Source organism: Pseudomonas sp. FSL R10-2189 (assembly GCF_009600325.1).
Classification (GTDB): domain Bacteria; phylum Pseudomonadota; class Gammaproteobacteria; order Pseudomonadales; family Pseudomonadaceae; genus Aquipseudomonas; species Aquipseudomonas helleri.
This window is the reverse complement of sequence record NZ_WIVZ01000008.1, coordinates 1-56075: the sequence shown is the minus strand read 5'-3', so window position 1 is coordinate 56075 and position 56075 is coordinate 1. Positions and strand designations below refer to the sequence as shown.

Here is a 56075-nt window from a genome sequence, read left to right as displayed (position 1 = left end):
AAGCGTCGCTCAGCTACCTCAGCCAAATGGTCGGCCTGACCGTGCAGAACTTTGTCAGCGCGGCCACCGGCCTTGCGGTACTGGTTGCGCTGTGTCGCGGTATCAGCCGCCGCTCAAGTAAAACCCTGGGTAACTTCTGGGCGGACATGACCCGCGCCACGCTGTATGGCCTGTTGCCGTTGTGCCTGGTGTTGGCGGTGTTTCTGGTGTGGCAGGGTGTGCCGCAAACCTTTGCGCACTATGTCAACGCCGTAACCATGCAAGGTGTCGACCAGGTGATCCCGCTGGGCCCGGCTGCCAGCCAGATTGCGATCAAGCAACTGGGCACCAATGGCGGTGGTTTCTTCGGTGCCAACTCGGCGCACCCGTTTGAGAACCCGACAGCCTGGAGCAACCTGTTTGAACTGGCCTCGATCATCCTGATCCCGGTGGCGCTGGTGTTCACCTTTGGCCATTACGTCAAAGACTTGCGCCAAAGCCGGGCCATCATGGCCTGCATGCTGGCGTTGTTCCTGATCGGTGGCGGCACCGCGCTGTATGCCGAGTACCAGCCCAACCCGACGCTGAACAGCCCACTGGTTGAGCACACTGCACCACTGGAAGGCAAAGAAGTCCGCTTCGGCACCACCGCCACAGTGCTGTGGGCCGAGACCACTACCGCCGCTTCCAACGGTTCGGTGAACGCCATGCACGACAGCCTCAACCCCATGAGCGCGATGGTGGCGATGGTCAACATGATGGTCGGCGAAGTGATCTTCGGCGGTGTCGGCGCCGGGCTCTACGGCATGTTGCTCAACGTGCTGATCGCGGTGTTCCTTGCTGGCCTGATGATCGGCCGCACCCCGGAGTACCTCGGTAAAAAGCTGCAGGCCAAAGAAGTGCAATTGCTGGTGGTGACCCTGCTGGTGATGCCAGTAGGTGTGCTGGTGCTGGCCGCCATTGCGGCGGTATTGCCCAGTGCAGTGGCGGCGGTGAGTAACCCCGGCCCGCACGGTTTTAGCCAGATTTTGTACGCCTTCACCTCTGCCAGTGCCAACAACGGCTCGGCGTTTGGCGGGCTCAGTGGCAACACGCCGTTTTACAACCTGATGCTGAGCCTGGGCATGTTGCTCGGACGCTTCGGTTACATCCTCCCGGTACTGGCCCTGGCGGGCAGTCTGGCGATGAAGAAAACCGCACCGGTTGGCCAAAACACCTTCCCGACCCACGGCCCGCTGTTTGTGGCACTGCTGACCGTGACCATTTTGCTGGTAGGCGGCCTGACCTTCTTGCCGACGCTGGCACTGGGTCCCATCGCTGAACAACTGACTATGGGCTTCTAAGGAGACGATCATGACTATGCCTGCTCCTGTTTCAAAATTGACGCCTACGCCTGAAACCCAGGCGCCGCAAACCCCTAAAACCGCGTTTGCCGACCTCTGGCGCCCGGCGTTGCTGCAAGCCTTCGTCAAGCTCGACCCGCGCCAGTTGAAACGCTCGCCGGTGATGCTGGTGGTTGAGCTGACCGCCATTTTCACCTCAGTGTTGTGCTTTATGCCGGAGGCGTCGGTGCCCACCGCGGTGGCCGTGCAAATCGCCATCTGGCTGTGGTTCACCGTGTTGTTCGCCAACTTTGCCGAAGCCCTGGCCGAAGGTCGCGGTAAAGCCCGCGCCGACAGCCTCAAGGCCGGCAGTGAGGGCTTGAGTGCGCGCCGCCGGACCACCACGGGCAGCTTTGAAATCGTGCCGGCCACCCGCCTGCGCAAAGGCGATGTGGTACGCGTTGAGGCCGGGGAGATGATCCCCGGTGACGGCGAGGTGATCGAAGGGATTGCCGCCGTCAATGAGGCCGCGATTACCGGCGAGTCTGCGCCGGTGATCCGTGAGTCGGGCGGGGATCGCTCGGCGGTCACCGGCAACACCCGGTTGGTGTCGGACTGGCTGCTGGTGCGCATCAGCACCAACCCCGGCGAGTCGACCCTGGACCGCATGATTGCCCTGGTCGAAGGCGCCAAGCGGCAGAAAACCCCGAACGAAATCGCGCTGGATATTCTGCTGATCGGTCTGACCCTGATCTTCCTGATCGTGGTGGTGACCCTGCAACCGTTTGCCTTCTATGCCGGTGGCAGCCTGCCGCTGGTGTTTCTGGTGGCGCTGTTGGTCACGCTGATCCCGACCACCATTGGTGGCTTGCTGTCCGCCATCGGTATCGCCGGTATGGACCGTCTGGTGCGCCTTAACGTGATTGCCAAATCGGGCCGCGCGGTTGAAGCAGCGGGTGACGTGCATGTACTGATGCTCGACAAGACCGGCACCATCACCTTTGGTAACCGTCGTTGCGCCGCTCTGTATGCCTCACCCGGTGTGACCGCCAAAGAGCTGGCCGAAGGGGCGCTGCGTGCGTCGCTGGCGGACGACACAGCGGAAGGCAAGTCCATCGTCGAATTCATTCGCGGCTTGCACAGCTTCACTGAACCTGCGGCCGAGGAATTCACAGCGGTGCCGTTTACCGCCGAAACACGCTTGTCGGGCATCGACTACCACGGCCGGGTGTACCGCAAAGGTGCGGTGGATTCGGTGCTGGCGTTTGTTGGTATGAAACGTCATGAAGTGCTGCCTGCCTTGTCCCGTGAAATCGACAAAATCGCACAAAGTGGCGGCACCCCGTTGCTGGTCTGTGGCCAGGGCCGTTTGCTCGGCGCGATCCATCTCAAGGACGTGGTCAAGCCCGGCATTCGCGAGCGCTTTGCCGAACTGCGCAAGCTGGGCATTCGGACCGTGATGGTGACCGGCGACAACCCGTTGACCGCCGCCGCAATCGCAGCCGAAGCCGGGGTGGATGATGTGCTGGCCGAGGCCACACCCGAGAAAAAACTGGCGCGCATTCGCCACGAGCAAAACGACGGCCGCCTGGTAGCGATGTGCGGCGACGGCGCCAACGACGCCCCGGCGCTGGCTCAGGCTGACGTGGGCATGGCGATGAACGACGGCACCCAGGCAGCGCGTGAAGCGGCCAACATGGTCGACCTCGACAGCGACCCGACCAAGCTGCTGGACGTGGTGCAAATTGGTAAGGAACTGCTGGTGACGCGAGGTGCGCTGACGACCTTTTCAATTGCCAACGACGTGGCCAAGTACTTCGCGATCTTGCCAGCGCTGTTTGCCTCGATCTACCCGCAGTTGGGCGTGCTCAACATTATGCACCTGACCAGCCCGCAGAGCGCGATTCTCTCGGCCATCGTGTTCAACGCATTGATCATCGTGGTGTTGATCCCCTTGGCCCTGCGCGGGGTGCGGGTACAGGCGGCCAGCGCTGCACACCTGCTGCGTCGCAACTTGCTGATCTATGGCGTGGGCGGGCTAGTGGTGCCGTTTATCGGCATCAAGCTGATCGACATGCTGCTCACTGCGCTGCACTTGGTTTAAGCGTTTTCGGAGGGATTGATCATGGCAAATTTATTACGTCCGGCCTTGAGCCTGATGCTGTTGATGACCGTCATTACCGGCGTGGCTTACCCGCTGGTCGTGACCGGGATCGCCCAAGTGGCGTTCCCGCAGCAAGCCAACGGCAGCCTGGTACGTGACAGCGCCGGGCAGGTCAAGGGCTCGGCATTGATTGCGCAAGACTTTACCGGTGATGACTGGTTCCACCCACGGCCTTCGGCGGGTGCGTTTGCCACGGTGTCGAGTTCGGCGAGCAACCTTGCGCCGAGCAACCCGGCCCTGGCCACACGGGTCAAGGAGAGTGCAGCGCAGCTTGCCGTGCCGGATCAAGGCCCGGTGCCGATGGCCATGTTGACCACGTCGGGCAGCGGTCTGGACCCGCACTTGCCACCGGAGGCAATTCGCTATCAACTGGTGCGGGTTGCAGCAGCTCGGCACTTGCCAGTACAAACGGTTGAACAGTTGCTTGAACAACACATCGAACAACCGTTGATAGGCCCGCCGGTGGTCAATGTGCTGCTGCTGAACCAGGCGTTGGCGCAGTTGCAGTAAATCTTTTGCAGAAGCGAGCTTTTAAAAGCTCGCTTCTGCAGTTTATGTATTCATCAGGACAAACCCATGAGCCATTCCGGTCGCGCCGATGCGTTGTTAGCTGACTTGCCCCGCGCAGGCCGTGGCCGGCTCAAAGTGTTTCTGGGCGCGGCCCCCGGCGTTGGCAAGACGTACGCCATGCTGCAGGCCGCGCACACCCAATTGCGTCAAGGGGTCACGCTGTTGGCCGGGGTGGTTGAAACCCATGGCCGCGCTGAAACCGAAGTGTTGCTCAACGGTTTGCCCCAATTGGCCATGCTGCGCTCGGAGTATCGCGGCGTGCAGCTTGAAGAAATGGACCTCGATGGCCTGCTCGCGGCCAAGCCCAAGCTGGTGCTGGTCGATGAGCTGGCCCACAGCAATGCCCCCGGCAGCCGCCATGCCAAGCGCTGGCAAGACGTGCAGGAACTGCTGGCAGCGGGCATCGACGTCTACACCACGGTCAACGTTCAGCACCTCGAAAGCCTCAACGACCAGGTGCGCGGTATCACCGGGGTGCAAGTGCGTGAAACGGTGCCCGACTGGATCGTCCAGGAAGCCTATGAGCTGCTGCTGATCGACCTGCCGCCGCGTGAGCTGCTGGAGCGGCTGCGCGAAGGCAAAGTCTATGTGCCTGAGCAGGCCCGTGCGGCCATCGATGCGTTTTTCTCCCAGACCAACCTCAACGCCCTGCGCGAACTGGCGATGCAGACCGCCGCGGTGTACGTCGACGATGAGCTGGACAAAGGCTATCGCCAGCAAGGGCAATCGGCCCCGGCGCTGCGTGGGCGGCTGTTGGTGGGCGTGGACGGTGATGTGCATGCCGAGCGTTTGGTTCGCCATGCCAGCCGCGTCGCAGAGCGGCGGCATTTGCCCTGGAGCCTGGTGCATGTGGATAACGGCACGGTGCGTGACGAGCAATCGCGCCTGCGCTTGCAAAGTGCCCAGCAATTGGCCGAGCGCCTGGGCGGCGAAGTGGTGTTGCTGCGTGCGGGCGAGGTGGCCAAAACCTTGATCCAGCACGCCAGCGAGCGCCGGGCCAGCCTGCTGTTGGTGGGCCAGTCGCGGCTGACCTGGCGCCGCCGGATGTTTGGAGGCGGGCTGGCCGCGCGCTTGCTACGCGATGCCCATGGCCTGGAAATCAACGTGCTGGATCACGAGCAATCGCCCGCGCCGGTGGTTACCCGTGGCAAGAACACGCTGGTGTGGTTTGACTATGGTCTGGCGCTGGTGGCCACGGTGATGGCCAGCGCCTTGGCCTGGGGGGTTTCCAGTGTGCTGGCGCTGCCCAACATCTCGCTGGTGTTTCTTGCGGCGGTGTTGCTGGTGGCGGTGCGCAGCAGCCTTGGGCCTGCGCTGGCCTGTGCGGCGATGTCATTTCTGGCTTATGACTTTCTGTTTATCCCGCCCAATTTCTCGTTCAGCATCCAGCGCGAAGAAGACGTGCTCACGCTGTTGTTCTTTCTGTTGATGGCGGCTCTCACCGGTAACCTGGCCGCGCGCCAACGTCGACAGTTGCAAGCCTTGCGCGACACCCAGGAAGAAACCACGCAGTTGCTCGACTTGTCGCGCAAGCTCACCGCCGCTACGGACCGTCAGGCAGTTATCAATGCCGCCGCCCAGCACTTGAGTGGTTGGAAAGAGCTCAACATGTGCCTGCTCAAGCGCGATGACAACGGCGACTGGACCATCGAAACCGGCGGCCCTTTGCATTTCAACGAAGCCGAGCGCGCCGCTGCGGACTGGGCCTGGGCACACCTTCAACCGGCAGGCAAAGGCACGGGCACGTTGCCCATGGGCAATTGGTGGTGGTGGCCGATCAGCGCTGAAGAAGGGCCATTGGCCTTGCTCGGCGTCAGCCCCAAAAACGGCCAAACCCTCAGTGGCCAACGTCGGCGCCTGTTGATGGCCTTGAGTCAGCCGCTGGCCCAGGCGCTGGCCCGTGCGCGGTTGGCGCAAGACCTGGAAGCTGCGCGCCTGCATGGCGAAACCGAGCAACTGCGCAGTGCTTTGCTGGCGTCGGTGTCCCATGACTTGCGCACCCCGCTGACCACCATGCGCGGCAGCATCGATACGCTGCTGGCGCTGGGGGAAGCGATCGCGCTGGAGGACCGGCGCGAGTTGCTCGAAGGCACCCGCGATGAGGCCGAGCGACTGGATCGCTATATCCAGAACCTGCTGGACATGACCCGCCTGGGCCACGGCGCCTTGAAACTGGCCCGTGACTGGGTGTCACCCGCCGACATCGTGGGCAGTGCCTTGAACCGGCTGCGTGCTGTGCTGGCGCCGTTGCAGGTGCAAGTGGACGTGCCGCCGCAACTGCCGCTGTTGCATGTGCATGCGGCGTTGATCGAACAGGCCTTGGTCAATGTGCTGGAGAACGCTGCACGCTTTTCTCCGCCCCATGGGCAGCTGCGCCTGAGCGCCGGGGCGCATGAAGGAGAGTTGTGGTTTGCGGTGAGTGATCAAGGGCCGGGCATTCCCGAAGAAGACCGCGCCAAGATTTTTGACATGTTTTACACCGCTGCTCGCGGCGACCGAGGCGGGCAGGGCACCGGGCTTGGTCTGGCCATCTGCCTGGGCATGGTCGGCGCCCATGGCGGGCGCATTACCGTGGCTGAAGGCATCGACGGGCAGGGCACCTGCATCACCTTGTTTTTGCCCTTGCGCGATCAACCGGCCATGGATCAGGAAGAGGCGGAGCGTGAAGACTGATACTCTTTGGCCATATTTTTGTTGCGATGAATTGCCATGAGCCAGCCAGCGACGATTTTGGTCATTGATGACGAACCTCAGATCCGCAAGTTTTTGCGCATCAGCCTGGTGTCCCAGGGCTACACCGTGCTTGAGGCGGCGACCGGAGCCGAAGGCTTGAGCCAGGCGGCGTTGAACAAACCCGACGTCATGGTGCTCGATCTGGGCTTGCCGGACATGGACGGCCAACAGGTGTTGCGCGAGTTTCGCGAGTGGTCGACGGCGCCGGTGCTGGTGTTGTCAGTGCGTGCCAGCGAAGCGCAAAAGGTCCAGGCGCTGGACGGTGGCGCCAATGACTACGTGACCAAACCGTTTGGCATTCAGGAGTTTTTGGCGCGCATCCGCGCCTTGTTGCGCCAGGCCCCCAGCGGAGAAACCCGGCAAGCGGCGGTTGAGCTGGGCCCGCTAATCATTGATCTGGCGTTTCGCCGGGTGCTGCTCGACGGCGTAGAAGTGGGCCTGACCCGCAAGGAATACGCGGTGCTGGCGCAACTGGCGAGCCATCCGGGGCGGGTGATTACCCAGCAGCAATTGCTCAAGGACATCTGGGGCCCGAGCCATGTCGAGAACAGCCACTACCTGCGGATCGTGGTCGGGCATTTGCGGCAGAAACTGGCCGACGACCCGACCTCGCCGCGTTTTATCGCCACCGAGGCCGGCGTGGGCTACCGGCTGTTGAGCTGACGCCTCGTCAGGGGTGTGAACGCTGGTCAGCTTCATAGCGGTCCAGCGTGTCTTTGGCAATTTCCCGGCCCAGGGCGATCAGCTCGGCGGCCTTGTAAAACTCAAAGAAGCGGCACACCCGTTTTGGCACGTTGATCAGAATATCCGGCGGGTATCCGGCGATTTTGTACTGCGCCAAAGAGGTCTGCATCACCTCGAAGCTCTGGTTGATCAGATCCAGCAGCGACGCCGGGCCGACGTTGTCGATGATGACCGAACCGGTGGCGGACTTGGGTGCGCCTTGTGTGCTGGCCGCAAGGCTGGGCGCAGGCTTGGGTGTCGCTGAGTCTATCCAGGGGTTGAAGGGCACTTCGGCTTCTGGCTCGGTGGCAGGTTTGAGCATCTCCTGTTCAAGGTCGAGCAGGTGCTCTGCCTGGCGGGTGCGAAACGGAATGTGCGAGCCCAGCGAACTCATCAGGTTGTTAAACCGGCCTTTGAAGGCCGCCGGGCGCGGGATCACCGGGAGCTGGTAATGATTTTGCGTGGTGGAGTTGAGGTTGACGGCGACAATCAGGTCGCAGTGGCTGGACACCACCGGGACGATGGGCAACGGATTAAGCAAACCGCCATCAACCAGCATGCGATTGCCCTGCATCACCGGGGTAAACAGGCTGGGGATGGCCGCCGAGGCGCGCATGGCCTGGTGCAGGCAGCCTTCTTGAAACCAGATTTCCTGCTGATGGGTCAGGTCGGTGGCGACGGCGGTATAAGGGATGCGCAGGTCTTCAATATTGATCTCGCCGACAATGTTGCGAATTTGCCCGAAGACTCTCTCGCCACGAATGGCCCCGAGGCGAAAACTCACGTCCACCAGGCGCAGTACATCCAGATAATCCAGGCTTTGAATCCAGTCGCGGTATTGGTCAAGCTTGCCGGCGGCATAAATCCCGCCCACCACGGCGCCCATCGAACAACCTGCAATGCAGGCAATCTCGTAACCCCGGCTTTCGAGCTCTTCAATGACCCCGATGTGGGCATAGCCCCGCGCGCCTCCGGAGCCCAATACCAGTGCAATACGTTTTTTCATGAGCCGGTCCTTTGCAAGACAAGTGCTTACAATGCCTTTTTGTGTGAGTCAGTGACAGCTCAAAGCGGTTTGGCGAGCTAGTCTTGCTCCACGACGTTTTGCGTTACGGCACTTTTAGGCCGGTTGCCCGTCTTAGCACTGAACAATTATTTGAGGATTTGCCCCATGAAAGCTTGGATCTGTGTGCCATTAATGGCGATTGCTTTGGTCGGTTGCGCGGGCAAGAAGGTTTACCGTGACAGTTGCGGCACGCAGCTGGACGCGGCCTGGCACGAACTGGACCTGGCCAAGGCTGAAGGGTTTGCCGGAACGGTCAGCTATTCCAAAGCCCTGTCTTTGCTGACGGCGGCGAAAACTCAGCAACAATTCGAGGCCTTTGAAGGCTGCACGACCAAGGCCGAGAAGGCGCGCTTCTATATCCAGGAGTCCCGCGCCGGGCGTTGAGGCGCCAACCTGACGAGGGAGAGTAAGGATGTCTGATTTGGTTAATCGGATCGTGGCTAACTGCTTGCGTCTGGAGGTCAAGTTGTTGGCCTGCCAGGCGCGTTTAGAGGCCCAAACCGATCCTGAAGCACTGCATGACCTGCGCACCACGGTCCGTCGTTTGCGCAGCCTGTTACGTCCGTTGCGGGGGTTGCCGGGGGTGGTCCAGCTTGAAATGTCGGCCTCGCAGGTCGGCGTTTTGACAACCCCCCTGCGTGACCTTGAAGTGTTGGCGGCGCACCTGGAGCAACAGGGCCACCCGACCCTGGCCAAGCGCCGGTTAACACAATTGGCCGGCAGTTATCCGCGGGTGGCGGCCAGTACTGAGCTGTCGCAATTGCTGATGATCCTCGAGGCGTTCCCGCGCTTTTTGCGCGCCAGCGAGCGCGAGCGCTTGTTGCGCGGGTTGCGCCAACGCATTGAGGCGATTTTGGCCAAGCAATGGCAGGCGCTGCACAAAGCCCTGAAAGACCCGGCCCACGACCGGCATAAGGTCCGGTTGTTGATCAAGCGCGTGCGTTATGGCGCCGAGGCCTATCCCGAGCTGGACCGCGTGCCCAAGGCCGTGATGAAACACCTGAAAGACGCGCAAAAGGCCTTGGGTGAATGGCATGACGCCTGGCAGTGGCTCGCTCAGGCTGAGCAACAGCCCGATCTGCAACCGTGCGTTGAGCAATGGCGCGCCACCTTGGCTCGAGGCGAGAAACGCGCCGATCGGGTGTTGGCCAAATTGCGCTAAAGCGTTCACATACCTCTGTAGGAGCGAGCTTGCCTCGCGATCTTTTAAAGATCAAAAGATCGCGAGGCAAGCTCGCTCCTACAGGGGGAAGTGCTTTTTCAGCAGATGATTTGGCGCATATAGGCGCTGTGCCGAGGCGGGCGGGTCAGTAGTATCACGGCCTATTGTTCCGCGTTGAGGTGTTTATGCAGTTTTCTGAATTGGTCGACGCTGTACGTAAAAACCCCCTGGACGTGACCATCACTGAAGATTGGGGGCAGGGGCGGGCCAGTTTTGGTGGGCTGATGGTGGCGTTGCAGTACGAAGCCATGCGCGCTCAAGTGTCCAGCGAGCGGGCGTTGCGCTCATTGGCGGTGACGTTTGTCGGGCCCGCCGAGCCGGGTGTGCCGGTGAGTTTTGAAGTCGAGGTGCTGCGCGAAGGCAAGGCAGTGAGCCAGGTGCTGGGTCGGGCCGTGCAAAACGGCCAGGTGGTGACACTGGTGCAAGGCAGTTTTGGTGGTGCCCGCGAGTCGGCGGTGAAGGTAGACAGCTTGCCAGCCCCGGACATGAAAGCCCCAGAGCAATGCCCGCTATTGCCCTACATCAAAGGGGTGACCCCGGAGTTCATGCGGCACTTGTCGATGGCGTTTGCCGTGGGCGCCATTCCGTTTACCGGGCGCGGCACACGTGAAATGGGCGGTTGGGTGCGTTTTGCCGGTGAGGTGGCAGAGCAGTCGCTCACAGAAACCCATCTGCTGGCGTTGATCGACACCTGGCCTCCGGCGTTGTTGCCGTTGCTCAACAAACCGACGGCGGGCAGCACGCTGACCTGGACGGTGGAGTTTGTGCAGCCGCTACCCGACGCCAACACCCTTGACTGGTGCAAATACCTGGCGGTGATCGAACATGCCCGTGACGGCTATGGCCATGTGGCGGCCAATCTGTGGGCACCCAATGGCGAGCTGATTGCTATCAGTCGCCAGACCGTCGCCATCTTCGGTTAAAACATTTTGCTGCGCTGTGCCTGCTCAGCCTTGGCATCCAACTGGCGGCTCTGGCGCTGAATGGCCATGCCGGCGAACAGCGCCACCAGGCCAATCACCGCGCTTGAGGCGTTGTTGCTGAACACGCCGGTGGCCAACAGCAGGAACGCCAGCACCATCATCGCCACAGCCAGCAGGCTCAGCGCCTGATGGCTGGCACTGCGGGTGCCTTGTGGGTTGGAGCGCCATTGCCAGGCGGGTAGATCAGGATGACGTTTGCCCATGATTTCTCTCCTTGGTTCAAGGGTTCAGTCTTGTCTGAACCGGATGAGCCAAGAATAGGGGCGAGCCGGGCGAACGGCGAATCGACTCTGGCTATAGGCCTTATAGCTTTAACTGACCAATGGCCCGATTCAGCTCACCGGCCAGTGTTGCCAACTGATTGCTGGTGGTCGCCGAATCGACGGTTTGTTGCACGGTGTCTTCGGTGACATCACGAATGCTGACCACGGCGCGGTTCATTTCTTCGGCCACCTGGCTTTGCTGCTCGGCCGCGACCGCGATTTGCGTATTGCTTTCGCGCATTTGCGCCACCGCGTGGGTGATCTCGGCCAAGGCTGCGCCTGCCTCTTGAGCCTGTTGCACGCAATCGTCGGCCTTGAACGAGCTTTCTTGCATAAAGTCCACGGCATCACGGGTGCCGGCCTGCAAGGCTGAAACCATCTTGGTGATTTCGTCGGTAGAGGTTTGCACGCGCTTGGCCAAGTGCCGCACTTCGTCGGCCACCACGGCAAAACCACGGCCCATGTCGCCGGCCCGGGCGGCTTCGATGGCAGCGTTGAGCGCCAGCAGGTTGGTTTGTTCAGCGATGCTGTGGATCACACTGACCACGCTATTGATCTGCTGGCTGTCCTGGGCCAGTTGCTGAATCATCTCGGCGGTTTTTTGCACGCCATCGGAGAGGTTGGCAATGGAGGTTTGCACGCGGCTGACCACTTGTTGCCCGCTGCCGGCCAGGTCATCGGCGGTTTGCGACAAATCACGGGTGGCACCTGCGTGCTGGGCGATGTGATGGACCGTGGCAGTCATCTCATTGATGGCCGTGGCGGCCTGGTCCGTCTCGCTTTGCTGGCCGAGCATGCCGTGTTGCACTTCGTTCATGCTGCTGGCCAGGCGCGCGGCCCCGGCATCCAGTTGCGCGGCGGTGTCTGCAACGGTGTTGACCACCCGCTGATAACCGGCCTGCATGGCATTGAACGCGCTGGCCATTTGGCCGACTTCATCGGTGCAGGCCAACGGCACGCGGGCCGACAAATCGCCGGTTTTTTCGACGTGCAGCATCACATCCTTGAGGGTGTTGAGCTGGCTGAGCAGAAAACGGATCAACAGTTGAGAGGCGCAGAGCATGGCCAGCATCAGCACCAGGACGGCCGCTGCATAATTGGGCAAACGCTCGACGAACACTTGCGCCAGGCTGGGCGCGTAGGCCAGCACGGCGACTTTCTGACCATTCTCGCGGCTGACCACCTCGGCTCCGGACAGCGGGTTTTGCCCGAACAAAGGCATGTGATTGAGCGATACCCAGCCGTTAGCGTCGCTTAATTGCGGCAACGACTGACCGTTGACGGTCGGCACGGTATTGGGCGCCAGTGGCAGCAGGTCTTGGGCTTCGGGCAGTGGCTGATTGGCCGGCCACAGGCTGAGCAGGTGCGCCTGAGCCTTGGCATTGGCGTGGGCGGCGCTGCTGCGTGATTGCTGTTCGAGTTGCACGGCGTACAGCACCAGCAGCAACGTGGTGACAAAAGCCACCGCATTCACAGCCCAGAATTTGTATTTAAGCGAGATGTTGCTAAGCCAGGCACCCATGGAAGGTCTTCTCTGATGTGGCGAACACAATATTGGCAAGGTGCCATCATTGTGCCGCTACTTTATGAAGACAATGTTGATATGGGTCAAGCTGTCCGATACAAGGAGGACCCGGCTTGGGAAGATCAAAAGATCGCGAGGCAAGCTCGCTCCTACAGATTTAGATTATGCGTCCAGCATCGGCAAGCCAAAAAACGCCCGGGCGCAGGCGGTGGTGTGGGCGGCCAGGTCGTCTTCGAATTCGGCGCGGTGCACGGCCACTTCGCGCAGCACTTCGGGCAGATAAGCCGGCTCGTTACGGCCACTTTTGGGCTTGGGGCGCAAGGTGCGCGGCAGCAGGTACGGCGCATCGCTCTCAAGCATTAAGCGACCGCGCGGGATATCGCGGACCAGCGGGTGCAGGTGGGTGCCGCGGCGCTCGTCACAAATCCAGCCGGTAATGCCGATGTGCAGGTCCAGGTCGAGGTAGCTGAACAATGCCCGCTGCTCGCCGGTAAAACAGTGCACAACCGCTGCGGACAAGTGGTCGCGGTAGTTGCGCAGGATTTCCAGCAGACGCTGGTTGGCGTCGCGCTCGTGCAGGAAGACCGGTAGTTGCAGTTCCACGGCCAGCGCCAAGTGCTCTTCCAGCACTTTCTCTTGTTGTGCACGCGGCGAGAAGTCGCGGTTGAAGTCCAGCCCGCATTCACCCACGGCTCGCACGTTCGCCTCCTTGAGCAAAGCCCGCAGACGCCGGGCGCTATCGCCGTTCCAGTCGCTGGCCGAATGCGGGTGAATGCCCGCCGTGGCGAACAGCCGTTGGCCGTTTTCGTCCAGCTCGCGGCACAGTTGCAAGGCCTGTTCGCTGCCTTCAACGCTGGTGCCAGTGAGGACCAGTTGGGCGACGCCAGCAGCGTACGCACGGTCCAGTACGGCTTGGTGCTTGCCGTCGAAACTGGAGTTGGTCAGGTTGACGCCGATATCTATGAGTTGCATGGTTCTACCTCAGGCCACAGGCCGTGAAGCATATCAGAGCTGTAGTTTTATAAGAAAAACCAAGAACTACAGACGGTTATGGTTGTCTTTGAATGCCGCAACAACGCAATGCCTTTTTCATTTCAGGGTGCATTGGCTGTATTGCGCTCTGTTTCCAGCGCTGAAATTCCCCCAATGGGGTGACCGATTGTCGGGTAATCCGATGCGGCGCGGGACTGTATTCTTTCCGGAGAACGGATGACGAGACCTACGTTATTGATTGCACTGTGCCTGTTGCTGTTGCCGCTCCCGGCAATGGCGCGATTGGCTGGGCCACTGCAAGTCGGGCAGCCAAGTCAGGTCCGCGATCTGGCGCAGATTCGCAGCAGTCAGGTGTTGCGTGTGCTGGTGAATCAAAGCCGCAACAGCTCCGGCGAAGTGCAGGGCCAGGACATCGGTGTTGAATACCATCGCCTGCGCGCTTTCGAGCAGTACCTGAATGCCAGCGCCCGCGACGGGCACGAAATCACTCTCAAGATCATTCCCAAGGCCAAGGACCAGTTACTCGGTGCGCTCATGCGTGGCGAAGGCGACTTGATGGCGCCGGGTGAGTTGCTGGACGTCAAGCCCAGCCATGCGGTGAGCCCGAGTGATCCTGTGGTCGATCGGGTACCGTTGTTGCTGGTCGGGAAGAAGGGCGAACGGCGTTTTACCCGGTTTGAACAACTGTCCGGGCGCACAGTGGCATTGACCACGGGCAGCGCGGCCGGTGAGTCCATCAGCCTGATCAATCAAAAACTCGCGCTGCGCAAATTGCCCCCGGTGAAGGTGGAGTGGGTCGACCCGAGCCTGGCGGTGGAGGATGTGCTGGAGATGGTGCAGGCCGGGATCTTTCATCTGACCATTGTCGAAAAGCCGATTGCCGAACGTTGGGCCACGCTGATGCCCAAGCTGCGCTTTGACCGCCAGGTGCTGATCAGCGAGCCGGCCGCGATGCGCTGGTTTGTACGCCGCGATGCCGCCATGTTGCACGCCAGTGTCGACAAGTTCCTGGCCAGTTATAAAGCCCCGTCCAATCAGGACCTGGCCTTTGAGAAGGTTTACCGTGGTTTGTACCGGGTGCATTACCCGTTGGCAAAAACGGACCGGCAAAAACTCGAAAAACTGCGCCCGGTGCTGCAAAAACATGCACGGCAACAGGGTATGGATTGGCTGAACCTGGCCGCGCTGGCTTTCAAAGAGTCTGCCCTGGACCCCGGTGCACGCGGTTCGGGTGGCGCGACGGGGCTGCTGCAAATTACCCCTTCGGCGGCGCAGCGGGTCGGGGTCAATGACATCAAGAATGTCGATAACAATGTGCAGGCCGGTGCCAAGTACTTATCGATGATTCGCCGTAAATTTTTTTCCAGCCCCAAACTCAATGAGCGTGAGCGCATGGCCTTTGTGCTGGCGGCTTACAACATGGGCCCTGAGCGGGTGCAGGCCATGCGCGCCGAGGCCAAGCGGCGGGGCTTGAACCCCAATCAGTGGTTTTTTCAGGTAGAGCGTATTGCCATGGAACAGATGGGCATGAGCGCCGTCAGCTATGTTAATAGCGTGAATAAATACTATTTGGCATTCGACCGCGAGCGCGACTCTTTGGAGCCGGCAGCAGGACGGGTAGCCTCTCGCAAATAATCGAATAATCGAATAATTCGATTGTAATGCGGGGTTTATTCGACTTTTAACATGATAAAAACTGATTAATATGGCGTCCATTCCCCCCCCTGATTTGAAGGAACGCACCATGAGCAAATTGATCAAGACTGTTCTCTCCACCCGTGCCGGCTACGGTTTGACCGTCCTGCGGGTGTTTGTCGGTATCATCTTTGCGGCCCACGGCTCGCAAAAGCTTTTTGGCTGGTTTGGTGGGGGCGGCCTGGCGGGCACCGCACAATGGATGGAAAGCATCGGTCTGGCACCGGGCACCTTGATGGCACTGTTGTCGGGCGGGACTGAGTTCTTTGGCGGGCTGGCCTTGATTATCGGTTTGCTGGCACGCCCGGCGGCCTTGGGCTTGTCGTTCACTTTGCTGGTGGCCATTTTCTCGGTGCATATTCACAACGGGCTGTTTATGGCCAACAACGGCTATGAATTTGCCCTGGCCTTGCTCGGCGGCACGCTGGCCGTATTGCTTGAAGGTGCTGGCAAACTCTCGGCTGATCGGGCCATCGCTGGCTAATCGCGAGCTTTTCGCAGGCCATAAAAAATCCGCAGCCCGGTACAAGGGCTGCGGATTTTTTGTGTGTGGCGGGTCAGCTTCAGAACATCAGCGCGTTGGTCATATCGCCCATGGGCGTTTGGCCGCGGGCTTTCATGGCATCGTCACGGTGTTTAAGGCCGTCGAGGGTTTCCAGTTGGTGCACGCGGGTGATCAAGCGCAGGACCGACGCCGTGTCATATACCGTGTGGTCGACCGTGCCTTTGCGCGCGAACGGTGACACGACCAACGCCGGGATGCGTGTGCCCGGGCCCCAGCGGTCGCCCTTGGGCGGCGCAACGTGGTCCCACCAGCCGCCGTTTTCGTCTACTGTCAGCACGATGACCATGTTTTCCCATTGCGGGCTGTTGCGCAGCACTTTGAGTACGCGGTCCAAATGCCGGTCGCCCGACGCCACGTCGGCATAACCGGCGTGCAGGTTGAGGTTGCCCTGAGGTTTGTAAAACGACACCGCCGGCAGCTTGCCGGCTTCGGCATCGGCGAGGAAGCGGTTGCTGCTGCTTTCGTCGCCCAGGCCGCCATCACGCAGGCGTTTGCTGCGTTCAGCCGGGTGTTCCGGGCCTTGGCGGGTGAAGTAATTGAACGGCTGGTGGTGGTACTGGAAGTTCGGGATCTTGGGGATGCCGCCGGAGTCTTTGTACTCGTCGAGCGTGGCTTGCCAGGCACCGGCGTACCAGGCCCAGTCGATGTTCTTTTTGCTCAGTTTGTCGCCAATGTGTTCATGGTTTTGCGGCACCAGCACGCTGGGCAGGTCGGGCTTGGAGTAGTCCGGGCGTTCTGGGTCACGAATCCAGGTCGGCCAGTAGGGCGGGGCCATGGTGTTGACTGCGTAGCCGTCAGGCGTGATAGCGCTGGGGCCAAACTGCGGGGCGCCGGTCATGGCGCTTTGGGGCGATTTATCCAATGGCTTGAGGCGCGTGCCTTTAGGGTCGTCGCCTTCCAGCGTGGCGATCTGGCTCTTGGCCACAGAGTTGGCGGCGTCCGGGTAAACCGGCACGGCGGCACTGATCAAGTACTGGTGGTTGAGGAACGAGCCGCCAAAAGCGCCCTGGAAGAAGTTGTCACACAGTACGAACTCACGGGCAACATCCCACAAGCGCAGGGAATATTGCGACTGCGCGTAGTGGCCCATGGGCAAACCACCGGAGTCGCCCCAGGCCACAAACTGGTCGTTTTTGCCGTCGTTGATTTGCATCTGGTTTTGATAAAACACGTGCCACAGGTCACGGGTCACCAGGCTCAACGGCAGGTCTTCCTGATTCGGGCCTTTAAGGGCGAATGGTGCGTTGGGCAGGTTTTCCTGGAACTGCACGCCTTGCGGGTACGTGACACCGTCAACCGTTTGCGGGCCTACCTGCAAGACGCCGCCCCAGGCCGGTGGCAGGGTGTTGAGCAGGCTGCCATCGCGGTCGCGCTGCTGATAGTCCGCAGGCTTGAGCGCCGACAAGGGTTTTTCGACGCCGGGGAAGTTGGCGAACAAGTTGTTGAAACTGCGGTTCTCGGCGTAAATCACCACGATGGTTTTCACCTGCTCGTGGAGTTTTTTGTCCAGCTCGGTCGGGGTCAGCGGTTCAGCTGTGACCGGGGTGTCATGCGGGGTGTTTGCGTACACATTCAAGGTCGCCGCACCGACACCGAGCGCGGCTGCACCGGCGAGGAAGCGACGGCGGCTGGCATCGGCAGGGAGTTGGGTGTCCTTGTCTTTTTCGTCGCTCATTACGGAGTCCTGTTAACTGTTACAAAACATTTTCGGCGGCAGCGTAACAAGGGATTATGACGGCGGGGTTTCAAATGATCGAATTCAACTTAGCGCAGATGCATTCTTCATCTAAGCGTGCATGAATTCATGGGGGCGTCTGGTACGGGGTTTTCGTGGCATATGATTCTTGACAGTTGTAACCGGCTTTATCTAGGATGTTTCTTGCGCCGATTTAAACAGCTACTTGCGGGGCGCCAGGGTGTCAAAAGACGCTCAAAATACCGCTAAAGCGCTGGTTCGGTGTTGCCTCTCACCTGCCACGCAGAACCTTGAGGCGGAGAACCGATACATGAGTCAACCACGTCCTTTCGTTCGTCTAGCGCCGATCACGGCCAATCAGACTTCGCGCAACCCAAAAATCCTCCTGGGCGGTAAACATCAGCCAACGCTGCTGCGTTATCTGGACGGCTGGCCGCGTCGCAAAGGGCAAACTTCAGCGTTTTTGATTCAGTTTGTTGAGGTCGGCGACGAGCTGACGCGTTTTGCCGCCGACAGTTTTGACCTGGCAGTGATTCAGTCGCCTTCAAGCGAAAATGCCGAGTTGGTCATTCGCAACCTTATACGCGTGTCACGCCAGGGTTTAATCACGTTGCGTTAATGAACAGGGTCGCCATCAGCTTTGCTTAACAGGTAAAGCTGAAACGGATCAAGTTTCAAACTGGTGATAAGACGACCATCCAAACTTCACGCACTGTTCAAAATTCGTGTTGGCCATCAGTTCTTCTGCCGTCGAGTAAGTCGAGCGAAACGGCAATGTTGGCACCCAATGCCCGCTAAACGGTGTAATGCAGTCTTTGTAGAGATAGGGCCCCTTGCCTGGTAGCCGTTTTATCTCAGCCTCAGTCCAGTCGGAGCTGTTTGTACTTGCTGTTGCGGGGGTGGTGACGAGCACGCTCAGTGAAAGTGCTACGAAGAGGCGGGTAAAAAGAGCCATTAATTTATTCCTTTAAATAATGTAAGTGGTTTGTAGTCCTCAGCTTAGTTTCGTGGGCTCAACGCTCAATGAGACAACTGCCACGCTGTTTGTAAGAAACGCCCCGGATAAACAGCGGTGCTGTTAATCAGGGGTACTCAATAGCCACGATATACACGCACTGTTCGCCGGTAGGCGTTTGTACCCGAACTTCGGCATCCAGCGCTTTGCCAATCAAGGCGCGGGCCAGGGGCGAGTCGATGCTGATCAGGCCCTGTTTAAGGTCCAGCTCATCGGGGCCGACGATGCGGTAGCGTGACTGTTTGCCGTCTTCATCTTCAATCGTGACCCAGGCGCCGAAATATACTTTGTTCGGGTCGCCGGGTTTTTCGCTGACCACTTTCAGGCTTTCGAGACGTTTGGTGAGAAAACGCACGCGGCTGTCGATCTCGCGCAGCATCTTTTTGCCGTAGGTGTATTCAGCGTTTTCCGAGCGATCGCCTTGTGCCGCTGCTTCGCTGACCGACTGCGTGACCTGTGGCCTGCGCACATGCCATAGCTCATGCAGTTCGGCGCGCATCCGCGCTTCACCTTCCGGGGTGATCAGCGCGGTGCCAGCAGGGCGGGGTGGTCGATAGCGGCTCATGGTCAATCCGTTGGCAGAGAAGGGCGCGAGTCTATCAGCCCTCGCGCAGCACTGTCAGCGGGCTGGCATTGAGGGCGCGGCGGGTGCCAAACACCCCGGCGCCGCCAACCATTACGGCGCCAAGCACCGGCAGCAACAACAGCCATGGGTGCGGGTGCCAGGGCAGGTCAAAGGCATAGCGGTACAGCACCAGGCTGACCAGTTCTGCGCCCAGCGCAGCCAGCAAGCCGCTGGTGGCACCGAGCAAACCGAACTCGATGTGCCTGGCCTTGATCAGCAGTTGGCGTTCGGCTCCCAATGCCCGCAGTAAGGCACCTTGGCGAATGCGCTCGTCGAGGGTGGATTGCAGGCCGGAAAACAGCACTGTCATCCCCGCCGCCAGAACGAACAACAGCACGTACTCAATGGCAATCGTGACTTGCGCCAGAATGCTGCGCAGCTGTTCGAGCAAGGCATCAATCGGCAGGATGGTCACCGCCGGGAAGCTGCGCGACAGCTCAATGATTTGCGTGTCGTGACCCGGGGCCAGGTAAAAACTGGTGAGGTAGGTGGTCGGCAAGTCTTGCAGGGTGCCGGGCTGGAAGATCATGAAAAAGTTGGGCTGGAAGTTGTCCCAGTTAATGCTGCGCAAACTGGTGACTTGCGCCTCGCGATTGACCCCGGCAACCGTAAACACCAGATGGTCGCCCAGCTTGAGTTTCAGGCTTTCAGCCACTTTGGCTTCAACTGACACCCCTGGCACGCCCTGTGGCGGTTGCGCCGACCACCACTGGCCAGCGGTCAGTTCGTTGCCTTCAGGCAGGTCGGCAGCCCAGGTCAGGCTCAGGTCGCGCTGTACGGCTTTGTCGCCGCTGGAGTCTTTGGTGACGATCTCTTGCACCGGCTCGCCATTGATGCTGATCAGGCGCCCCGGCACCACCGGGTAGATCGGCGCAGCGTGGGCCTGGAGTTCGTGCAGGCGGGCACCAAAGGTGTCCTTGTCGGTGGGCAAGATATTCAGTGCAAAGTAGTTGGGTGCATCTTTTGGCAACTGGCTTTGCCAGGTATCGAGCAGTTCGCCGCGCAACAAGGCAATCAGCGCCATCGACAGCAGGATCAAACCAAACGCCAGGGCCTGACCGGCTGCTGCCAGAGGCTGGCGCAGCAGTTGGCCCAAGCCCAGACGCCAAGGCAGGGAGGCACGGGCCAACCCACGGCGAAGGCCCTTGAGGCCCAGCAGCAACAGGCTGCCGAGTATCAGTGCGGCAATCACGCCGCCGCCGAGCAGGGCGAAGGTCAGCACCAAGTCCAGGCTCATGCGCCACATGATCAGGCCCAGTGCGAGCAAGGCGGCTCCGTACACCGTCCAGGTGCTGGCCGGGATTGGCAGAATGTCACGGCGCAAAACGCGCAGCGGCGGCACACGGCCCAGGGCGGCCAGTGGCGGCAGAGCGAAACCGGCCAGTGCAACCAGCCCGGTGCCCATGCCGGCCAGTGCGGGCATCACGCCGCCGGGCGGTACATCCGCAGGGAGCAAGTCGTGCAGCAAAGCGAACAACCCTAGTTGCGCCAGCCAGCCGAGCAGGGCGCCGGTTACGCTGGCCAGCAGCCCGAGCATCGCCAGTTGCAGGCTGAACAGCCAGAGTGTTTCGCGGCGGGACAAGCCCAGGCAGCGCAGCAGTGCGCTGGCATCAAAGCGCCGATTGGCAAAACGGGTTGCAGACAGGGCAACCGCCACCCCGGCGAGCAATACCGCTACCAGGCTGGCCATGTTCAGATAGCGTTCAGCCTTGCCGAGTGCGCCGCCGATTTGCTGGTTGCCATCACGCCCGTCGAGCAAGCGCTGGTTGGCTTCAAGGCCCGGCTGGATGACGTCACGGTAGGACTGTAGCGCCGGTGCTTCGCCGCGCCATAGCTCGCGGAAGCTGACCCGGCTGCCGGGCTGTACGATGCCGGTCGCTTGCAGGTCATCCAGATTGATCAGGACCCGTGGGGTCAGGCTGTAAAAGTTACCGGCACGGTCGGGTTCGTAGGTCAGAACACGGGTGATCTTGACGGTTTTTGAGCCGACATCAATGTCGTCACCGACCTTGAGATCCAATGCAGTCAACAGCCGCGGCTCAACCCAGGCTTGCCCGGACTTAGGCCCGCCGCCGGGTTGTTCTTCGCCGTAGGGCTGCGCCGCGCTTTTGAGTTGGCCGCGCAGGGGGTAGGCGTCATCGGCGGCTTTGATGCTGGACAGCTGAATACCGTTGTCTGTGGCAATTACGCTGGAAAACTCGACGATTTGCGCGTGTTTGAGTCCCAGTTCGTTGCCCACGCGAATTTGCTCTTCGCGAGCCGGTGAGCTGCCTTCGAGCACCAGGTCGGCCCCCAGAAACTCGGTGGCACGTAAAACCATCGCGCCGTTGAGGCGAGCGCCGAAGTAACCGATGGCGGTGCTGGCAGCGACCGCCACCAGTACGGCAAAAAACAGCACGCGCAATTCACCGGCGCGTGCATCACGCAGGAGTTGGCGCAGGGCGAGGCTGAGCAGACGGACCAGCGGCAAACGTGCCATCAAGGCTCCAGAGGGCCGACCAGATGGCCGGCGTCAAGACGGATCAGGCGTCGGCAGCGATGGGCCAGACGTTCGTCATGGGTCACCAGTACCAGTGTGGTGCCCTGTTCTTTGTTCAGCTCAAACAGCAGCTCGGTAATGCGCTCGCCCGTGTGGCTGTCGAGGTTACCGGTCGGTTCGTCGGCAAACAGCACGTCCGGGTTGGCGGCAAAGGCCCGTGCGATGGCAACGCGTTGCTGCTCACCGCCAGACAACTGGCGCGGAGAGTGGCTCAGGCGCTGGCCCAGGCCGACCCGTTCGAGCAAATGCCGCGCCTGTTCGCGGGCGTCTTTGCGGCCATCGAGCTCAAGCGGCAACATGACGTTTTCCAGTGCGTTGAGGCTGTCTAGCAATTGGAATGACTGGAATACGAAGCCAACGTGTTCGGCGCGCACGCGGGCCCGCTGATCTTCATCGAGGGTGCTGAGTGCATGTCCGGCCAGAATGACTTCACCCTGGCTCGGCAGGTCCAGGCCTGCGAGCAAGCCGAGCAGGGTGGATTTGCCGGAGCCGGAAGCGCCAACGATGGCCAGGCTGTCGCCTTTGCGCAGTTCCAGGCTTAAGGGGTGCAGGATGGTTAACTCGCCTTCCGCGCTGAGAACCACTTTGCTAAGGTTCTGCGCGGTGAGAATACTTTCGCCCATGGAGAATCCAATGCGTACGTGGTTTTTAAGTGCTGCTCTTGCCCTGATGTGTATAGCGCAGAATGCAGCTGCAGGAACAATCTTGATCGTCGGCGATAGTATCAGCGCGGCTTTAGGCCTGGATACCCGTCTGGGATGGGCTTCTTTGCTGCAGCAGCGGCTTAAGGAGCAAGGCTACGATGACCAGGTGGTCAATGCCTCGATCAGCGGCGACACCAGCGCAGGCGGGCTAGCGCGGTTACCGGCGTTGCTTGCGGAGCATAAACCGCAGGTGGTGATTATTGAGCTGGGCGCCAACGATGGGCTGCGCGGCCAGCCGCCAGCACAATTGAAACAAAATCTTGCCGCGATGGTCGACGACTCGCAAAAAGCAGGTGCCAAAGTGCTGCTGTTGGGCATGTTGTTGCCGCCCAATTATGGCCCGCGCTATACCGACGCTTTTGCCAAGGTCTACAGCGATCTGGGCAGCGAGAAAAAGGTCGCGCTGGTGCCGTTTTTCCTGGAGGGCGTCGGCGGGCATCCCGAGTTTATCCAGGCCGATGGCCTGCATCCGAAGGCCAATGCACAGGGCCGTTTGCTCGATAATGTGTGGCCAACCCTAAAACCACTGCTTTGATGCTTTTCTAGCGGCATGGTTTCGGCTAATGTGGCGCCCCCCCGATTTGGAGCCCCTGATGTCGCGTCCTGCCTGGTCTTTATATGCTTATCAACTGATCGAGCCCGATGAGCAGCTCGATTTGTTCGCCTGCCAGGAGGTACGGGTACATTTGGTCACGCGCCAATTGGAGCTGGGTGGCACGATTGACCGCACCCTGTGTGGTTCATTGCTGCCTGCGCAGCCGCGTTGGTCGGATGTCACGCGCAAGGTGTTTCAGGATCACCGGCTTTGCCCGCTGTGCCGGGCAATCATTGAGTCTCAGCGCCGCGGCACTGAGCCGATCTGGCCTGAATTACGCTTTGAGTTGTGATGTAACCTGTCTGAAACCTTAAGACTCAATACGACGCCTCCCGGCTTTTCGAGGTGGCGTGTACACTCTCTTTTTTGTCCCCTGTTGATTATGCGAAGGGTCTTCCGGATGTTCTCGCGCTTACCTGCTGTCACCCGTTATCTGTCAGTTGCCGCACTGTGTGTTGCGGGTCCCGTTCATGCGCTTGAATTTCCGCTGCCGCCACCGGGTGAAGACGTGGTCGGGCAGGTGCAAGTCATCAAGGGCAAATACGAAGACTCTTTCTCGGATCTTGGTAACCAGTACGAACTGGGCTACTCCGAAATGATTGCCGCCAACCCCGGTGTGGATGCCTGGCTGCCCGTCAAAAAGAACCTAGATGGCTCGATCGTTGACACCGATATTGTCTTGCCCACCCAGTTCATCCTGCCGCCGGGCAAGCGTGAAGGCATCGTGATCAACCTTGCCGAGTACCGCTTGTATTATTTCCCCAAGGATCAGAACAAGGTGTACACCTTTCCATTGGGGATCGGCCGTGAAGGCTGGGGCTCGCCTTTGGGCCTGACCAAGGTCACGGCCAAAACGCCAAACCCGACCTGGACGCCTCCCGCTTCGATCAAGGCCGAGCACGCAGCCAATGGTGACCCGCTGCCTAATGTTGTGCCAGCAGGGCCGGACAACCCGCTGGGGCCGTTCAAGTTCACCCTGGGCATGCCGGGTTACCTGATCCATGGTTCCAACGCCAAGTTCGGTATCGGCACGGGCACCAGCCACGGCTGTTTCCGCATGCTGAACAAAAACGTACTCGAGATGGCCAGTATGGTGCCGGTTGGCACGCCCGTTCGCATCATCAACGAACCGTACAAACTCGGTGTCAGTGGCGGCAAGGTTTTCCTTGAAGTGCACGAGCCGTTGAATGTCAAAGATGGCTCTTTGCTAGCCAAAAGTGACAAGTCGCATTTGACTCCGGAAGACCTGCAGAACAAGTACGCAGGCTTTATCAACTTCCTGCTTAAGCATAAAGACCTGGAAAAGGTCATCCAGATCGACAAAGACAAAGCGTTCCCTGTGGTCGGTGCCGAAACCGGCATACCTCAGGAGATTGGTGTCGCCAACACCACGGTGCCACAGGGCCAGTCGCTGGACTACGTTCAGTAACGTATCCAGGCACTTAAACAGCCGCCACGGTTAACGCCCTGGCGGTTTTTTATTGCCTGCTTAGTTGATAGCAGGCATAAAAAAAGCCGACCCATAAAAATGGGTCGGCTTCGATAATAATCCCGAAGGACTATTACTTGCGGCTAGCTTTTTCAAGCATACGCAGAGCACGTTCGTTAGCTTCATCAGCAGTCTGTTGTGCTTTTTGAGCAGCAGCCAGAGCTTCGTCAGCTTTGCGGTAGGCTTCGTCAGCACGAGCCTGGGAACGAGCTGCTGCGTCTTCAGTTGCAGTCAGACGGGCTTCAGTTTCTTTAGATACGCTGCTGCAACCGGTAGCCAGAACTGCGGCCAATGCCAGAGCAGAGAATTTCAGAACGTTGTTCATCGTGTTCCCCTTCAAGGACTTTCTAATTAAAGCTGCTCCTTCAACATGAGGAAACAGCCGGCGTACATACTACCCATTACTTGTAGTAAGTAAACTGACCTAGCGCAAGAACCAAAAAAAATATTTGGCAATCAATGCCAATGGGCTAGATTTAACAGATTGTGTCCGAGAAAACTGCCCGTCTTTGGTGGTCTTGAGCAAGCGGTTTGCAAATATAAAGACCGTGTGAAGTGACTTCAAGAGGGCGCCTGCGTCATAGATTAGTCTTTTGCGTGCGAGCACACACTGAGCATCAATTGCGAGAGCGACTATTCTTAATTTTGCCTGTCGGCGTGCCTGCCGTTGTCAGTGTGCCTGTTGCAGAAGCTGTTCCGGTTGCTGTGTAACGGCAATGACACAGGGCCAGTATCTGGGTTCCCTCGGCACAAAAACATGAGTAAGGTAGAGGTCACAGTCCAAGACCCGCGAGGAGTAATGATGAGCGAGGCGCTGTCCATCCACCATGACCAGGCAGGTCACCAGTTTGAGACCACTGTCGACGGTCACCGTGCCTACCTGACCTACATGGATTTGGGTAAGCAGACTCTGGATATTTACCGCACCTTTGTGCCCAACGCGTTGCGTGGGCGAGGCATTGCGGCCGCGTTGACCGAGCAGGCGCTCGATTACGCCGAGAAAATGGGCTACGAGGTGATTCCCTCTTGTTCCTACGTTGAACGCTATATGGAGCGCCACAAGCGTACTCAGGCTAAAACCTGAAATAGCATTCCATAAAAAACGCCGGGCTAGCCCGGCGTTTTTTATGTGCGCTGAAAAATCAGCCGCGAGCCCGCTTGGGCAAGACATCCTTGAGCTTGGCATGCATGCTGCGCAAGGTGTTTTCAGTGCTCGCCCAGTCGATGCAGGCATCGGTGATCGAGACACCGTACTGCAAATCTTCAAGGTTTTTAGGGATCGCCTGGCAGCCCCAGTTCAGGTGGCTTTCAACCATCAGGCCGATGATCGACTGGTTGCCTTCAAGGATCTGATTGGCCACGTTCTCCATCACCAGCGGTTGCAGTGCCGGGTCTTTGTTGGAGTTGGCGTGGCTGCAGTCGACCATGATGTTCGGAGTGATTTTAGCCTTGGTCAGGGCTTGCTCGCAGAGCGCCACGCTGACCGAGTCATAGTTCGGCTTACCGTTGCCACCGCGCAATACCACGTGGCCGTAGGCATTGCCTTTGGTAGTGACGATGGACACGCCGCCTTCCTGGTTGATGCCCAGGAAACGGTGCGGGCTCGACACTGACTGCAAGGCGTTGATCGCAACGGTCAGGCCGCCATCGGTGCCATTTTTAAAGCCGACAGCCGAAGACAGGCCTGAGGCCATTTCGCGGTGAGTTTGCGACTCGGTGGTACGCGCACCAATGGCAGACCAACTGATGAGGTCTTGCAGGTACTGTGGAGAAATCGGGTCAAGGGCTTCAGTGGCGGTTGGCAGGCCCATTTCGGCCAGGTCCAGAAGCAACTTACGGCCGATGTGCAAACCGTCTTCGATTTTGAACGAGTCGTCCAGGTACGGGTCGTTGATCAGGCCTTTCCAGCCCACGGTGGTGCGGGGTTTTTCGAAATAAACGCGCATGACCAGATACAGCGTGTCGCTGACTTCAGCCGCAAGTACCTTCAGGCGCTCAGCGTATTCATGAGCCGCCTTGAGGTCGTGGATCGAGCAAGGCCCGATGACAACGAACAGGCGATGGTCTTTGCCATCCAGGATGTTGCGAATGACCTCACGCCCTTTGTTCACGGTCTGCAGCGCTGTAGCGCTGAGAGGGATCTCGCGCTTGAGGCGTTCAGGTGTGATCAGGGTTTCGTTGGAGGCAACGTTAAGGTCGTCGATCGGTAAATCAGCCATCGTGTTACTCGTCAGGTCACGGGTGCCGGCCGCCAGCGATCCCCGTGCGGCGGAGCACAGCTTGATTGAGCGCATCGGGGAGCGGAACCTTAACGCGTTAAGCGGTTATTCGACAATGGGCACACAGCGGTTTAATCCAGCGCAGGTTGTGCCAGGGCCTGCTCCAGAGTTTCCTGGGAAAACTCTGGAGCGTGCAGGTTGACCCATTCCAGGGCCAGCGCATCCTTGTTTTCGAAGGGCAGGTTGAGTTGATTGCGCTGGCGGCAATAGTGTTCGATCTGACACACCTGCTCACCCATGCGCGCACCAAACAGGGTCTGATCATCGGTAAATGCCACACCGACGCGGTAGCCGTCGGCGTGTTTTTCACACCAGGCGATATAGCCCGGGTAGTGCGCGGTTTCACCCAGGGTGGGCATGTACATGTCAACCGCCGTGCCGCGCCTCCAGCCTCTGTCACTGTTGCACGCAACACCACCCAGGCTGATAGTGTTCAGCTTCTGGCGCGAAAGGGCAGGGTGCTTGCGAGGGGTGATCTGAACAGGAACATCATCTGGGTGAGGCAAAAAACGACCCATGTACACAGACTCCAAAGTGCCAGTATTTTGATCTTGTTAGCTGAGTATAGTGACTGAAATGGAACTGACAGACTTTGATGCGGACCAGCGCCTGCTGACACTGCCCGGCACGACCTTGCTGGTGTTCACCAGCACCGGGTGTTCGAGCTGCCGCACGGCGCGCAAAATGCTGCCCGAAATGCAGTTGCCCATTGATCAGCTGTGCTGGATTGACGCCGGTGACAACGGTGGCCTGGTTGAGCGTTACGAGATCTTCCACCTTCCTGCGTTGTTTGTCGTGCGTGACGGTGCTTTTTACGGTGAATTGAAGTCGCGCTTGAGTGAAGGGGAGCTGGCCCATCACATTAAACTGGCCTTGCTGCTTGAACCCGACGAACTGCCTTGAATCCTGTGGGACCTCAACTGTGCGTGTAAGTCATCGCGCGGGTCATTGAACTTGTCCGGGCGCTGCTAAGCTGAATTCATCTCGGCCATAACGCCTGTCGAGGAGGTCGCATGATTCGCTCGATACTGTTCGCCACTGACCTCGGTATTTATGCTCCGGTTGTGATGCAGCACGCTTTGGGGCTGGCCCGCAGTTTCAAGGCAGACTTGTATGTACTTCACGTTGTGGAGCCCATGGGGCTGTTCGCCGAATCGGTATTGCAAAGTTATCTGGATGAGCAGGCGTTGCAGGAACTGCAGCAGCAGGGCATGACCGCCATGCTGTCCAATATTGAGCAGCGCGTGTTCGACAGTCTTCAAGATGAACTGGGTGAAGGGGCGCAGGAGCTGGCCTTGATCCGCTCGGTCAAGGTGGTTCAGGGCGAGCCCGCCCACGTTATTCTGGAGGAGTCGCGAAAGCTGGGGGTTGACCTGGTGATCCTCGGCAGTCACGGCCAGTCTACTGGCGCAAACAGCCACTTGGGGCACAACGCAAGCCGCGTCGTAGAGCAGGCGCAGGTGCCGGTGTACCTGGTGCCGTTGGTGCAACGTCGGCGGCGCACCGACGGGTGAAGGCGACGAACTGCTAAAAACGATAAAAAAGTTCTAGATTTATTCTTCTGACCTTCCATATAGTTATATATCGCCGCCGATAGTCATGGCGCCTATTTGCTCTGAGGGATGCATATGAAGCTTCAACAACTGCGCTACATCTGGGAAGTGGCGCACCACGACCTCAACGTTTCAGCTACCGCTCAGAGTCTCTACACCTCACAGCCGGGGATCAGTAAACAGATCCGTTTGCTGGAAGACGAGTTGGGCGTTGAAGTATTTGCGCGCAGTGGCAAACACCTGACCCGCGTCACACCGGCGGGCGAGCGCATCATCACCACCGCTGGTGAAATCCTGCGCAAGGTCGAGAGCATCAAGCAGATCGCCCAAGAGTTTTCCAACGAGAAAAAAGGCACGTTGTCGATTGCCACCACGCACACTCAGGCGCGTTATGCCCTGCCGCCGGTCATCAGCAACTTTATCAAGCAATACCCGGACGTCGCCTTGCATATGCATCAGGGCTCGCCGATGCAAATTGCTGAAATGGCCGCTGATGGCACCGTCGATTTTGCCATTGCCACTGAAGCGCTGGAGCTGTTCGGCGATCTGGTAATGATGCCGTGCTACCGCTGGAACCGTTGCGTGGTCGTGCCGCAAGGCCACCCGCTGACCAAACTGCCGAAGCTGACCCTTGAAGCCTTGGCTGAATACCCGATCGTGACTTACGTCTTTGGTTTTACCGGCCGCTCCAAGCTCGATGAAGCCTTCAGCCATCGCGGCCTGACCCCAAAAGTGGTGTTTACCGCAGCTGACGCTGACGTGATCAAGACTTACGTGCGCCTGGGCCTGGGCGTCGGCATCGTGGCCAAGATGGCCGTGGACACCAACCTGGACAAAGACCTGGTGGTGCTGGATGCCAGCGAGCTGTTTGAATCGAGCATCACCAAGATTGGTTTCCGTCGCGGCACCTTCCTGCGCGGTTTCATGTGCGATTTCATTGAGAAATTTGCACCGCATCTGACCCGTGAAGTGATGGCCAAGGCCATTGCCTGCCATAACAAGCAGGAACTCGAAGACCTGTTTGAAGGGGTTGAACTGCCGGTTCATTGAGTGGACTGATCGGCCCACGGAAGGGCCAGTTGAGCCCATGACGGTGGTGGCTGCAAGCCATTACCGTCACTACCCCAGTAACGCACATGCTGCCATGAATACCTTGAAACTTGACGCGTGATTTCACGCTGGGCGAACAGCGCCCGGCCCACGCCAAGACAAGGATCTTTTCATGAGTACCCGCGCGCAAATTGCTTCTGTATTAATCCCGTCGTTAAGCCCCGCCTTCATCAGTGCCGATGATGCGGCGGTGTATGCCCATGAGCTCATTGCGGCCATCAAGAATGGCATTGTCTACGGCGGCTTTATACTCGTCAGGCAGAACCGCTATTACGCCACCTTGCCACATGCGGGTTCCAGCACGTCCTTTGACCCTGCCGACGTGCTGTCATTGTCTGATGAGGGATTATTCCTGCCGATTCAGGGCTACACCATTGAAGGGATGTATCACTCCAATACGTCCATTCAGCGGATGCCTTGGCAGGTGCACGAGGAAAGCGAGCTGCAAGACAACTTCTTTTCGATTCACGACCTCAATCAAGCCATTCGATACAAACACAATTACCCGCGCTTCTATTTGTCCTGCCCCGACAAGTGCGTGTTGAGCTACATCGCCAGTGGCTCGGACCTTGAGAAAGCCTTGTTGCCTTTGCTCTCGCGTAAACGTGCGCAATACCCCGGGACGTTTGAAAGAGCCTATGACCTGGGGTCGTTAATGCCCTCTGACCTGATTGGTTTGATCTGCCTGGCGGGGGAACTCAGCATTGTGCTGGCGGGGGCGCACTGGGATCGACGCACCCGGCTGGGCGCGAACTGGAAGGCTGATCAGCAGAAGGGGCGGACCTCGGTCGACAAGCCCGCACTGTGCTCCAGCGTGTACAGCGATGTACTGGATGCGGTTAAGGCTGTGCATGAGGGCATGCTCTTGCGCAAACACACGCAATTTGCCGGGTTTGTGCTCAAGCAGCTGGACGCTGAGGTCTATGTCTATACCCGGCCCTTGGAGACACCATTCTTTGAATTTGACCGGGATGTACTGTTCCCCAAGGACCCCAGCGGCGTGCCGGTAGTGCCCGAGGGTTACCGCATCGTCGGGGTCTACCTGTCAGGTGAAGAACCGGATGCGCTGTTGCATGACACTACCAACGAGTTGTTTGGTGATTTCTTTTCCCCCAGCGCGCTGCTGACCAGTTTATTGCTGGTGCGCGCAACGCCTGGCTGCGACGTCTTCTTTTGCGCGCGGGAGGGCGGCCTGCTGCGCTATCAGAGCGACGCGACAGAGTCAGAAGCAGAGCTGGTCACACTGTTGAGCCGCACTCACGCGACCGTGCCAGATATTGAAGCGAGCCTTTTCCCTTACGACCGTAATGCACAAAGCTACGTCCACCGAGTGGCTGAAGCAGGCACGCTGGAGGTCATGATGACTGACGAGGTATGGACACAAGAGGGAAGGATTGGCCCCGACTGGGCGCCGTTTGCCATGTCGCCAACACTGTAGGAGCGAGCTTGCCTCGCGATCTTTTAACGGTCAAAAGATCGCGAGACGAGCTCGCTCCTACAGTGTGTGGCGGGACGCGTTATTGCTCGGCGTTACGGCTGTGGCGGTACTCGCTGACCGAGTCATACACGGCTTTGCGCAGGCGGTTGATACCGCCAATCGGCCGGTGCTCTTCGATGCCGTGCCATGGGCTGAACGACAGGTTGTCACAGGCCAGATTCTGGCTCGGGGTGTCGAAGTCTTGCGGCGCTACGGTGATGCGCGCCACGGTTTTGAATGGCGCATCAGACGCCTTCCATTCAACACTGGTGTCTTCAATCGGCATGTAGCGGTTGGCATCCTGACGCTGAACCTGCAACACAAAACAGGCAGGCGTGCGGTCTGTGCTGAGCTGCTGAGTCAACGCACTGCGCAAGAAGTTCGGCAGATCCTGATTCTGTTTGGGCAGGCTGTAGGCCGGGCAGTTGTCAGCGTCCGGTGCCACTCTGAATTTGGCATTGGCCGTCCCGAACTTGTAAGGCGACACCGAGTAGTAGGTGGTCTGTGTCGGGCTGGCGGGTGCGGGTGCCAAGGTGGCCAGGGCAATAAACAAGTGCCGCACTTGCCAGCTGCGCGGATCCCAGGACGGGAAAAACGCCAGCACTTTTTTGCCGTCGGCCTGGGCCGCGATGTTCTGACGATACTCCGCCACATCACTGACAAAGAAGTTGGGATGGTTAAACATCACAAAATCCTGCTCGCCGCGCCCCTGCTGGCTGGGCAACAGTTGCGTACCCGGCACGTCCTGCAACTTGATCGCCATGCCGCGAGCGTCGCGGATGCTGTCAAATTGCGGGTAAGCGTTGCCGTTGGACAGGCGCATCACGGCTTGCCAGGTTTTGCCCGGCGCCGCAAACACGCCTTGGCGCAAGGCCGGGTCGAGATCATCGAGCACCTTGACCTCGGCTTTGACACAGCCATGCGCCTTGGCGTGGGCATCGCGCAGGTAGCGCGTGTTCTCGCGGTGCTGGTCGACGATTTTAATTGCCGTCTGGATCGTGTCTTGCGTCATCGCGGCTTCATCGGCCGGGATCTGCTCCTGGGCTGACACAGGACCGCGGTACTTCCAGGCATACCAGCCTGTTGTCAGCGCCCAGCCCAGCAGCCCCAGCACGATCAGGGCGAGCAACAGCTTGCCCAGCCAGGTGCCGAGTCGAAGCCATAAAGTGGTCAGCATGCAAACATCCTTTTAATCGTTATTCGTTGGGCAACTGGTGTTCGAGCGGGCCGCCGAGCACTTTCAGGTACTCGATCAAGGCCCAGCGCTCTTCAGGTTGCAGCAGGCGACCAATCACGCCGTTGCCCTGTGGTCCGGCCCGGAACTCATGGCCGCTGTTGTGGTTGCCACTGATGCGGGTGTCCAGCACAAAGCCGCCATCAAAGGCGTCTGTGCGGTAGCCCAAGTGGCGCGGGTCGTACTCAAAATTGCCGCGATAGAAGGTTTGCGCACGTTCTGACTGCGGCGACAACAGTTGATACACCGTCGGCACAGAGCCGTTGTGCAGGTAGGGCGCAGTGGCCCAGATGCCATCCAGCGGTCGAGCCTTGTAGGCGCGCAACTCCAGTACGCCAATCGGCAGGCCAAAGCCGTTGAGGCGTGCTTGCTCTTGCGGGCTGACGGCAGCGTCCTGGTAGGCGCGCTTTTCAACAAAGGCGGTGACATAGGCCAGGCCCTTGGCGACAGACAGCTGATGCATGTCCAGCGGCTGCTCGCTCTTGGGGAGGAGGTTGACGTTCATGCTGGCCAGCTCGGCCGGGTCCCACTGCAGAGCGCTGAGGTCGTAGCGATTGTCTGCGATGTTGGTGGCGGTATTGGGGTCGGTACCGATCACTTCGACCGGCAGCATTTTAAGATGCTTGACCAGACGGCCGTTTTCTTCAATCACTGCCGGCACGTGGCAGCCCGCGCAGTTCTCGGCAAAAAGACGGCGGCCTTTGGCGGCCAGTGGGCGGTCGATCTTGCCGAACAGCTCTTCGGGCCAAACGGGAGGTTTGAGTCGTTGCAGGGTTTCTTCAATCAGGTGCAAGTCGTTGACCCGCACGCTGGACGGGTAGCGCTGGTCGCCTTGCAGCGGCTGACCGTGGCTGTCGAAGAAGTTCAGGGTTGCGCCGACGCCCAAGGCTTCACCGATATTGCGTGCCATGGGCTGTTGGGCCGAGCCATTCCACTGCACCCAGTCGAACGTCCACATGTCCCACAGGTGCGGGTAGTCTACCGGTGCATTGGCCACTCGATAGTTGTCGGGCGAGATCGCGTCGCCGAAGCTGGCATTGGCAATCCGGCCAAAGGCATCGGTGCGCCCCGGGCCTTCGAGCGTCGGGTAAAGGCCGCGATGGGTGTCGTTCCAGGCCACGGCCAGAAAGGTGTCCAGCGAGGCCTTGAAGTCCTTGCGCAGTTGCTTGTGACCGGCTTCATAGTTGTCGCCCAGAACCGTGCGGGCAAAGCGCTCAAATTTCCAGGGGTTGTAATACGTGGCTGCCAGGCTTGCGACCAGCGCCTGGCCAAAGCTGCCGCCGCGCAGGGTCGGTACGCTGGAAGGCAGCACGTGTTGCGCCGGGCCACCGTCAATGCGCAGGGCCTGGCCTTTGTAACGCAGCTCGCCGGTGTGGCAGGCCGCGCAGGTGATGTCCAGATACTCAACGGGGCTGCCGGGGTTCTGATGGCGAGTGAAGCCAACGGGCAAGTTGGCCGGATTGGCGGCGCTGGCTTGTTGCTGAGGGTCGATCAAAAAGCCAAACCGCGCCAAATACTCAGGCGCAGCGAAGCGTTGCGTCGAGAAGGGCAGCTCAAGGGCACTGAACCAGTCGTAATGCAGGCCTTTCACTTGGGTGCCCTGGGGCGTGTAGTAATAAAGTTGCCGATCCGCCTCGCTCCATTGGTCCTGGTAGTGCACGTGCTGCGGCGCGGTGTAAGCAGGCAGTTTTGGGTTGGCGATGAAGTAGACAACCACACACAGCCCTAACACCAAGGCCACGCCAAGCCCTGACAGCACACGGTAAAACAATCGCAAAATAACGCTCCTTGTAGGAATTTTTTCAGTCTTATGCCTGAGCGAGCGGCTAGCATCAAGTGGCTATCGGTTTGATCGGGGAGGGGAGGGACAGGTTTGACAGCGTGCTTGAAGTGTTAGCAAAAGTTGCGGTAATTATGAATTGTGATTTAGACATGAACTTATCCGCGATTTGCCTCTCTCATGCCGGTAGCCATTGGTTGCGGCCGCCTGATAAGCTCGCGGCTTTATTCGATTGCCCATTTGGCGCATGAACAAGGAAATAGCATGAAACAGCATCGGTTGGCGGCAGCTGTGGCTCTGGTAAGCCTGGTACTGGCGGGTTGCGACTCGCAGACCAGCGTAGAGCTGAAAACCCCGGCACAAAAAGCCTCTTATGGCATTGGCCTGAACATGGGTAAAAGCCTGGCTCAAGAAGGCATGGATGATCTGGATTCCAAAGCCGTAGCCTTGGGCATCGAAGATGCCGTCGGCAAGAAAGAGCAAAAGCTTAAGGATGACGAACTGATCGAAGCGTTCGCTGCCCTGCAAAAACGCGCTGAAGAGCGCCTGGCCAAGATGAGCGACGAAGCCTCTGCCGCCGGTAAAAAATTCCTCGAAGAAAACGGCAAGAAAGCGGGTGTTGTCACTACTGCTTCTGGCCTGCAGTACGAAGTCATCAAAAAAGCCGATGGCCCACAGCCTAAGGCAACTGACGTGGTGACCGTTCACTACGAGGGCAAGCTGATTGACGGCAAGGTTTTCGACAGCTCGATCGAGCGCGGTAGCCCGATTGACCTGCCAGTCAGCGGCGTGATCCCGGGTTGGGTTGAAGGCCTGCAACTGATGCACGTGGGTGAAAAGTACAAGCTGTACATCCCTAGCGAACTGGCTTACGGCGCACAAAGCCCAAGCCCGGCGATTCCGGCCAACTCGGTGCTGGTATTCGACCTGGAACTGCTGGGCATCAAAGACCCTGCAAAACCAGAGGCCGATGCTGCCAAGTAAGCAGCCTCTGTTTTCACACAACGCCCCGTCCTGACGGGGCGTTGTCGTATCTGGGCCTGGCCCGGCTGTTTATCCCCCCCGACCAGCGGTTATTTGTCGCATCTGTTCTGATTGCTAGTAGTTGCTGACCAGCAAGTCAATGAATTTATGGGTTTTTTTATGTGTGTAAAAAATGCCCGATCTAAGCGCAGCCCTTATAGAACGTGGCTTTCAGAGCGAAAAATCTGCTCTGTTCACAAGGTTATCCACAATTTGTGTGGATAACATTTCGCGTTTATCGGGCTTATTCCTGCGGCGAAGGTGAACACGAGCAAGAAGATCAAAAACCCCAGAGACCTCAGCGGCTGTTAGGATTAAGCTTCTAAGGAAAATTCCGACTTGATCTGTCTAAAAATCTGACGGGGTTAGCAATGGATCTTCAAATCATCAAGCGCAATGGAGAACCCGAATATGCGGTTCTTTCGTGGCAGAGCTACCTGGCGCTACTCAAGGCTGCGGGTATAGATGCTCCGGTAGCGACAGCACTCATCCCTGATACTGAGCGACAGCCGCCTGAGCCTGTACAGGCGCTGCCAGGGCTCGATCAACTGCGTGGCCTGCGCGAGGGCAAGGGGTTGGCCCTGGAGGTGCTGGCACGCACGGTAGGCATTAGCCCGTCGTACCTGGGAATGATCGAAACCGGTGAACGTCTGCCGGATCTTGCCATTCGCCGCAGCCTGGCCTGGGAGTTGGGCGTTGCGGGCTGGAGGGAAGCCTCATGAACGTGCGCATCAGTCGTCAACACTGGGATGGGTTACTGGCTGAGCTTGATCAAGCGCGTCGACAGCGCCATTTAGTGACGTACCGGGCGTTGCTGGAGCGTTTGCAGTTGCCCAGCCCGGCCATGTTGACCCTCACCTCGGCGCTGGAGCATCTGGCGGCGATGGACGTGAAGGCGGAGCAGCCGTTACGCAGTTCGCTGGTGATCAGCCAAGGGGCGAGCCGTTTGCCCCGTACCGGTTTTTTTGAATGCGTGGGGCGTCTTGGGCGTTTTTCCGGGCCGCCAGATGGCGTCGCGGCAGCTTCCTGGCACGCCTCGGAAGTGGTTCGGGTGTTTGAACACAGTTACGAACACGAAGAAGCGTAAAGACAAAAAGGGCGGGCCGCATGAGGCGGCCCGCCCTTTTTTTACACCAAAACCCCGTAGGAGCGAGCTTGCCTCGCGATCTTTTAAACGTTCAAAAGATCGCGCGACACGTGAAAGTTACTTCTTCGCTGCCTGTGGGTTGAGCTTGAGGTAGTCCAGCAGGACGCGCCCGGTTTCACTCAGGTAAGCGTCGTCTTCTGGCTTGGTCTTTTCAGGCTCCACCGGCAAGGCGTCTTCGTCTTCTTTCTTCATTTCCTTGAGCGGTGCTTCGCCTTTGGCCTTGCGGCGGGCGTTTTCCATCACCAACTGCTGGGTATCGATGTCGGCGTGTTGTGCGCGACGGTCGGCCTCGTTCAGGCTCACGGTTTTCTCGGCCATCAGCTTGTCGGCCAGGGCCAGCTTGTCGCGGATAAAGATGAACTCGGCATCTTTAGCCACACGCGCATCGTGATCCGCTTTCAGTTGCGCAATAAACGGCTTGAATGGGTCAGCCGCAGGCTTGATCGCAGGGCGGATGGTGTCCCACGGCATGGCCTCAGGTAGTGCACTTTCACCGATTTCCTTGGTGTCGATAATCGACGGGAAGGCGACGTCTGGCAGTACGCCCTGATGCTGGGTGCTCTGCCCGGAAACCCGGTAGAACTTGGCCAGTGTCAGTTTCAGTTCGCCGTGGTTCAGCGGCTGAATGGTTTGCACCGTGCCCTTGCCGAACGTTTGGCCGCCGATAATCAGCGCGCGGTGGTAATCCTGCATGGCCCCGGCAAAAATCTCCGACGCCGATGCCGACAAGCGATTGACCAGCAGCGCCATCGGACCTTTGTAGAACGCCCCCGGGTTTTCGTCTTCAAGCACGTCGACTTTACCGTCAGCGTTGCGCACCAGAACCGTCGGGCCCTTGTCGATAAACAGGCTGGTCAGCTCGGTCGCTTCCTGCAACGAACCGCCACCGTTGTTGCGCAGGTCGATAATCACGCCATCGACTTTTTCATTCTGCAACTCGGTCAGCAGCTTTTTAACGTCACGGGTCGTGCTCTTGTAGTTCGGGTCACCGGCACGGTAGGCCTTGAAGTCCAGGTAGAACGCCGGGATCTCAATCACGCCCAGTTTGTAGTCTTTGCCATCCTGCTTGAGGTTGAGGATCGACTTTTTCGCCGCCTGCTCTTCAAGCTTCACCGCTTCACGGGTGATCGAGACAATCTTGCTGGTCTGGTCGTTAGGCGCATTGCTCGCCGGAATCACTTCCAGGCGCACCACAGAGCCTTTAGGGCCACGAATCAACTTGACCACTTCGTCCAGGCGCCAGCCGATCACGTCGACCATCTCTTTGTCGCCTTGGGCAACGCCGATGATCTTGTCAGCCGGAGCGACTTGCTTGGTCTTGTCGGCGGGGCCCGCCGGCACCAGGCGCACGATCTTTACCTGGTCGTTATCGCTCTGCAACACGGCGCCGATGCCTTCCAGCGACAGGCTCATGTTGATGTCGAAGTTTTCCGCGTTATCTGGCGACAGATAGTTGGTGTGCGGGTCGTAAGACATGGCGAAGGTGTTGATGTACGCCTGGAAGATGTCTTCGCTGCGGGTCTGGTCAAGACGGCTCAACTGGTTTTTGTAGCGCTTGGTCAGCAGTTCCTGAATTTTCGACGGCTCTTTGCCAGCGATTTTCAGGCGCAGGACTTCGTCCTTGAGACGTTTGCGCCACAGATCATTGAGTTCGGCTTCGGTCTTGAGCCACGGAGCGTCCTTGCGGTCGATCTGCAGGGTCTCTTTGGTGGTGAAGTCGAACGAGTCCACGCCTTTGTTCAGTTCGCCCAAGGCGAAGTCAAGACGCGACTTGACGCGATCCAGGTAGCGCTTGTAGATGGTGAAGCCGGGATTGAGATCGCCGCTCTTTAGGAAATCGTCAAACTGGAATTTCCATTTGTCGAATTCGGCGATATCACTGGCCAGAAAGTAACTGCGCGAAGGATCGAGCAGCTTCAGGTAGCTGTCATAGATGATCGCGGAACGTGCGTCATCCAGTGGCGGCTTGCTGTAATGATGGCGTTTGAGCAGCTCAACAACGTTAAGGCTGGCAATTACCTCATCACGATCGGGCTGAAGGTTATCCCAACTGTTAGCGGCGAACGTAGTGGCCGAAAACGGCAAAACGCCTAAGCCAATGAAGAGTGCGAGAGCGGTGCTAGGGAATAAATGCTTCATGCTGAGTCGACGCGGGGGCAATTGATAACGCATATTAGGCCGTCTTTGAAGTCGCCGGTTCCGTAAGAACCGGCCGCATAATGCAAGAAGCCCGGTGCAGCAGCACCGGGCTCAGTCCAGACTCACTATGGAGGCACTGTGAAAGCATTGCAAGGCGTTGAGGGACAAGTGAAGTGGGTTGAAGAACCGAGCCCACGTTGTGATGTAGGACAAATCCGAATTCGTGTGGCGGCAGCGGGCCTTAATCGCGCCGATCTTTTGCAAAGCCAAGGGTTGTATCCGCCGCCACCTGGCGCCAGCCAAATGTTGGGGCTGGAGTGTTCGGGCGTGGTCAGCGAAGTGGGGCCGGGGTCTTCCTGGCAAGTCGGAGACCGCGTGTGTGCGCTGTTGGCGGGCGGTGGCATGGCGCAAGAGGTTGTGGTTGATGGGCGCCATGCCTTGCCGGTGCCCGATGGGTTGTCGCTGATTGAGGCGGCCGCCTTGCCCGAGGTGTACAGCACTGCATGGCTTAATCTGTTCCAATTGGCGGCCCTGAAGCCGGGCGAAAAAGTGTTGCTGCATGCCGGAGCAAGTGGAGTTGGTTCAGCCGCTATTCAGCTGTGCAAAGCCTTTGGCAGCCCGTGCTGGGTGACGGTCGGTTCGGCCGAGCGTCTGGCCTATTGTGAGGCCTTGGGTGCCCAGGGTGGCGCAGTGCGCACCGAAGGGCTGGACAGCCTCAAGGCGCTGGGGCCGTTTGACGTGGTACTCGACCCGGTGGGCGCCAACTATGTGGAGTCCAACCTCAAGTTGTTGGCACTGGACGGGCGTTGGGTGTTGATTGGCTTGATGGGTGGACGCAAGGCCGAGCTAGATCTGGCCTTGGTGCTGGGCAAGCGCATCCAGTTGCTGGGGTCGACATTGCGTAGCCGCAGCGACCAGTTCAAGGCGGATTTGCTGAGTGATCTCAATCAGCAAGTGTGGCCGTTGTTTGCCGAAGGCCGCTTGAGCCCGCAGTTGGCCAAAACCTTCCCGATTGAAGAGGCCCAGGCGGCGTTTGCCGAATTAGCCAGCAATCAGGTGTCGGGCAAGCTGGTGCTGGTGATCGACGCGGCCCTGGTTTAAGTCATACACACAATGTGTAGGAGCGAGCTTGCTCGCGATCTTTTGATCTTGATCTAAAAGGCCCCATTAAACCACGCTGGCCGAACGCAGGTTTTGCGCAGTGGGTAACCCGGCAGGACGCCGGGTTAGCCGCGACACGGCCATGGATGGCCGATCGCGGCGGGCCTACGGAGCAAGGCCTGTGGTGAGGGCATGCCGAGCCAAAGCGAGGCACCGAGGGGTAGGGGCAAAAGCGTTTTGGTTACTTTGCCGCTTTTGCAAAGTGACGCGGCGTAAGGCCGGAACCCTAAGTGGCCGTTGCCGCAGCAACGGATATGTACTCAAGTCAAAAGCCCCCTCACCCTAGCCCTCTCCCGAAGGAGAGGGAACCGATTGGGGGATGCTGAAGATACTCGGCGGCCTGTTTGCTGCGCGACAGCGCGGCGTCGAAGACGGGGCGGCCCCTCCTACGGTTTTCCCGTTTTACTTCCAGTGATGAATCGGCCAGCCGGCCTTTTCAGCGTGTGCACGCAATACCGGGTCCGGGTTGACCACATGCGGGTGATCCACTTTGAGCAGCAACGGCAAGTCGTTGCGTGAGTCGGAATAAAAACTCGCGCCCTCAAGGTTTTCTTCTTGCTCGTCCAGCCATTCCAGCAGGCGCGTGATCTTGCCTTCGCGGTAGGTCAGGGTGCCCACGGTGTTGCCGGTGTACGCACCGTGTGCGACTTCCAGTTCAATACCCAGCACTTCATCAATGCCCAAACGCTCGGCAATGGGTCTGACCAAATGCACGCCCGACGCCGAAATAATCAAAATGCGATCGCCGGCCTTGCGGTGAGCGGCCACGGTTTTGGTCGCGTCACTGAAAATGATCGGTTCGATAAAGTCTTCAACCCATGGGCCGACCAAGTGATCGATTTCTTCAGGGGTACGCCCGATCAAGGGCTCCAGGCTGAAGGCCATGTAGTCTTCCATCTTCAACTCGCCTTGGCTGTAGGCGTGCATCAGTTCGTTATTGCGCTTTAAAAACGCCTGCGGATCGACCCAGCCGAGGCGGCCCATTTGCTCGCTCCACAGGGTGGCGCAGTCGCCATGAATCAACGTTTCATCCAGGTCAAAAATTGCCAGGGCCATCAGTGCAACTCCCTTTTCATAGTGCTCAAAAGCATCAGGCTACCTCACATAAGGCGCTGGAATCGATGGTCAACGCCACGCGCTGACCATCCGCGTACAGGTCGGCCGCAGAGCGGTTGAGCACGTCAACGATCAACTCCACACCACGGACTTCGACCCGATAGCGGATCACGTTGCCCAGCAGGCTGTGGTTGCGGATCAGTGTGTCGGCCTCTCCGTGCAGGCTCAAGCCCAGGGTTTCCGGGCGTATGGCGATGCGGCTGGTGACCGGGCGCTGCAATAAACGGCTGGCGGTGTCGGCGTCCAGCAGGTTGTAGTTGCCAATAAAACTCGCGGCAAACACGTCCACCGGGGCGACATAGAGGCTTTCGGCATTGCCACTCTGGACGATCCGTCCCTTGTTCATCAGGAAGATGCGATCACTCATGGTCAGCGCTTCTTCCTGATCGTGGGTAACGAAAATCGTGGTCAGCCCCAGCTCGCGCTGAATCTGCCGGATCTGCTCGCGCAAATGCTTGCGGATACGGGCGTCCAGTGCTGACAACGGTTCGTCCAGCAGCAACAGGCGTGGGCGCGTCACCAGTGAGCGGGCCAGCGCCACACGCTGGCATTGACCGCCCGACAGTTGGTGCGGGTAGCGCTTGGCAAAGTCATTGAGCTCGACCAGTTGCAGCACCTCAGCCACGCGTTTTTGGCTGTCATTGGCGTTGACCTTTTGCATGCGCAGGCCAAACGCGACGTTTTGCTCAACGGTCATGTTGGGGAACAGCGCGTAGCTCTGAAACACCATGCCAATCCCGCGTTTTTGCGGGTTGAGCGGGACGATGTCCTGGCCATCGAGGAGGATCTTGCCGTCATCCACCGGCGTCAGCCCGGCAATGCAGCGCAACAGCGTTGACTTGCCGCAGCCAGACGGGCCGAGCAGGGTGACGAACTCGCCCTTGCTGATGGTGAAATTGATGTCGCTGAAGACCGGCGTGCCGGAGTAGGTTTTTTGCAGGTGTTCGACGCTGACAAAACTCATTGGCTTTTGTCCTTGTTCAGGAAGGTGGCAACCCAAGTCAGCACCAGTACAAAAAGGAAGTACGAGATCACCAGCGCGCTGGTGAAATGGCCGCTGCTGTTACGCATGTTATTGAGGAACACCTGCAAGGTTTCGTAGCGGGTGCCGACCAGGATGTTGGCAAACACAAACTCGCCAAACAGGAACGAAAACGACAGCAGCAACGCCACCAGCAAGCCTTTGCGCAAGTTCGGCAACACCACCAGAAACGCCGCCTGCCAGGTGCTGGCGCCCAGCAGTTGAGCGGCGTCCATCAGGTCGTGCAGGTTGATGGCTTGCAGGTTGTTGGTGATGGCCCTGTACATAAAGGGCAGGGCCACGGTGAAGTAGCAACCGATCAGGATCCACGGCGTACCGACCATGGCCATCGGCCCCGAGCCGTACAGTTGCAGCAGGCCCACCGATGACACCACCGGCGGTACCGCAAACGGCAGCAGGATAAGGATGTTCATCAGCGCGTCGAGCTTGGGGAAGTGGTAATGCACCACAAACAGCAGCGGCAGAATCAACACCACCGACAGCAGCAAAGACCCGAAGCAGATCAACAGTGAATGGCCGAATGCGGTCAAAAAGCGCGGGTCGCTCCACAGTTGTAGGTACCACTTGAAGGTAAAGCCGCTGGGCAACACGGTGGCGGACCAACTGCTGGCGATCGAGTACACAAACGTGCCCAGCAGCGGCAACAGCAAAATAATAAACAGCAGGTAAACCACCGTGCGGTGATAAACGCTGGCGGTCCCGGTTTCAGCGCGCGACATGGTAGCTCCTCTTTAACAGCCACTGATGCACCAGCGTCACCAGGGTCATCAACCCCACCAAAATCACCGCCAGCGCACTGGCCATGTTCGGGTCCAGGCTGATATCACCCGACACCATCGCGGCAATGCGGATAGGCAATACGTTGAAGTTGCCGGTGGTCAGTGCATACACCGTGGCGTAGGCGCCGAGGGCGTTGGCCAGCAGGATCACAAAGGTGCCTAGCAGCGCCGGTGTGAGGACCGGCAGGCCGATAAAGCGCCAGAACTGCCAGCTGTTGGCGCCCAGCAATGACGCTGACTCGCGCCAGTCTTCACGCAGGGCATCAAAGGCCGGGTACAGCAGCAGAACGCCCAGCGGGATCTGGAAGTAGGTGTACAGAATAATCAGGCCGGTTTTGGAGTAGAGGTTGAAGTCCTCGATGATCCCCGCCTGTTTCAGCATGATCGTGATACTGCCGTTGAACCCCAGCAGGATGATGAAGGCAAACGCCAGCGGCACCCCGGAGAAGTTGCTGGTCATGTTGGCGAAGGCGTTGACGAAGTTGCGCAGCTTTGAGTCGACTTTATGCAGCGAGTAGCTGCCGAGCACGGCAATCACGATGCCGAACAGGCTGGACCAGAAACTGATCTCCAGGCTGTGCTGGATGGCCTGTAAATAGAACTTCGAGGCGAAGATCTTGCTGAAGTTGTCCAGGCCCCAGCCGGTGTCTTCTGATTGCAGGCTGTGTACCAGCACCCACAGCAGCGGGGCAATCTGGAACACGATAAAGACAATTGCAAAGGGCGCGAGGCACAACAATGCCAGCCATTTACCACGGGTCATGGCGCGGGTCTCAATAAGGTCTGGCACAGCGGTTTGTCATGGGCGACGCCCAGCAATTGGCAAATCGTGCCGCACAGTTCGGTTTGTTTAGGGGTGGCCTGAGGGTCCAGGCTAAAGGCGTCGCCAAGTACAAACAGCGGCACTTCACGCTCTTCGGGCAACAGGCCATTGTGCGAGCGGTCGTTGTTCATGCCGTGGTCGGCGGTCACCAGCACCTGGTAGCCCGCGTCCAGCCAGCCTTGCAGGTAGTCGGCCAACACAATGTCGGCAGAACGCGCGCTGTTGCGGTACTGCGAGCTGTCGAGGCCGTGCTTGTGGCCGGCATCGTCGATGTTCATCGGGTGCACCAGCAAAAAGTCCGGCGCATGGCGCAGGCGCAGGCTTTCGGCATCGGCAAACAAGTGGGAATCGGGGTAGTGATCGTTCCAGTAAAAATGCCCGTGCTGGATGGGCAGGTCACTGTCTTCGGTGTGGCGGTCACGGGCCGCGATAAAAGGCGAGCGGTTATACAGTTCGCTGACCCAGTGGTAAGCCGCGGCGGCGGTGCTCAAACCTGCTTCGCGGGCGTAATGGAACACGCTGCGCTGGTGAGACAGGCGCGACACATTGTTATGCACAATGCCGCTTTCAATCGGCGGGACACCCGTGAGGATGCACTCGTAAAGAGGGCGCGACAGCGCTGGCAATTCACAGGTGAGCTTGTACAGCGTGGCGCGTCCTGCGCTGACATACGCCTGCAAATGCCCCATGGCATGGCGGGCAACATCATGATTGAGTCCGTCGAGTACCACCAAAATGACCTTGTGTTTCATGTACTGCGACTCCGCAGGTAAAGCACAGAATCTGTAGGAGCGAGCTTGCCTCGCGATCTTTTAAACGATCAAAAGATCGCGAGACGAGCTCGCTCCTACAGGGGGAGGTTCAACTGTTTACTGCATGTTGATGATGACTTCTTCCTGCCATTTCTGAGGCAGGGCCTTCGCGGTTTTTTCCCATGCGTCGGCGTCTTTGATCGGCGTCACGTTCTTGTACTGCTCGTTAGGCAGCAGCTTGGCCTTAACGTCGTCTGGCAGGGTCAGGTGTTCGGCACGGATCGGGCGGGCGTTGCCACGCGCCAGGTTGGTTTGGCCGGCATCGCTGAAGATGTATTCGCGGGTCAGTTTGGCGGCGTTCGGGTGCTTGGCGTATTTGTTGATGATGGTGGTGTAACCCGAAATTACCGAGCCGTCCGACGGGATCAGCACCACGTAGTCATCCGGGTTGGCCATTTTGGCTTTGTAGCTCAGGCCGTTGAAGTCCCAGACCACGCCCACTTCAACTTCGCCTTTTTCCAGGGTGGCGATGGTCGGGTTTGCCAGTGAAAGTCGGCCTTGCTTGGCGATATCAGCAAACATCAACAAGGCGGGCTGAATGTTCTTTTCATCACCGTGGTTGGCATAGGCTGCGGCCAGAACACCGTTGGAAGCTTGCGCGGCGGTGCTCACGTCACCGATCGAGACCTTGTATTTACCGGATTTGAGGTCAGACCATTTGGTTGGCACTTCGGAGCCGTGCAGCAGCTTTTTGTTCACGATAAATGCGATGGTGCCGGTGTAGGCCAATGCCCAGTTACCGTCTTTGTCTTTGGCCCAGGCCGGGATCTGTTCCCAGGTGGTGGGTTTGTAAGGTTGGGTCACGCCTTTGGCTACGGCGATGGGGCCGAAGGCGGCACCGACGTCACCGATATCAGCGCTGGCGTTGTCTTTTTCGGCGGCAAACTTGGCCACCTCCTGTGCCGAACTCATGTCGGTGTCGACATGCTTGAGGCCATACAGTTTATTCAGGTCTTCCCACGTGCCTTTCCAGTTGGCCCAGTCATCGGGCATGCCGACACTGTTCACGGCGCCCTCTGCCTTGGCGGCAGTTTCGAGGGCTTTTAAATCGACATCGGCGGCCATGGCTGAGGTGCAAAGGGCGATGCTGGTGCCTAACAGTGATGCCAGAAAAAACTGTTTCATCTGAAGCTCCTGTGGGGGTGTTCACGCTGGTTTTTTTAGAGTTTTGCAGTGGGTTGGTCTAGGTCAGCAATACCTGAGCCAATTTAAGGGGTCTGCATGACACTTTAATGTCGGCATTGGTTGTGCAAGCACTTTTACAGGCCCGCCAAGTGCCGTGAGCTAAGCGTAGACCATGGTCAAGGCCCCGGCGGGTGTGGGCTTGAGGGTTAAAACATGTGTCAGTGTCATCGAACAGTCATCTGCACTGCCTAGGCTGGCACCCTCAAGAGTTAAGTGTTTTGCAGGCCGAGCCTGCCCACATTTGGTGCTGGACTAGTCCAGATAGGTAACGTTGATGCGTGAAGGTGCACCCAAAGCGGTGACAGCCATTGGTTTGGCCCTGCAAGAGCAAATCGAACATGGCTTGCTAACCTGTGGCAGCCAATTACCGGCTGAAAGAAAACTCAGTGAACTGTTCGCGACCACCCGTATCACGGTGCGTGAAGCGTTGTTGCAACTGGAAGCGCAAGGCGTGGTGTATCGCGAGGAGCGGCGCGGCTGGTTTATTTCGCCGCCGCGTCTGGCCTACAACCTCATGCAGCGCAGCCACTTTCACGCGATGGTCAGCGCCCAAGGAAGAGTGCCGACCACCGAGGTGATTTCGGCACGCTTGCAGCCGGCGTCGGCCGCCGTGTGCGCACGTTTGCAGTTACCGGCGTTTTCCAGCGTGATCCAGATCTGCCGGGCGCGGCGCATTGATGGGCGTTTGGTGCTGTATGTCGAGCATTACCTCAACCCGCAATATTTTCCGCAGATTCTGGACTTTGACCTCACGCAATCGATCACTGAGCTGTATGCGCGGCACTACGATTTGCATTACGGGCGAGTGCGTTTTGAGATCGTGCCGACCGCCTTGCCCGCCGAAGCGGCAGCAACGCTTAAAGTGTCGACGGGCAGCCCGGGGTTGAGGATCGAGCGCATCAACTACGACCAGCACGAGCGGCTGATCGACTGTGACATTGAGTATTGGCGACATGACGCGATCCACGTGGGTGTGGATGTGCTGGAGCGTTAGGCCTGAGGCTTGCCTCGCGAGCTTTTTAAAAGATCAAAAGATCGCGAGGCGAGCTCGCTCCTACAGGGGAGTGGTTACTCCTTCTGCAACGTTCCGCTACCTGCTGTTACTACCTGCACGCTCAGGCGCGGTGTCGCGAGGTCAAGGCCGGCCTCATCCAGATGGCGCTTGAGCGACAGGTTGAACGCCCGTGACACTTCCCATTGTTTGATCGGCGCGGTTTTGAAGCGTGCGCGCAAAATCGCGCTGCCCGACTCGAAACTTTCAACCCCTTGAATCTCCAGCGGCGACCAGATGTTGCGGCGCTGCAACGGGTCGGTGCGCATCTTTTGTCCCACCTCGCGCATCAGCTTGATGGCGTCGTCGATTTCCATGTTGTACGGGATCGCCACGCGGAAGATCGCGTAACCGAACTCGCGGGAATAGTTTTTGATGCTTTTGATTTCACTGAACGGAATGGTGTGCACGATGCCGTCAATGTCACGCAGGCGCACGGTACGAATCGTCAGGCCTTCGACGGTGCCCAGGTGGCCACCGACATCCACGTAATCATCGATGGCCAGCGAGTCTTCAATGATGATGAACAAGCCGGTAATCAGGTCGGCAACCAACGACTGTGCACCAAAACCAATAGCCAGACCGATCACACCGGCACCGGCCAGCAGTGGCGTGACGTTCATGCCCATGTTCGCCAGTGCGACGATCAGCGCAATGATGAAAATGGCCGCAAACAGTACGTTGCGAATCAACGGCATCATGGTTTGCGCGCGGGCGTTGGCCAGGCCTTTGCGCGAACGGGTCAGGGCGTGGTGGATGGCGGTATCGGCGAGAATCCAGATCAGCCACGCAAACAGTAACGTCCCCGCCAGGCCGAACAGCTTGACGCTGATTTCATGGCCTTCACCCTCGGTGAAACCGATCAGCGAGAGGCCCCACACGCGCAACCCCAACTCGATGAACACCAGCCACACAATCAAGTGCGCCAGGGTGTAGACAAAACTCTTGAGCCGTTCCGAATACAGCGCGTGGCGCTTGGGCCCGCGTTGGGGCTTTTGCGCATGGCGGCGCACCAGCCCGTTAATCACCATGCACAGCACCACCAGCACGGCGCAGATCAGCGACTGGCGCAGCGCGGTGCTGGTATCGCCCGCTGACAAGAAGGTGGCGAACAATGAGATGCCCACCAGAATCAGCGCGGCGATGTACCAGTAAGTACCGAGGGTCTCGATGCTGTCGCTCAGGGCGCGGCGGGTGAGGCGGCGTGACAGCGGCTGGTTACGGATAAGGTGAGCGATGGGGCGGCGGAAGCGGATGATAAACAGCCCGGTCGATAGCGCCGCCATCACGTTCGCAAACGTGGCCACGGTATGCGCCAGGTGCACGCCCAGGGAGGCGACCATGCGCGGGTCGCTGAGCGCTTCGCCGAAGGCGGCAAAGCTGCCGATCCACCACAGCGGGCGGAAGGCCTGATGCCGCAGAATATGCAGGGCGCGATGACGGTGCGGGCCATCGAGCAATGAAAACAGAATTACACAGGTGGCCGAGAAGCAAGTGCCGATCACCAGGGCGTAAGCCAGCGCCATGGCCAGGTCTTTGCCCAGCGACGATGGCAAGGCGTAACTCATGTACACCGTGATCACCAGCGCCACCAGCCAGGGGCCGAGCTTGCGCAAGGCAAAGCGCAGCATGTCGACGGCTTTAGGGTGCTGCGGCAGTTCTTCGCTCAGGCCAAAGCGCAAGCGCACGCGGTGGCTGACCCAAATCAGCAGTGAAGCCAGCAGGCTCCAGATCATGATGATCAGCGCAAAGGCAAAGATGATGGGCACCCATTCCTTGGCGGGCAGCATCAAGGCCACCAGTTCATCTTTGGCCTGGCCGATTTCTTCGCTCCAGCGCGAGGTGGGGCTGTCGTTGCCCGAGAACTGTTTTTCGAGATCGGCGAGGGTGCTGCCGATCAAACCCAGCACGCCGATTTCAGCTTCGGGCTGGGCTTTTTTGGTGGCATCGCGAAGCTTTTTAAGGTCTGCCAGCAACTTGCTGCGTTGCTGGTCGTTCTCAAGGTTTTTGATCACCTCGTCCAGCGACTGGCCCAAAGGTTCGGTGGGTTGAGTTTGGGTTTTATCCGAACTGGGGAGCAGGCTGGTGATGCCCACAGCCTGGGCCGAAGCGAGCGGCAGCAAGGTCAGCAGACAAATCAGCAGCCAATAGGGCCGGGCAAAGAGACGAAGAAACACTAGGCGATCACCCTCGAGAAGTACGGATCGGACGAGTGTACGCTAGGCCCCGCGATCATTCATTTCTTGTCATACATAAAATAAGTGATCGCGGATGCGGTGCTATTTATTGATTCAGTTTGGCGAGAATTTTAAAAACGATGGTGCCGAAGATCAGCAACATGCCAAACCAGATCGACAGTACGCCGGGTTTACTGTCGCGAAAGTTGAAGCCAATGGTGAGTAGCAACATACCAATCACAATGGGGATCAACATGGAATTAAAGGCGGATATTTCGAGCATGTTCTGGACCTGAAGAAGTTAATCACCCAAGTCTAGGTGGCTTTACGCAGAAGTGGGGTGATGTGTATCAAAAATGAATCGCCCGGGCACTCTTAACTGTGTAAGAGCGAGCTTGCCTCGAGATCTTTTTTAAGATCAAAAGATCGCGAGGCAAGCTCGCTCCTACACAGGTTGGGTGTTTTACGGGAGTTCGTTGCTGGCGTAGAACGCGCTCAATACTTTGACCAGGTGCGCCAGGTCGTGGCTACCGGCCAGCTCACGGATGGAGTGCATGGCGAAGGTCGGCAAGCCGATGTCTACCGTGCGCACACCCAGGTGGCTGGCGGTGATCGGGCCAATGGTCGAGCCACAGCCCATGTCGCTGCGCACCACAAAACTTTGCACCGGCACTTCAACCGCCATGCACAGATGGCGGAAGAACCCCGCGGTTTCACTGTTGGTGGCGTAACGCTGGTTGCTGTTGACCTTGATCACCGGCCCGGCATTGAGTTTGGGGCCGTGGTTGGCGTCGTGCTTGTCGGCGTAGTTGGGGTGCACGCCGTGGGCGTTGTCGGCCGAGACCAGCAGCGACTTCTGAATAGTGCGCACAAACTCGTCGCCTTCAGGCAGTACGCGCTGGAGGATCTGCTCCAGCATCGGGCCGTCCGCGCCGCACGCTGAACACGAGCCGACTTCTTCATGGTCATTGGCCACGAACAGGCAGGTTTCGTCGGTGTCGGTGTTCAACAGCGCTTGCAGGCCGGCGTAGCATGACAGCAGGTTGTCGAGGCGCGCACCGGCAATAAAATCACCGTTGAGGCCGATCACTGCAGCGCTTTGGGTGTCGTAGAAGCTCAGCTCATAGTCGAGCACCACGTCGGCGTTCAGGCCGTGTTCGCGGGCCAGTTGGTCGGTGAGCAGGGCGCGGAAATCCACGCGCTCATCGCCTGCAACCTGCGCCAGAATCGGTGGCAGTTCGGTTTGCGGGTTAATCGCCCAGCCTTCGTTGGCCGTGCGATTGAGGTGAATCGCCAGGTTGGGGATGGTCGCAATCGGCGCGCGGAAGTCGATCAACTGGCTCTCGACCTTGCCGTCGCGGCGGAACGTCACGCGCCCGGCCAGCGACAGGTCGCGGTCAAACCAGGGGGCCAGCAAGGCGCCGCCGTAGACTTCCACGCCCAACTGCCAAAAACCCTGGCGTTGCAGCTCGGGCTGAGGCTTGACCCGCAGGCAGGGGCTGTCTGTGTGAGCGCCGACCATGCGGATGCCGCCTTGCAGGGGCGAGTGACGGCCCAGCTTGAAAGCGACGATGGAGGAGTCATTACGGGTGACGTAATAGCGGCCATTGGCTTCGGTGTACCACGTGTCGCGCTCGTCGAGGCGCTGGTAACCGGCGGCTTCCAGGCGTTGAACAAGGCTGGCGGTGGCATGGAACGGGGTAGGGGAGGCCTTGAGAAAGTCGATCAGGCCTTGGTTCAACTCTTCGCGCATAAGTTACTCCAGACAGCAAGGCCGCGAGTTTAGCGCATTGACTACAAAATTTGACCAGCAAAAACGTGCAAACCCTTTGTAGGAGCGAGCTTGCCTCGCGATCTTTTAAAGATCAAAAGATCGCGAGGCAAGCTCGCTCCTACAGGGCGTGAAGCTGTTAAAACGGGGCGGGGCACTCGAAGCGCAGGCGTTCGCCGGTCTGCGGGTGGGTGAAGCTGAGCATGCTGGCGTGCAGGCACAAACGCGGGTAGGCCGCCAATGCCTGCGGGTGCGCGTACAGGCCATCGCCCAGCAGCGGGTGGCCGATGGACAGCATGTGCACGCGCAACTGGTGCGAGCGCCCGGTAATCGGTGTCAGTTCAACCCGGCAGTAATCGCCGCAACGCTCCAGCACTTTCCAGAAGGTCAGCGCGTTTTTACCGAATTCATGGTCGACCACATGCCGAGGTTTTGTCGGCGGGTCGTAGCGCAGGGGCAGGTCGATGCTGCCACTGTCCAGCTCCGGTTGGCCCCAGGCCAGCGCGGTGTAGGCCTTTTCAGTTTCGCGGTCGTGAAACTGGCGCGACAACTCGCGGTGCGTGTCGGCATCGCGGGCCAGCAGGATGATCCCTGACGTTTCCCAGTCCAGGCGGTGCACGATGCGGGCTTCGGGGTAGCCGTTTTCTTGCAGGCGGGTGATCAGGCAGTCTTTGTTGTCTTCGGCGCGGCCCGGCACCGACAGCAGCAAGGTCGGCTTGTTGACCACCAGAACGCCTGCGTCCTGATGGATGATGTGAATATTCGACAACGGCATTAAAACAGCCTCTTAACAAACGCCAACGGCGGCTTGGAGATCCCCCTGTGCAGAGAAACCTCCAAGCCGCCGTGGTATCAGCCGGATCGATTAACGATCTGGCAGGGTGATGTTGAGTTCCAGAATCGAGCAGCTACCCTCGTTTTCAAGGGCGATCTGTACTTGATCATCGCCGATGTTGACGTATTTGCGGATCACCTCAACCAGCTCTTTTTGCAGGGCTGGCAGGTAGTCCGGGGTACTGCGTTGGCCGCGTTCGTGCGCCACGATGATCTGTAGACGCTCTTTCGCGACCGACGCGGTGGTTGGCGTTTTGCGGGTACGAAAGAAGTCAAAAATGTTCATTGTTTAATTGCCTCCAAACAGGCGCTCGAAGAATCCCTTCTTCTGTACATCGAGGAACCGATGCTCCACGGTTTTGCCCAGCAAACGATCAACCGCATCGCTGTAGGCCTGACCGGCGTCACTTTGGTCATCAAGGATCACCGGCACGCCCTGGTTGGATGCCTTGAGCACTGCCTGGGATTCCGGGATCACACCCAGCAGCGTAACCGCCAGGATCTCCTTGACGTCTTCAACGCCGAGCATTTCACCCTTGCTGACGCGATCCGCGTTGTAGCGGGTCAGCAGCAGGTGTTCCTTGATCGGGTCTTCGCCCAGCTCGGCGCGGCGCGATTTGCTGGCCAGCAGGCCCAGCATGCGGTCCGAGTCACGCACCGAAGAGACTTCCGGGTTGGTCACGACAATCGCTTCATCCGCGAAGTACATGGCCAGGTGGGCGCCGGTTTCGATGCCCGCCGGAGAGTCGCAGACCACGTATTCGAAGGTCTCTTTGAGTTCCATCAGAACTTTTTCGACGCCTTCTTTGGTGAGGGCGTCTTTGTCACGGGTCTGGCTGGCAGCCAGCACGTACAGGTTTTCCAGACGTTTGTCTTTGATTAGCGCCTGTTGCAGGTTGGCTTCGCCGTTAACCACGTTAACGAAGTCATACACCACGCGACGCTCGCACCCCATGATCAGGTCGAGGTTACGCAGGCCAACGTCGAAGTCGACGATGACGGTTTTGTGCCCGCGCAGTGCCAGGCCCGTACCGATAGCGGCGCTGGTGGTGGTCTTACCCACACCACCCTTGCCGGATGTAACCACTAGAATCTTGGCCAAGGTGCTTCACCCCTAAGGAAAAAGGACTTTTTAGTCCCTGAATAACATCTCTAAATAAACGACAACAGGTGAACAGTCTTGGTGGACATCCCCCAAGCCAAGCCTACACAACGTAAACACTGGCTGATTGCTGACTTCCTACAAAGACTAGTCTGTTTTCTCTACGTAATTGAGATGGTTGGAAAATGGCGTGAGTATCCGTTAAAGACGGGTGATGTTCAACATGTCACTTGACAGACTGATTTGAACCCCGGCGCCCCACAAAGGATCGCGTCGCAGGTCTTCGGACACTTTGTACATGCCGGCAATGGACACCAGTTCGGCGCTCAGTTGTTGGCAAAAAATTCGCGCTCGGGTGTTGCCTTTGTATCCGGCAAGCGCTCGGCCACGCATGGGGCCGTACACATGGATGTTGCCATCGGCCATAAGTTCCGCACCGGGGCTGACCGAGGCGATGACCACCAGGTCGCAACCCTCGGCGTATACCGTTTGGCCACCACGTACTGGCGTGGTGATGATGCGGGTCGGCTTGATGGCCGGCTCGGGCGGTTTTTCGGGCTTTTTCGGCGCGATGATTACTTCAACTGGGGGATCAATCGGCCGCTCGCGTGCACCGGACGGCGGCAATACCGGCAGGTCGATGGCGATGGCGGCGGCAATGTCTTCGATGCGGCTGGCGCGAATGGCCAGGGTGCGCAGGCCATGTTGGCGACACACGCGCATCAGCCCGGGCAAGTCGACGGCACCGGCACCGACGGGTAGCTTGTCGAGCGCCAGCACCAGCGGGGTGTTACTGAAAAAATTGGGCGCCTGGGCAACTTTGGCGGCCAGTTGGCGATCAAGGGCTTCAAGGTTGTTTTGGGCCAGTTCCAGCACCGTAATGGCGAGCATACTGCCCTTAAGCTGAAACACGGGGGCTTGGTCTTGCGATTCGGTTTGGCTCATGGTCGGCTTAATGCGGCTTGTCACTTAAAGTGCAGAGACTTATAACGAGAACGCCCGCGAGCCGCAAGCCGGGTCTAACGATGTAGAATGCCCGGCCCTTGTGTCTGTCCGGAATCATTAATGGATCGCCCGCGTTTTCGAGCTGCTTTTTTTCATCCGCGTTTTTGGCTGCTGTGGTCAGGGCTGGGCGTGCTGTGGCTGGTGGTGCAACTGCCTTATAAGGTGCAGCTGCGCATTGGTCGTTTTCTGGGGGTTTGCATGTTCCAGGTGGCCGGTGAGCGCCGGCGCATTGCTGCGCGCAACCTTGAACTGTGCTTTCCCGAAAAAAACGCCGCTGAGCGCGAGCGCCTGCTCAAGGAAAACTTCGCCTCAACCGGCATCGCCTTTTTTGAAATGGCCATGAGCTGGTGGTGGGCCAAGCCGCGCCTGGCCAAGTTGGCGCATGTCGAAGGGCTGGAGCACCTGCTGCAGGCCCAGCGCGATGGCAAGGGCGTCATCTTGATGGCCTTTCACTTCACCACCTTGGAAATCGGCGCCGCCTTGCTCGGGCAACAGCACACCATTGATGGCATGTACCGCGAACACAAAAACCCGTTGTTCGACTTTATCCAGCGCCGCGGCCGGGAGCGCCACAACCTGGACTCGCTGGCGGTGGAGCGCGATGACGTGCGCGGCATGCTCAAGTTGCTGCGCGCCGGGCGGGCGATCTGGTACGCCCCCGACCAGGACTACGGCGCCAAGCAAAGCATTTTTGTGCCATTGTTTGGCATCGAGGCCGCCACGGTGACCGCCACCAGCAAGTTCGCCAAGTTGGGCAAAGCGCTGGTTGTACCCTTTACTCAACAACGACTGGCGGATGGCAGTGGTTATAAGTTGGTGATTCATCCGCCTTTGAGCGACTTTCCCGGAGAAAGCGATGAGGCCGACTGTCTGCGCATCAACCAATGGGTCGAGCGTGCGATACGCGAATGCCCAGAGCAGTACTTGTGGGCACACCGCCGCTTCAAAACCCGGCCACCGGGCGAGCCAAAGCTGTACGACAAACGCCGCAAGTAACTCGCGCTGCAAAGGCGCTGAGGTATGAACGGCCGAGCGTCGGTGACCGGGTTGATTCTGTCGGGCGGCGGCGCCAGGGCGGCGTATCAAGTGGGGGTGCTGGCGGCCATTGCCGAGTTGTTACCTGCGGGTGCGCCCAACCCGTTTCCGGTGATTGTCGGCACCTCGGCCGGGGCGATCAACGCAGTCAGCCTGGCCAGTGGCGCGATGAACTTCACCCAGGCCGTCGAGCACTTGACGACCTTCTGGCAAAACTTTGAAAGCCATCGTGTGTTGCGCAGTGATTGGCCGGGGGTGATTCACCAGGCCAGTCGCTTTCTGGGCCACAGCTTGTTGGGCCTTGGCAGCCACGTGCCGGTGGCGCTGCTCAACAGTTCGCCGTTACGCGAATTGCTCAACGACAAAATCAACTTTGCCGGTATCGATCAGGCCATCGCTGCGCAGCACTTGCGCGCTGTGGCGCTCACGGCTTTTGGCTACTCATCGGGCCAGGCCGTGACGTTTTATCAAAGTGAAGGTGCCATCGAAGGCTGGTTGCGTCATCGGCGCATTGGCCTGCCGACGGCGTTGACCGTCGAGCACTTGCTGGCCAGCTCGGCCATACCGCTGTTGTTTGCCCCGGTCAAAATTGGCGAAGAGTATTTTGGCGATGGCGCCGTGCGCCAGTCTGCACCCATCAGCCCGGCGCTGCATTTGGGCGCCAATCGCGTGCTGGTGGTCGGGGTCAGCGGCAACCCGCGCGGGCCGGATCGTCAGGGTGGGCAAGCGCGCCAGTACAACGCCCAGCAACCGACCTTGGCGCAAATTGGCGGGCACATGCTCAACAGCACCTTTATTGACAGCCTTGAGAGCGATATCGAACTGCTGGAGCGCCTGAACCACTTCAGCCGGTTGCTGCCAGGGCAGCCCGACAACCTCGGTTTGGCACCCGTTGATGTGCTGGTTATCGCCCCCAGCCAGCCCATTGACGAAATCGCTGCCCGCCACCGCCACGAACTGCCCGCTGCCCTGCGCCTGTTTTTGCGCGGGCCGGGGGCAACCAAAACCAGCGGTGCAGGTGTGTTGAGTTATTTGTTGTTCGAGGCGGGCTATTGCAGCGAGTTGATTGAACTGGGGCGCAAGGATGCATTGGCCCAGCGTGCGGCGTTGATGGGGTTTTTGGGAATTACGTAGCAGTTGACGAGCCTTGCGAGGCTACGCTCGGCTGCGCAGCAGTCAAAAAACCAGGCGGCGCAGAGTGCCAGTTAAAACAAGAACATAGTCTTTACGATCGCTTCGCAATCGGACGTAGCCTCGTAAGGCTCGTCAACTGCTACGGACAAAGATGCGGGAGCGGGGTAAACGCGCCTGCTTGCACACAGGCGCGTGCATCGTCAGTGCGTTGTCAGACCTTTCAGCGATTCGTCGACATAGGCGCGGGCCATCGTGACCAAATGTCCAATGGACAACGCAACAAAAAATTTTGATTGTCAGGGATCAGCAACGTCGCAATTAGCGAGACGGTGTGCGGATAGATTAAAGAAAGGAATTAGAGGTTTATTTAAATGGGGCGGATCAGTTAAGGCTTTGATTTATGATGCCTTTCCGTACGAGGCGATGCTGAATGTATTTTGGTATTTATCTTTTTACGGTCTCTAACAGACCCCAAAAAGCTTTCTGTACCTGTTACTTCTGACAGTATTCATCCTATTTGATTGGGTGTTAAATCAGGGCAGGCATGAGTGTGGCGCTGGCCTATGTGAGCAGGCACATTGGGTTTTTTAAATCCTGGGATTATGTGTAAGCACATGATTGCGGGGTGGATTGTTTATTTTCTGGTTGGAGTGCGATGCAATGTCTAGTAAATTCAGAGGTTATAAACAAACAACATTTAAACCAGCATCAGGTAATTCTGGGGCGTCATTTATAGATCCTAAACCCACGGTCGTTCAGATAATTGGCGGTCTCAAGGAGCAAGTGCAACACCTCATGTAAGGTGTTGCCATGTCTACCCAATACAACCACCTGAGTACC

General features: G+C 58.7%; 54 protein-coding genes (1 of these 54 running past the window's edge). 26 read left to right on the top strand and 28 right to left on the bottom strand.

What is annotated here, in order from left to right; translation table 11 throughout:
* The 5 genes from kdpA to GHO32_RS08755 form a co-directional block, all read left to right on the top strand.
* A protein-coding gene (kdpA, locus tag GHO32_RS08775; protein ID WP_048390053.1) for a potassium-transporting ATPase subunit KdpA crosses the window boundary here: on the top strand, positions 1-1322 show its 3' portion. The gene continues 373 nt to the left of window position 1, outside the view; the window shows 1322 of its 1695 coding nt (coding positions 374-1695); its start codon lies off the left edge, out of view; its stop codon occupies positions 1320-1322.
* Positions 1323-1332: 10 nt separating this feature from the next.
* A complete protein-coding gene (gene kdpB / locus GHO32_RS08770; protein ID WP_153334628.1) occupies positions 1333-3405 on the top strand; it encodes a potassium-transporting ATPase subunit KdpB in 2073 nt (690 codons plus the stop codon).
* A gap of 21 nt (positions 3406-3426) precedes the next feature.
* Entirely contained in the window at positions 3427-3975 is a 549-nt protein-coding gene (kdpC, locus tag GHO32_RS08765) for a potassium-transporting ATPase subunit KdpC (RefSeq protein ID WP_153330578.1), read from the top strand.
* A 66-nt stretch (positions 3976-4041) separates the two neighbouring features.
* A complete protein-coding gene (locus tag GHO32_RS08760) occupies positions 4042-6708 on the top strand; it encodes a sensor histidine kinase KdpD (protein ID WP_153334626.1) in 2667 nt (888 codons plus the stop codon).
* Positions 6709-6744: 36 nt separating this feature from the next.
* Positions 6745-7431 (top strand): response regulator, encoded by a 687-nt coding sequence (locus GHO32_RS08755; RefSeq protein WP_153334624.1) that lies wholly within the window; start codon positions 6745-6747, stop codon positions 7429-7431.
* Between the two features lie 7 nt (positions 7432-7438).
* On the opposite strand, the gene GHO32_RS08750 is transcribed toward GHO32_RS08755, so the two are convergent.
* The gene (locus GHO32_RS08750) at positions 7439-8497 is read right to left on the bottom strand and encodes a patatin-like phospholipase family protein (RefSeq protein ID WP_153334622.1); all 1059 of its coding nucleotides are present in this window, start codon (positions 8495-8497) and stop codon (positions 7439-7441) included.
* 165 nt (positions 8498-8662) lie between these two features.
* On the opposite strand from GHO32_RS08750, the gene GHO32_RS08745 reads away from it, so the two are divergent.
* The 3 genes from GHO32_RS08745 (at position 8663) to GHO32_RS08735 (ending at position 10702) form a co-directional block, all read left to right on the top strand.
* Positions 8663-8941, top strand: a complete 279-nt coding sequence (locus tag GHO32_RS08745; protein ID WP_153334620.1) for a hypothetical protein — start codon at positions 8663-8665, stop codon at positions 8939-8941.
* Between the two features lie 28 nt (positions 8942-8969).
* Positions 8970-9719 (top strand): CHAD domain-containing protein, encoded by a 750-nt coding sequence (locus GHO32_RS08740; protein WP_153334618.1) that lies wholly within the window; start codon positions 8970-8972, stop codon positions 9717-9719.
* 185 nt (positions 9720-9904) lie between these two features.
* Positions 9905-10702, top strand: a complete 798-nt coding sequence (locus tag GHO32_RS08735) for an acyl-CoA thioesterase II (RefSeq protein ID WP_153334616.1) — start codon at positions 9905-9907, stop codon at positions 10700-10702.
* Here GHO32_RS08735 and GHO32_RS08730 read toward each other — a convergent pair.
* From GHO32_RS08730 to GHO32_RS08720, 3 genes are all read right to left on the bottom strand, one after another.
* Positions 10699-10965, bottom strand: a complete 267-nt coding sequence (locus GHO32_RS08730; RefSeq protein WP_153334614.1) for a DUF3040 domain-containing protein — start codon at positions 10963-10965, stop codon at positions 10699-10701. The two genes, GHO32_RS08735 and GHO32_RS08730, sit on opposite strands and share 4 nt — an antisense overlap.
* Positions 10966-11065: 100 nt before the next feature.
* A complete protein-coding gene (locus GHO32_RS08725; RefSeq protein ID WP_153334612.1) occupies positions 11066-12547 on the bottom strand; it encodes a methyl-accepting chemotaxis protein in 1482 nt (493 codons plus the stop codon).
* A gap of 165 nt (positions 12548-12712) precedes the next feature.
* On the bottom strand, positions 12713-13522 hold the full coding sequence (locus GHO32_RS08720; protein ID WP_153334609.1) for a TatD family hydrolase: 810 nt from the start codon (positions 13520-13522) through the stop codon (positions 12713-12715).
* Positions 13523-13759: 237 nt separating this feature from the next.
* Between GHO32_RS08720 and GHO32_RS08715 the strand changes: the two genes are divergently transcribed.
* Together GHO32_RS08715 and GHO32_RS08710 are read left to right on the top strand one after the other, a co-directional pair.
* Positions 13760-15178: a transglycosylase SLT domain-containing protein gene (locus GHO32_RS08715; protein WP_123750351.1), complete on the top strand. Its 1419-nt coding sequence runs from the start codon at positions 13760-13762 to the stop codon at positions 15176-15178.
* Positions 15179-15287: 109 nt separating this feature from the next.
* Complete coding sequence (locus GHO32_RS08710; RefSeq protein ID WP_153334607.1) at positions 15288-15722, top strand: DoxX family protein; 435 nt, start codon at positions 15288-15290, stop codon at positions 15720-15722.
* A gap of 79 nt (positions 15723-15801) precedes the next feature.
* Here the strand turns inward: GHO32_RS08710 and GHO32_RS08705 are convergent, their stop codons facing one another.
* Positions 15802-17478 carry an acid phosphatase gene (locus tag GHO32_RS08705; protein WP_153334605.1) on the bottom strand — a complete coding sequence of 559 codons (1677 nt, stop codon included), beginning with the start codon at positions 17476-17478 and terminating at the stop codon, positions 15802-15804.
* A 331-nt stretch (positions 17479-17809) separates the two neighbouring features.
* Between GHO32_RS08705 and GHO32_RS08700 the strand changes: the two genes are divergently transcribed.
* Positions 17810-18118: a class I SAM-dependent methyltransferase gene (locus GHO32_RS08700; RefSeq protein WP_153334603.1), complete on the top strand. Its 309-nt coding sequence runs from the start codon at positions 17810-17812 to the stop codon at positions 18116-18118.
* A gap of 48 nt (positions 18119-18166) precedes the next feature.
* On the opposite strand, the gene GHO32_RS08695 is transcribed toward GHO32_RS08700, so the two are convergent.
* The 4 genes from GHO32_RS08695 to GHO32_RS08680 all read right to left on the bottom strand — a co-directional run bounded on the left by GHO32_RS08695 (position 18167) and on the right by GHO32_RS08680 (position 22301).
* Entirely contained in the window at positions 18167-18454 is a 288-nt protein-coding gene (locus GHO32_RS08695; protein WP_153334601.1) for a hypothetical protein, read from the bottom strand.
* Positions 18455-18581: 127 nt separating this feature from the next.
* Entirely contained in the window at positions 18582-19079 is a 498-nt protein-coding gene (greB, locus tag GHO32_RS08690) for a transcription elongation factor GreB (RefSeq protein WP_153334599.1), read from the bottom strand.
* A gap of 34 nt (positions 19080-19113) precedes the next feature.
* On the bottom strand, positions 19114-21618 hold the full coding sequence (locus tag GHO32_RS08685; protein ID WP_153334597.1) for an ABC transporter permease: 2505 nt from the start codon (positions 21616-21618) through the stop codon (positions 19114-19116).
* Positions 21618-22301 (bottom strand): ABC transporter ATP-binding protein, encoded by a 684-nt coding sequence (locus GHO32_RS08680; RefSeq protein ID WP_048368628.1) that lies wholly within the window; start codon positions 22299-22301, stop codon positions 21618-21620. Before GHO32_RS08680 ends, GHO32_RS08685 begins: the two co-directional genes overlap by 1 nt.
* A gap of 10 nt (positions 22302-22311) precedes the next feature.
* On the opposite strand from GHO32_RS08680, the gene GHO32_RS08675 reads away from it, so the two are divergent.
* The 3 genes from GHO32_RS08675 (at position 22312) to GHO32_RS08665 (ending at position 24406) form a co-directional block, all read left to right on the top strand.
* Positions 22312-22917, top strand: a complete 606-nt coding sequence (locus GHO32_RS08675) for an arylesterase (protein WP_048391475.1) — start codon at positions 22312-22314, stop codon at positions 22915-22917.
* 58 nt (positions 22918-22975) lie between these two features.
* On the top strand, positions 22976-23269 hold the full coding sequence (locus GHO32_RS08670; RefSeq protein WP_003446817.1) for a hypothetical protein: 294 nt from the start codon (positions 22976-22978) through the stop codon (positions 23267-23269).
* Between the two features lie 108 nt (positions 23270-23377).
* On the top strand, positions 23378-24406 hold the full coding sequence (locus tag GHO32_RS08665; RefSeq protein ID WP_153334595.1) for a L,D-transpeptidase family protein: 1029 nt from the start codon (positions 23378-23380) through the stop codon (positions 24404-24406).
* 133 nt (positions 24407-24539) lie between these two features.
* Here GHO32_RS08665 and oprI read toward each other — a convergent pair whose 3' ends face one another.
* Positions 24540-24791, bottom strand: a complete 252-nt coding sequence (gene oprI / locus GHO32_RS08660; RefSeq protein ID WP_003172710.1) for an outer membrane lipoprotei OprI — start codon at positions 24789-24791, stop codon at positions 24540-24542.
* 477 nt (positions 24792-25268) lie between these two features.
* Between oprI and GHO32_RS08655 the strand changes: the two genes are divergently transcribed.
* Positions 25269-25550: a GNAT family N-acetyltransferase gene (locus GHO32_RS08655; protein WP_048368625.1), complete on the top strand. Its 282-nt coding sequence runs from the start codon at positions 25269-25271 to the stop codon at positions 25548-25550.
* Between the two features lie 58 nt (positions 25551-25608).
* Here GHO32_RS08655 and GHO32_RS08650 read toward each other — a convergent pair whose 3' ends face one another.
* Both GHO32_RS08650 and GHO32_RS08645 read right to left on the bottom strand, forming a co-directional pair.
* Positions 25609-26685 carry a 3-deoxy-7-phosphoheptulonate synthase gene (locus GHO32_RS08650; protein ID WP_048368800.1) on the bottom strand — a complete coding sequence of 359 codons (1077 nt, stop codon included), beginning with the start codon at positions 26683-26685 and terminating at the stop codon, positions 25609-25611.
* Between the two features lie 131 nt (positions 26686-26816).
* Positions 26817-27263: a PilZ domain-containing protein gene (locus GHO32_RS08645; RefSeq protein WP_153334593.1), complete on the bottom strand. Its 447-nt coding sequence runs from the start codon at positions 27261-27263 to the stop codon at positions 26817-26819.
* A 58-nt stretch (positions 27264-27321) separates the two neighbouring features.
* Between GHO32_RS08645 and GHO32_RS08640 the strand changes: the two genes are divergently transcribed.
* The 4 genes from GHO32_RS08640 (at position 27322) to GHO32_RS08625 (ending at position 30846) form a co-directional block, all read left to right on the top strand.
* Entirely contained in the window at positions 27322-27648 is a 327-nt protein-coding gene (locus tag GHO32_RS08640; protein WP_153334591.1) for a thioredoxin family protein, read from the top strand.
* Positions 27649-27758: 110 nt separating this feature from the next.
* On the top strand, positions 27759-28259 hold the full coding sequence (locus GHO32_RS08635) for a universal stress protein (RefSeq protein WP_153334589.1): 501 nt from the start codon (positions 27759-27761) through the stop codon (positions 28257-28259).
* A gap of 114 nt (positions 28260-28373) precedes the next feature.
* Complete coding sequence (gene cysB / locus GHO32_RS08630) at positions 28374-29348, top strand: HTH-type transcriptional regulator CysB (protein ID WP_048368621.1); 975 nt, start codon at positions 28374-28376, stop codon at positions 29346-29348.
* A gap of 172 nt (positions 29349-29520) precedes the next feature.
* Positions 29521-30846: a DUF4329 domain-containing protein gene (locus GHO32_RS08625; protein ID WP_153334587.1), complete on the top strand. Its 1326-nt coding sequence runs from the start codon at positions 29521-29523 to the stop codon at positions 30844-30846.
* 79 nt (positions 30847-30925) lie between these two features.
* Here GHO32_RS08625 and GHO32_RS08620 read toward each other — a convergent pair whose 3' ends face one another.
* Both GHO32_RS08620 and GHO32_RS08615 read right to left on the bottom strand, forming a co-directional pair.
* Entirely contained in the window at positions 30926-32062 is a 1137-nt protein-coding gene (locus tag GHO32_RS08620; protein WP_153334585.1) for a catalase family protein, read from the bottom strand.
* 19 nt (positions 32063-32081) lie between these two features.
* A complete protein-coding gene (locus GHO32_RS08615; protein WP_153334583.1) occupies positions 32082-33896 on the bottom strand; it encodes a di-heme-cytochrome C peroxidase in 1815 nt (604 codons plus the stop codon).
* 267 nt (positions 33897-34163) lie between these two features.
* Here GHO32_RS08615 and GHO32_RS08610 point away from each other — a divergent pair, with 267 nt between their 5' ends.
* The 3 genes from GHO32_RS08610 (at position 34164) to GHO32_RS08600 (ending at position 36009) form a co-directional block, all read left to right on the top strand.
* Entirely contained in the window at positions 34164-34883 is a 720-nt protein-coding gene (locus tag GHO32_RS08610; protein WP_153334581.1) for an FKBP-type peptidyl-prolyl cis-trans isomerase, read from the top strand.
* Positions 34884-35293: 410 nt separating this feature from the next.
* Positions 35294-35644: a helix-turn-helix transcriptional regulator gene (locus GHO32_RS08605; RefSeq protein WP_123750366.1), complete on the top strand. Its 351-nt coding sequence runs from the start codon at positions 35294-35296 to the stop codon at positions 35642-35644.
* Entirely contained in the window at positions 35641-36009 is a 369-nt protein-coding gene (locus GHO32_RS08600; RefSeq protein WP_153334579.1) for a hypothetical protein, read from the top strand. Before GHO32_RS08605 ends, GHO32_RS08600 begins: the two co-directional genes overlap by 4 nt.
* A 117-nt stretch (positions 36010-36126) precedes the next feature.
* Here the strand turns inward: GHO32_RS08600 and GHO32_RS08595 are convergent, their stop codons facing one another.
* On the bottom strand, positions 36127-38208 hold the full coding sequence (locus tag GHO32_RS08595) for a carboxy terminal-processing peptidase (RefSeq protein WP_178113863.1): 2082 nt from the start codon (positions 38206-38208) through the stop codon (positions 36127-36129).
* 138 nt (positions 38209-38346) lie between these two features.
* On the opposite strand from GHO32_RS08595, the gene GHO32_RS08590 reads away from it, so the two are divergent.
* Entirely contained in the window at positions 38347-39309 is a 963-nt protein-coding gene (locus GHO32_RS08590; protein WP_368668372.1) for a zinc-binding dehydrogenase, read from the top strand.
* 462 nt (positions 39310-39771) lie between these two features.
* Here GHO32_RS08590 and GHO32_RS08585 read toward each other — a convergent pair whose 3' ends face one another.
* The 6 genes from GHO32_RS08585 to GHO32_RS08560 form a co-directional block, all read right to left on the bottom strand.
* Positions 39772-40425, bottom strand: a complete 654-nt coding sequence (locus GHO32_RS08585; RefSeq protein WP_153334575.1) for an HAD family phosphatase — start codon at positions 40423-40425, stop codon at positions 39772-39774.
* Positions 40426-40459: 34 nt separating this feature from the next.
* Positions 40460-41449: an ABC transporter ATP-binding protein gene (locus GHO32_RS08580; RefSeq protein ID WP_123750369.1), complete on the bottom strand. Its 990-nt coding sequence runs from the start codon at positions 41447-41449 to the stop codon at positions 40460-40462.
* A complete protein-coding gene (locus GHO32_RS08575) occupies positions 41446-42246 on the bottom strand; it encodes an ABC transporter permease (protein ID WP_123750370.1) in 801 nt (266 codons plus the stop codon). The genes GHO32_RS08580 and GHO32_RS08575 overlap by 4 nt, the downstream gene beginning before the upstream one ends.
* Positions 42233-43069 carry an ABC transporter permease subunit gene (locus GHO32_RS08570; protein ID WP_153334654.1) on the bottom strand — a complete coding sequence of 279 codons (837 nt, stop codon included), beginning with the start codon at positions 43067-43069 and terminating at the stop codon, positions 42233-42235. The genes GHO32_RS08575 and GHO32_RS08570 overlap by 14 nt, the downstream gene beginning before the upstream one ends.
* A complete protein-coding gene (locus GHO32_RS08565) occupies positions 43066-43881 on the bottom strand; it encodes an alkaline phosphatase family protein (RefSeq protein ID WP_153334573.1) in 816 nt (271 codons plus the stop codon). The genes GHO32_RS08570 and GHO32_RS08565 overlap by 4 nt, the downstream gene beginning before the upstream one ends.
* A 117-nt stretch (positions 43882-43998) precedes the next feature.
* Positions 43999-45066 carry an ABC transporter substrate-binding protein gene (locus GHO32_RS08560; RefSeq protein WP_153334571.1) on the bottom strand — a complete coding sequence of 356 codons (1068 nt, stop codon included), beginning with the start codon at positions 45064-45066 and terminating at the stop codon, positions 43999-44001.
* Positions 45067-45400: 334 nt separating this feature from the next.
* On the opposite strand from GHO32_RS08560, the gene phnR reads away from it, so the two are divergent.
* The gene (phnR, locus tag GHO32_RS08555) at positions 45401-46120 is read left to right on the top strand and encodes a phosphonate utilization transcriptional regulator PhnR (protein WP_048368606.1); all 720 of its coding nucleotides are present in this window, start codon (positions 45401-45403) and stop codon (positions 46118-46120) included.
* Positions 46121-46194: 74 nt separating this feature from the next.
* Here phnR and GHO32_RS08550 read toward each other — a convergent pair whose 3' ends face one another.
* The 7 genes from GHO32_RS08550 to minC form a co-directional block, all read right to left on the bottom strand.
* On the bottom strand, positions 46195-48354 hold the full coding sequence (locus GHO32_RS08550; protein WP_278939996.1) for a mechanosensitive ion channel family protein: 2160 nt from the start codon (positions 48352-48354) through the stop codon (positions 46195-46197).
* Between the two features lie 106 nt (positions 48355-48460).
* The gene (locus tag GHO32_RS26450) at positions 48461-48637 is read right to left on the bottom strand and encodes a hypothetical protein (protein ID WP_164488139.1); all 177 of its coding nucleotides are present in this window, start codon (positions 48635-48637) and stop codon (positions 48461-48463) included.
* 180 nt (positions 48638-48817) lie between these two features.
* Positions 48818-50107: a M18 family aminopeptidase gene (locus GHO32_RS08545; RefSeq protein ID WP_153334569.1), complete on the bottom strand. Its 1290-nt coding sequence runs from the start codon at positions 50105-50107 to the stop codon at positions 48818-48820.
* Between the two features lie 157 nt (positions 50108-50264).
* Complete coding sequence (locus GHO32_RS08540) at positions 50265-50900, bottom strand: RluA family pseudouridine synthase (protein ID WP_048368603.1); 636 nt, start codon at positions 50898-50900, stop codon at positions 50265-50267.
* A gap of 90 nt (positions 50901-50990) precedes the next feature.
* Entirely contained in the window at positions 50991-51245 is a 255-nt protein-coding gene (gene minE / locus GHO32_RS08535) for a cell division topological specificity factor MinE (RefSeq protein ID WP_019410761.1), read from the bottom strand.
* Positions 51246-51248: 3 nt separating this feature from the next.
* On the bottom strand, positions 51249-52061 hold the full coding sequence (gene minD, locus GHO32_RS08530) for a septum site-determining protein MinD (protein ID WP_048368602.1): 813 nt from the start codon (positions 52059-52061) through the stop codon (positions 51249-51251).
* A 201-nt stretch (positions 52062-52262) separates the two neighbouring features.
* Complete coding sequence (gene minC, locus GHO32_RS08525) at positions 52263-53006, bottom strand: septum site-determining protein MinC (protein ID WP_153334567.1); 744 nt, start codon at positions 53004-53006, stop codon at positions 52263-52265.
* Positions 53007-53126: 120 nt separating this feature from the next.
* Here minC and GHO32_RS08520 point away from each other — a divergent pair, with 120 nt between their 5' ends.
* A complete protein-coding gene (locus GHO32_RS08520) occupies positions 53127-54062 on the top strand; it encodes a lipid A biosynthesis lauroyl acyltransferase (protein WP_153334565.1) in 936 nt (311 codons plus the stop codon).
* 24 nt (positions 54063-54086) lie between these two features.
* Positions 54087-55235, top strand: coding sequence for a patatin-like phospholipase family protein (locus tag GHO32_RS08515; protein ID WP_153334563.1), 1149 nt, complete (start codon positions 54087-54089; stop codon positions 55233-55235).
* Positions 55236-56075: the final 840 nt, after the last annotated feature.

Coding starts and splice junctions, on each gene's coding strand:
- kdpB (WP_153334628.1), top strand. CDS start 1,333: ATGACTATGCCTGCTCCTGTTTCAAAATTGACGCCTACGCCTGAAACC.
- kdpC (WP_153330578.1), top strand. CDS start 3,427: ATGGCAAATTTATTACGTCCGGCCTTGAGCCTGATGCTGTTGATGACC.
- GHO32_RS08760 (WP_153334626.1), top strand. CDS start 4,042: ATGAGCCATTCCGGTCGCGCCGATGCGTTGTTAGCTGACTTGCCCCGC.
- GHO32_RS08755 (WP_153334624.1), top strand. CDS start 6,745: ATGAGCCAGCCAGCGACGATTTTGGTCATTGATGACGAACCTCAGATC.
- GHO32_RS08750 (WP_153334622.1), bottom strand. CDS start 8,497: ATGAAAAAACGTATTGCACTGGTATTGGGCTCCGGAGGCGCGCGGGGC.
- GHO32_RS08745 (WP_153334620.1), top strand. CDS start 8,663: ATGAAAGCTTGGATCTGTGTGCCATTAATGGCGATTGCTTTGGTCGGT.
- GHO32_RS08740 (WP_153334618.1), top strand. CDS start 8,970: ATGTCTGATTTGGTTAATCGGATCGTGGCTAACTGCTTGCGTCTGGAG.
- GHO32_RS08735 (WP_153334616.1), top strand. CDS start 9,905: ATGCAGTTTTCTGAATTGGTCGACGCTGTACGTAAAAACCCCCTGGAC.
- GHO32_RS08730 (WP_153334614.1), bottom strand. CDS start 10,965: ATGGGCAAACGTCATCCTGATCTACCCGCCTGGCAATGGCGCTCCAAC.
- GHO32_RS08725 (WP_153334612.1), bottom strand. CDS start 12,547: ATGGGTGCCTGGCTTAGCAACATCTCGCTTAAATACAAATTCTGGGCT.
- GHO32_RS08720 (WP_153334609.1), bottom strand. CDS start 13,522: ATGCAACTCATAGATATCGGCGTCAACCTGACCAACTCCAGTTTCGAC.
- GHO32_RS08715 (WP_123750351.1), top strand. CDS start 13,760: ATGACGAGACCTACGTTATTGATTGCACTGTGCCTGTTGCTGTTGCCG.
- GHO32_RS08710 (WP_153334607.1), top strand. CDS start 15,288: ATGAGCAAATTGATCAAGACTGTTCTCTCCACCCGTGCCGGCTACGGT.
- GHO32_RS08705 (WP_153334605.1), bottom strand. CDS start 17,478: ATGAGCGACGAAAAAGACAAGGACACCCAACTCCCTGCCGATGCCAGC.
- GHO32_RS08700 (WP_153334603.1), top strand. CDS start 17,810: ATGAGTCAACCACGTCCTTTCGTTCGTCTAGCGCCGATCACGGCCAAT.
- GHO32_RS08695 (WP_153334601.1), bottom strand. CDS start 18,454: ATGGCTCTTTTTACCCGCCTCTTCGTAGCACTTTCACTGAGCGTGCTC.
- greB (WP_153334599.1), bottom strand. CDS start 19,079: ATGAGCCGCTATCGACCACCCCGCCCTGCTGGCACCGCGCTGATCACC.
- GHO32_RS08685 (WP_153334597.1), bottom strand. CDS start 21,618: ATGGCACGTTTGCCGCTGGTCCGTCTGCTCAGCCTCGCCCTGCGCCAA.
- GHO32_RS08680 (WP_048368628.1), bottom strand. CDS start 22,301: ATGGGCGAAAGTATTCTCACCGCGCAGAACCTTAGCAAAGTGGTTCTC.
- GHO32_RS08675 (WP_048391475.1), top strand. CDS start 22,312: ATGCGTACGTGGTTTTTAAGTGCTGCTCTTGCCCTGATGTGTATAGCG.
- GHO32_RS08670 (WP_003446817.1), top strand. CDS start 22,976: ATGTCGCGTCCTGCCTGGTCTTTATATGCTTATCAACTGATCGAGCCC.
- GHO32_RS08665 (WP_153334595.1), top strand. CDS start 23,378: ATGTTCTCGCGCTTACCTGCTGTCACCCGTTATCTGTCAGTTGCCGCA.
- oprI (WP_003172710.1), bottom strand. CDS start 24,791: ATGAACAACGTTCTGAAATTCTCTGCTCTGGCATTGGCCGCAGTTCTG.
- GHO32_RS08655 (WP_048368625.1), top strand. CDS start 25,269: ATGAGCGAGGCGCTGTCCATCCACCATGACCAGGCAGGTCACCAGTTT.
- GHO32_RS08650 (WP_048368800.1), bottom strand. CDS start 26,685: ATGGCTGATTTACCGATCGACGACCTTAACGTTGCCTCCAACGAAACC.
- GHO32_RS08645 (WP_153334593.1), bottom strand. CDS start 27,263: ATGGGTCGTTTTTTGCCTCACCCAGATGATGTTCCTGTTCAGATCACC.
- GHO32_RS08640 (WP_153334591.1), top strand. CDS start 27,322: ATGGAACTGACAGACTTTGATGCGGACCAGCGCCTGCTGACACTGCCC.
- GHO32_RS08635 (WP_153334589.1), top strand. CDS start 27,759: ATGATTCGCTCGATACTGTTCGCCACTGACCTCGGTATTTATGCTCCG.
- cysB (WP_048368621.1), top strand. CDS start 28,374: ATGAAGCTTCAACAACTGCGCTACATCTGGGAAGTGGCGCACCACGAC.
- GHO32_RS08625 (WP_153334587.1), top strand. CDS start 29,521: ATGAGTACCCGCGCGCAAATTGCTTCTGTATTAATCCCGTCGTTAAGC.
- GHO32_RS08620 (WP_153334585.1), bottom strand. CDS start 32,062: ATGCTGACCACTTTATGGCTTCGACTCGGCACCTGGCTGGGCAAGCTG.
- GHO32_RS08610 (WP_153334581.1), top strand. CDS start 34,164: ATGAAACAGCATCGGTTGGCGGCAGCTGTGGCTCTGGTAAGCCTGGTA.
- GHO32_RS08605 (WP_123750366.1), top strand. CDS start 35,294: ATGGATCTTCAAATCATCAAGCGCAATGGAGAACCCGAATATGCGGTT.
- GHO32_RS08600 (WP_153334579.1), top strand. CDS start 35,641: ATGAACGTGCGCATCAGTCGTCAACACTGGGATGGGTTACTGGCTGAG.
- GHO32_RS08595 (WP_178113863.1), bottom strand. CDS start 38,208: ATGAAGCATTTATTCCCTAGCACCGCTCTCGCACTCTTCATTGGCTTA.
- GHO32_RS08585 (WP_153334575.1), bottom strand. CDS start 40,425: ATGGCCCTGGCAATTTTTGACCTGGATGAAACGTTGATTCATGGCGAC.
- GHO32_RS08580 (WP_123750369.1), bottom strand. CDS start 41,449: ATGAGTTTTGTCAGCGTCGAACACCTGCAAAAAACCTACTCCGGCACG.
- GHO32_RS08575 (WP_123750370.1), bottom strand. CDS start 42,246: ATGTCGCGCGCTGAAACCGGGACCGCCAGCGTTTATCACCGCACGGTG.
- GHO32_RS08570 (WP_153334654.1), bottom strand. CDS start 43,069: ATGACCCGTGGTAAATGGCTGGCATTGTTGTGCCTCGCGCCCTTTGCA.
- GHO32_RS08565 (WP_153334573.1), bottom strand. CDS start 43,881: ATGAAACACAAGGTCATTTTGGTGGTACTCGACGGACTCAATCATGAT.
- GHO32_RS08560 (WP_153334571.1), bottom strand. CDS start 45,066: ATGAAACAGTTTTTTCTGGCATCACTGTTAGGCACCAGCATCGCCCTT.
- phnR (WP_048368606.1), top strand. CDS start 45,401: ATGCGTGAAGGTGCACCCAAAGCGGTGACAGCCATTGGTTTGGCCCTG.
- GHO32_RS26450 (WP_164488139.1), bottom strand. CDS start 48,637: ATGCTCGAAATATCCGCCTTTAATTCCATGTTGATCCCCATTGTGATT.
- GHO32_RS08545 (WP_153334569.1), bottom strand. CDS start 50,107: ATGCGCGAAGAGTTGAACCAAGGCCTGATCGACTTTCTCAAGGCCTCC.
- GHO32_RS08540 (WP_048368603.1), bottom strand. CDS start 50,900: ATGCCGTTGTCGAATATTCACATCATCCATCAGGACGCAGGCGTTCTG.
- minE (WP_019410761.1), bottom strand. CDS start 51,245: ATGAACATTTTTGACTTCTTTCGTACCCGCAAAACGCCAACCACCGCG.
- minC (WP_153334567.1), bottom strand. CDS start 53,006: ATGAGCCAAACCGAATCGCAAGACCAAGCCCCCGTGTTTCAGCTTAAG.
- GHO32_RS08520 (WP_153334565.1), top strand. CDS start 53,127: ATGGATCGCCCGCGTTTTCGAGCTGCTTTTTTTCATCCGCGTTTTTGG.
- GHO32_RS08515 (WP_153334563.1), top strand. CDS start 54,087: ATGAACGGCCGAGCGTCGGTGACCGGGTTGATTCTGTCGGGCGGCGGC.